This window comes from ANME-2 cluster archaeon (assembly GCA_019429385.1).
Lineage (GTDB): Archaea > Halobacteriota > Methanosarcinia > Methanosarcinales > Methanocomedenaceae > Methanocomedens_B.
In genome coordinates this window covers 1-53018 of the sequence record JAHYIS010000013.1, presented here as the reverse complement: position 1 = coordinate 53018, position 53018 = coordinate 1, and the positions used below count along the sequence as shown (strand labels likewise).

The window sequence follows — 53018 nt, the reverse complement described above, 5'->3', positions numbered from 1 at the left end:
ATAATGCTGAGGCAAACGGCGTTGTTGCCGGACTGGTCAGGGATATCAAAAATCTCAGGCCCCTGATGGCCGGTCCTCTCGAAGTATCATCTATGGTGGAAAGTATCACTCCCCTGCTGGTCAATCTTGCTATGTACAATAAGTTGAAACACCTGGGTATAAAGTGTGTATAGTTAGACAGTATTTCATTTTACATCAGGGCATAAAATGCGTTTGATAGACATCTACGAACAATTACTTGGGATACTGGGCCACCAGAATTGGTGGCCTGCAGAAACACCTTTTGAAGTAGTTGTTGGCGCATTGCTGACCCAGCAGACACGGTGGAACAATGTTGAACAGGCCATTTCCAACCTGAAAGAGCGAGGACTGCTTGAACCAGAGACCCTGGCTGCTGCAGATACAGGTTCTCTTGAAGAGCTCATCAGGTGTACCGGATTCTACCGCCAAAAAGCCCGTCGGTTAAAGAACCTTGCTGAGTATTATTCCAGGTACAAAGATATCCTGGCAGACAAGCCTGTTGATGAACTGCGGCGGGAATTGCTTGGACTTGAAGGTGTGGGAAATGAGACCGCTGATAGTATTATCCTGTACGCCATCAACAAACCAACGTTCGTCATTGATGCCTATACCTGCCGGATGCTGGACTGCCTTGGGCTTAATGGTAATTACCGCATGCTTCAGCAGAGATTTGAATCTGAACTGGAGCATGACGTTGACCTTTTCAAAGAATACCATGCCCTGATAGTAGAATATGGTAAACAGTACTGCACCAGGCATAGGTGTGAAGAATGTGTTTTAATAAAAAACGGGAAAACTATTATATAGGACGATACCAATTAAGAACTGGAGTTAACTGATTTTCTCATTTTTTCTATGAGGTATCCACATGGTTAATGAATATGAACGTAAAGGTACAACAACTATTGGACTCGTCTGTAGCGAAGGCATTGTCCTGGCTTCCGAGAGCAGGGCTACAATGGGTTTTTTTATTGCAAGTAAAGATGCCAAAAAGATTTACCAGATAGATGATCTGGTAGGAATGACCACTGCAGGTTCAGTGGGTGATGCACAGCGCCTTGTAAAGGTCATGCAGGTGGAATCTAAACTTTATAAAATGCGCAGACAGGAAAGCATGACCATCAAAGGAATTGGAAGCCTGCTTTCAAATGTGCTTGGAGGGAATCGTTATTTCCCGTACATGGTTCAGCTTATTGTAGGTGGCGTGGACAAGACCGGGCCAAACCTGTATTCCCTGGACGCTATGGGAGGGCAGCTGGAAGAGACAACTGCCGTTGCAACAGGTTCAGGTTCTCCTATCGCCTACGGCGTACTTGAAGATAGATACAAGAAAGACATGTCTATGGATGAAGGAGTTGACCTGGCTATCAGGGCATTGCATAACGTTGTTAAGCGGGATGCAGCATCTGGAAACGGTGTAAAGGTAGTAAAGATCACGTCTGATAGTTATGTCGAAGTGGACGATGCTGTAATTGAAAAGAAACGCAAATCATTCAATGATGCTCTATGATGATCTAATGTATTAAATAAGAAAACGAATGAATTTCAAAAAAATTTTTTCAATCACTTATTTTTTCATTTTTTTAACAGGACGTAAATATAATGTCGGTAGATGACGTATTAGCTGATCTGAAAATAAAGATCATAAAGAGGCTGCCACCCGGTGTGACTATTTCACAGGTGGAATTTGAAGGGCCAGAACTGGTGATATATACTCCGGAACCTAAGAAGTTTGCAGATAACGGAGATATAGTCAGGAACCTGGCGAAGGACCTGCGTAAACGGTTGGTAGTACGGCCGGACCCGGGTGTACTGGCAGCACCAGAGAAAGTCGTGGAAACAATCGCAAAGATCGTCCCTGAGGATGCAGGTGTTTCCAACCATTATTTTGATACTGATACTGGAGAAGTTATTATCGAGGCTGAAAAGCCAGGACTTGTGATTGGGAGGCATGGCAATACGCTGCGGGAGATAACCAAGGAAATTGGCTGGACTCCAAAAGTGGTGCGAACTCCCCCAATTAAATCATCTACTGTAAAGAACGTACGCCAGTATATCAGGGACCATAAGGATGAACGAAAAGAACTGCTCAAGACCATAGGCAGGAAGATACACCAGGAAGTGACTTCAAAGGATAAATGGGTCCGGGTCACCGCACTGGGAGGTTGCAGGGAAGTTGGACGGAGCTGCTTTTTGCTTTCAACCCCTGAGACAAAAGTGCTCATTGACTGTGGTGTCAATGTGGGTTCGGATGATAACGGAACACCCTACCTGTATATACCTGAAGTAACACCCATCAGCCAGCTGGATGCAGTGGTACTGACTCATGCACATCTGGACCATTGCGGCCTGATACCTTTGCTGTATAAGTATGGATATGAAGGACCGGTGTACTGTACACCGCCAACCCGCGACCTGATGGCATTGCTGCAACTGGACTTTATCGATGTGGCTGCAAAGGAAGGCAAAACCATACCATACCCTTCAACTATGATACGGGAAACTTTGAAGCATACTATTACCCTGGATTATGGTGGGGTAACTGATATCGCTCCTGACATGAAGTTAACCCTGCATAATGCCGGTCACATCCTGGGGTCATCAGTGGTACATTTCCATGTTGGTGATGGGTTGTATAATATAGCCTTTACCGGAGACCACAAGTATGAAAAGACCCGTCTTTTCGATCCAGCAGTTAATACGTTCCCGAGGATTGAAACTATAATCACCGAGGCCACGTACGGAGGGGCCCGGGATATACAGCCCAACCGAAAGGAAGCTGAAGCTCAATTAAAGAGAATCGTCCAGGAGACTGTCGCCCGGGGAGGTACCGTGCTTATCCCTGCTTTTGCCGTGGGCAGGAGCCAGGAGGTCATGCTGGTACTTGAAGAGGCTATCCGTCTGGGTGAAATTGATAAAGTGCCTGTGTACCTTGACGGTATGATATGGGAGGCTACGGCCATACACACTACCTATCCTGAATACCTGAACAGTGACCTGAGGACAATGATCTTCCATAAAGGTATGAATCCCTTCCTTTCAGATTGTTTTATACAGGTGGATTCCCAAAAGAAACGGCAGGAGCTACTGGATAACCGGGTACCTGGTGTGGTGCTGGCAACGTCAGGTATGCTCAATGGCGGCCCTATCATGGAATATTTAAGGGCATACGGGCCTGATGAGAGGAATTCACTTGTGTTCGTAGGATACCAGGCAGAAGGTACCATGGGTCGCAGGTTGCAGAAAGGCTGGAATGAGATACCGGTACACCAGAACGGTAAATCAGAGGTCATTACGGTGAACCTGCAGGTGCAAACAGCAGAAGGGTTCTCAGGTCATTCTGACCGCAAGCAGTTAATGGATTATATCAAGAAGATGAAACCAAGGCCTGAACATGTCCTTACCGAACACGGTGATGAAAAGAGCTGCCTGGACCTGGCAAGTTCCATATACCGCAAGTTCAGGGTAGAAACCAGGGCACCCACAAACCTGGAAACCATCAGGATGATATAAGTTCGTCCATACTCATTTTTTTCCGGGTATAACGGTATCGTATACCTGGACGAAATAATAGTAGGATACTACCCTATCCCGGAATAAAGATAGTTTTATCAATTCCCTTGATAACTATACGCCACATATGACTGACCTTAAGATCCTGGTAATAAACAACTTCGGCCAGTTCTGCCACCTCATCCACAGAGCGTTGCGTGACCTGGATGTGGAGACCCGCATCATTGCAAATACCCTTTCAAACGAGGAGATACTGGCTATGGAGCCCGATGGCCTGATATTGAGCGGCGGCCCCACCATAGACCGTATAGGCCGGGCAGAGGAGATGGTCAGGGAACTGGAGCTGCCCATACTGGGCATCTGCCTGGGACACCAGTTGATGGCCAGGGCCTACGGTGGTGAAATAGCTACCGGTCAAAAAGGGGGATATGCCGCCATACAGGTAGAGATACTGGACGAGGACGAGATATTGAAAGGGATTGGGCCTGTCACCAGTGTATGGGCATCCCATGCCGATGAGGTCACCAGACTGCCTTTTGATTTTATCCAGCTGGCCCGGAGCAATGTATGTGAGGTCGAAGCCATGCGGCATAAGACAAAACCGCTGTTCGGGGTACAGTGGCATCCTGAGGTCAGCCATACAGAGAAAGGGGATGAACTGTTGCAGAATTTCTTCAGGATATGTGAGAAGGAAATAATTCAATGAATATTTCCCTTTTTACTGAACGTTACTTGCAAGATACAGGTAAATTCTTACTTCATAATCTCCAATACAGTACCCATGCACCTGACAGAACAAATCTTAGCCGGAAGGGGAAATATCAAAGCAGATACTGTTCTGCAAAAATGCCGGATATTGAATGTCAATACGAAAGAGGTCTGCGAGGCAGATATCGCAATTAGATCCGGCATTATTGTCGGTATTGGTGATGTATCTGACCTGAGAAGTGGCAGCACTGAAATTATCGACATGGACAATCGCTTTATCTCCCCCGGCCTGCTGGACGGCCACGTCCATTTCGAATCCAGCATGGTCACCCTATCCCAGTTCGCCCGAAAGGCAATGGAACACGGCACCACCGGCATCGTTATCGATCCCCATGAGATTGCTAATGTGCTGGGAAGGCGGGGCATCGAATTGATCCTTGAGGAGGCAAAGCATCTACCCTTGAACATCTTTGCCACCGTTTCCTCATGCGTACCTGCCACGTCTTTCGAGACCGGAGGCGCAACTATTGACGTGGGTGATGCCAGGTCGCTTTTGGATAATGACCTGGTTGTAGGGCTGGGCGAAGTGATGGACTTTCCTGCCGTATTGAACGGTGATGTCAGGAAACTGTCTATGATACAGGCGGCCCATGACCGTGGTTTGGTCGTTGACGGGCATGCGCCGGGACTAACGGGCCCGGACCTGTGGAGTTATATGACGGCCGGCATTTCCAGTGACCACGAATCTCTCACCTATGAGGAAGCGCTTGAGAAACTGCGATTGGGTATGGGACTGATGCTCAGGGAGGGTTCGGCTGCAAAGTCCCTCGATACCTTCCTGCCCCGTTTGCTTGAGGAAGGAGTGTCCCTTGAGAATGTGTTCTTTGTTACCGATGACAAGCATCCTGAAGATTTGCTGGCTGGCTATATGGATATGATTGTGAGAAAAGCTATCGCTCTGGGCCTGAATCCTTTAGATGCGGTGTCACTGTGCACGATAAACACGGCCAGGCACTATCGTATCGACCACCTGGTGGGTTCTATCAGCATTGGCCGCAGGGCAGACCTGGTCATCCTTGATGACCTGGAGAGTTTCAGGATACATTCGGTAATGGTTGGCGGCCATCCAGTGGAGACTCAGGCACCTGCCTTTGATTATCCTGAGTTTGTATTCGATACTGTCAGGTACAGGGAGATAGTACCCGGAGACCTGCAGATAATGAGTGCCTCAGGCAGCACCATCTCTGTGAACGTGATAAAGGTATTTCCTGACAAGATATTCACCGAGAAGGATACGGCAGAGCTTATCACTCCCGGGACCGGTATACTGCTGCCTGATATGGAATCGGATATCCTTAGTACCGCAGTTATCGAGCGCCATGGAAAAAATAGCAATATCGGCCTGGGATTTGTGAAGGGTTTTGGCCTGATATCAGGTGCTTTTGCCCAGAGTATCGGGCATGACAGCCATAATGTGATAGTGACCGGAACGAACCATACCGATATGGCGATGGCTGTGAATACCATTCGTGAGATGAAGGGTGGTATTGTACTGGTCCAGGACGGTCGGGTGCTTGATAGCCTTGCGCTGCCCTTTGCCGGATTGCTGAGCGTGCAGCCTGTGGAAGAGGTGGCAAGGAAACTGGAGAGGCTCCATAGTCTCATTTTTGGTATGGGGTGCACATTACCTGCACCGTTCATCACCCATTCTTTCATTGCTCTGCCCGTTATCCCTGAGTTGAGACTGACAGATATCGGTCTGTTCGATGTGAAGAGGTTCGAGGTTATTGAAGTTATAAACGGTTGATAAGCAAGAGCACAATCAAGGAACATCATGAAAGGACAGCACACACAAAAGCCATTCAATCCGGGACAGGAAACATCCGTGTACTGGTGCCCGGATTGCAATATACCGCTTATTACAAAACAGTGTTCACTCTGCAATTCAACAGGTGAGCGCATTGAACTGGGACCGCCCGGAGATGTGCGGTTCTGCTCACCCTACGAGCGCAGTGTCCTGCATGACATCCTGACTAAAAACTATGGCACCGACCCGCTGGGTGAGCGCATCATCCTGCTGAATAAGATAGGGGGCGAGGACAAGACCGACCAGGTGATAGTGGACGGGATGATGCTGGGTATCCTGCGGTTCGACCTGAAATACCTGGACTGGCGCCTGGACCTTTCAAAGGATGGGGGCACTCTTATGGCACAGCATACCGGTAACCGAACTGTTGAACTCTCTGACGTGAAGGGACATCTCAGTGGCAAGACCGTTGGTTCTGATATGATACTGTGGTGTTCAGATGATATCAGCGAGGGTGATGATGTGATTATCAGGAGCGGCAACATGACCGGTGTGGGTACGTCCCTGCTGGATGCAACAGGTATGGGACAGGCAGGTGTTCCTGCGGTCAGGGTAAGGAAAATAGGGAGGGGTCTGGTCCGGTTGAAGACGGCAGTCCCCACCATGGACGATATCGTTAAAGCCAACGCTCCAGCCATCAAACAACTGGGACGCGACGCTATGAACACTATAAAGGGCCTGGCACACCAGCAGGAATACCGGGGCAGTACCGTGTATGTTTCATTTAGCGGAGGCAAGGACAGCCTGGTTGTGCTTGACCTGACCCGCAGTGCCCTGAAACGTAGCCCTAAGGCATGTTTTATCAATACGGGCCTGGAATTTCCCGAGACTGTGGAATACGCACGAACGTTTTGCCGCAACAATGATATTGAGCTTGATGAATTGGATGCAGGGGACGTATTCTGGGAGCATCTGCCCAACTTCGGTCCCCCTGCCAAGGATTACCGGTGGTGCTGCAAGGTCTGTAAACTTTCCCCTGCCAGCAGGATTGCACAGGAGGGGAAGTATTTGACCATGGACGGCAAGCGCAGGTATGAATCCTTCAGCCGTGCCCGTATCCCTCCAAAGGAGGAAAATACCCTGGTACCCGGCCAGGTGAATGTGTATCCCATCCGCGACTGGCGTGCTCTTGAGGTGTGGCTGTATATCCACTGGCGGGGACTGGAGTATAATCCCCTGTACGATGAGGGGTTCGAGCGGGTGGGCTGCTGGCTGTGCCCCGCGGCCCTGGGCGCAGAGTACCGGCGCATGTTTGAGCTGCATCCCGACCTGTACGATAGGTGGGATACCTACCTGCATGACTGGGCCAGGCACAGTGGGCTTGCGCCCGGGTATATTGACCGTGGGTTCTGGCGCTGGCGCGAGCACCCGCCGAAGATGCAATTGCTTGCCAGAAAGCTTGGTATTGATGTTGTCCCGCGGGATGCAGTGAGCGAGGCTTTCCAGATATCGATGGTCTCAGGTGTCTCTCCCTGCAAGGCGGGCGGGTATAGTATCGAGGGGAGTGCCAGGGGGGTCAGGCCTCCGGATGCGATGGACATGATGAAGATGGTGGGTGAGGTCCGGTATTCTGAGGACCTGGGTGTGCTGGTGGTCCGGACCCGGGAGGGAACTGTAAAGGTGTACGCAGATGGTACCTTCCAGGTCAACGGGGGGGACCGGGTGACGACCGAGCGGCTCTTTGAGGTGGCGGCGCGGCAGTTGATGAAGGCGGTGAAATGTACCGGGTGCAGGATATGCGAGAAAGCCTGCCCAAGACATGCTATTTCTTTTGAAGATGGGCATATCAGGGTGGATGATAGATGTGACAGGTGCGGGAAGTGCGACGGAGTGTGTGTTGTCACACGGTATAAGGGCGGGATCGGGACCGGGTAATCACATTACGCGCCCTCTTTAATCGTAATTTTCGCTCCCGTATTCCTTGCCACGGTAACAAAAACCTGCCCTCCGATAGTTGAATCCAGGAATTCGGTCACTGCTTTCTTCACTTCCCCTGGCTCCTCGGCCACAGCATAGACCGCCGGTCCGAACGAGCTCATGCCTGCACCACAGGCACCCTGCTCTCTCATAATATCCATGCAGCGCCTGACCTCATCGGTCTGCAGGCCTACTTCCCGCTCCTTGAACCCCACCTCCTGGATTCGGTTTATCGCATCCCCGAAAGCCTGCATGTCAGCTTCGATAATGGAAGGAAGCATGTTCATCAATATGATATGGGACACTGCCTGCACTTCACCAAGGGGGATCGGGCAGTAGTGTTTAAAAATATCAACCTCTCGCTGGGATGAGGCGCCTTTCAGGTCAGGTATGGCCACGACCAGGGGCCAGTCAGGGAAATCATGCCTGAACAGCACAGGTCCCGGTGGTACCTTACTGGCAGACGAGGGAGAGAATGCCCCCTTATCAGCAAACCGGTGCCCTCCATCCACAATGAACCCACCGTGCTCGAAAGCCTCTACACCGATACCGGATGTCCCGCCCCTGGCAACCTTAACCGCCACCTCACGCACGGTCAGCCCCAGGTCGAACACAAGGTTAACGCACCAGCCGGCGGCCAGCGCGCTCTGTGTCCCGCTCCCCAATCCAACGTGGGCGGGAAAGGGTTGTTCCACTTTGATATGGATTCCCTTCCCTTCAGGAATAAGAACCTCGGCCGCGGTCTTAATTCGCTTCAGGTCACCAGTGCCGGTTACGAACACGCCCTCGTTTGTTTCGGTGGCCGACAACCTCATAGACGGGTCGTCCAGCGTCAATCCCGCACCGCCGTCCACTCGTCCCAATTCCGCATTCAGGTCGATAAGCGTGAAATGCAGCCGGGATGGGGTGTTTATCTGTATCATCACCAGGAAAGACTGCGCTTTATCGATATAAAACTTAGGAAATGAGTATTACCAGGTATTATTATATAGTTGTATTATGAGCGGGCATGACCACCATAACCACCACGCTACCAGGACAGAGAAAAACCTGAGGTATGCCATCTATGCCACCTTCTCCATCTTCATCCTGGAAGTTGCAGGCGGTCTCTATGCAAACAGCCTTGCCCTGCTCAGTGACGCAGCCCATATGTTCATGGACGTGTTCGCACTGGTCCTGACCTATGCAACTATCCAGATCGCGAAGAAGCCGTCCAACCACCGGGTGACCTTCGGTTACCACAGGCTCGAGATATTTTCGGCGCTCATCAACGGATTAACATTACTTATCATCTCGGTGTTCATTGCCAGGGAGGCATATGTCCGGTTACTCGTACCGCCTGAGGTCAGGGGGATGGAGATGCTGGTCGTAGCTGCTGTAGGTCTGCTGGTCAATTTGTGGGTGACCACACGGCTTCACGGGCACCATGACCTGAATGTCAGGGGAGCCTATATGCATGCTCTTGGTGACACCTTGAGCAGCGTCGCCGTTATTGCAGGTGCCCTTATCATCCTGTTCACCGGCAGTTCAATTGCTGACCCGGTGCTGAGTTTTATAATCATAGCAATTATACTGTTCGGGTCTGTCAGGCTCATAACCGATTCGTTGCATATCCTGATGGAATCCACACCGAGGCACATTGACATCAAAGAACTGGTCGGGGCAGTGAATTCAATTGATGGTGTGCAGGACATTCACGATATACATCTGTGGAGCGTATGTTCCAATATTCATGCATTAAGCGCCCATATCCTTGTGGGTGACATGCATGTATGTGATACTGTTGATTTGATCGATGCCATCAACAACGTGCTGGCAGGGAAATTTAATATAACACAGACCACATTCCAGTTTGAGAGCATTGAATGCGGCAGACTCCTCATACATGGAGTAGAACATTAATAGAATCCAGGAAGTTGATTTATGCATCCCCGAAAAGACAGACATGTTATGGAAGCCCTGGGCAAGACCAGGGTTGTAGTGGAAGACGGCAAGGTCGTAGAAGTCGGAGAACCGAAGACTGATTATTGTCCTATCTTTGCCAAAGTCAGGAACATCACCCAGTTCACTCCCGAATCCGTGAAAGGTAACATCGAGTTCCGTATTGAGGATTTCGGTATGTTCACTGCCCGGCGGGAGATAGAGATGGAGATATTTGTGGGGTTCGGGGCAAGCGAGACATTCATGACCGCCCTGCACAGGGGATTGCTGGACGCCTGTGTAACTGCCTGCGAGGGCGCTGGTACCGTGGTCACCAGCAGTCCAACCCTGGCTCAGGGCATAGGCAGCAGGATATCAGGGTTGGTCGAGACCTCGCCTATTCCGGAACTGATAAGCCGGATAGAAAAGGCGGGCGGAACCGTGCTGGACCCTGAGACAGCTGCACTGGACCAGGTTGCAGGCGTGGAAAAAGCCATCGACATGGGGCATACGCGTATAGGCGTTTCGGTAATAAGTGCATCAGATGTCAGGAAAATGCGCCAGCTTGAGAAAGAACACGGTGTGGAGATCGTTACCTTTGGTGTTCATGTTACCGGCATGGGTCATGAGGAAGCGAAGGAGTTGATAGGACTGGTGGATATAACCACAGGTTGCAGTTCTGGTTCAATCAGAGAACATATCAAAGGGCATGTTCTGGCTCAGTTCGGCACTGCTATACCCATTTTCGCCATCACCCAGCGAGGCAAGGAAATGCTGCTGGAGCGGGCAAAAGAGGTCACTGACCCGGTGCTCATCAATACCATGAAACTACCGGTACTGCCAGAGGACAAACAACCAAGACCCCTTATTTAAATAAAAATAAGGCCAAAAAGAAAAGTTAATAAACTATAATGGAGAATAATGTCAATTAGGCAAAGGTCGAGTAGAGTTTATCCCCTCATATCCCGTTCATAACCCGACTTTTGCCTTCATTGTTTTATTCAGGATAATCAGGGAATGAGTAATAATTCCACTATTACAGACCGTAATGCTTGATGTTCCATTCAGCTATGGCCTGGATCTTTGCTATTGCTTCATCCCCGCCTTCCATGGTGAACAGGTGCCTGAACCTGCCCTGTGCTTTCAAGTATTCTTCCACAGGCCTGGGGTTTTTCACTTTCCTGACACTGGTTATCTCGCCATCTACCTGCTCGTACATTGGCCATAGAGCAGTTTCAACAGCAAGTTTGCCGATCTCCACGGTCTTGGAAGTATCGAACCTCCAGCCGGTAGTGCAGGGCGCATGGGCATGGATGTACGTGGGACCTTCAATATCCACAGCCTTTTTGACCTTTCGCATCATGTCTTTTGGATATGCAATGGATGTAGTTGCCACATAAGGTGAACCATGGGCTGCTATAATGGCAGGCATGTTCTTCTTGGGCCGAGAGTTTCCGAAACTCTGTCTGCCGGGAGGGCTCGTGGTGGTTGACGCATTAAAAGGAGTGGCTCCACTGCGCTGCACACCCGTGTTCATGTATGCCTCGTTATCGATACACACATAGGTGATATCGTCACCTCGCTCGAAAGCACCTGATATTGCCTGCAAACCGATATCCACGGTAGCGCCGTCACCACCCATTGCCACGACTTTAGTATTCCCTTTTCGCCCCAGGGCCCGCAGGGCAGCTTCAACACCCGAGGCCACAGCTGCCGCATTCTCGAACAATGAATGTATCCAGGGTACTTCCCAGGCTGATTCAGGGTACGGTGTGGTCATTACTTCCAGGCAGCCGGTGGGATTTATTACTATAGCATCATCGCCTATTGCTTCTAATACGAAATTTGCAGCCATGGCATCACAACATCCCGCGCAGCCCCTGTGTCCGGGAGCCAGTCTGCTCATACGAGTTCACCTCGCAGATCAGCAAATTCACTCTCAACCGTAACGCCCGAGCGTATCACCTGTTTGGCCTTGTCAATTATCATCCTGATGTTCCTTCTTGGAATGTCACGGCCACCGTGACCCAGCATGAAACCGATGACTGGCGTTCTAATATCTGTATTGTACAGGCACGATTTCACTTCAGTGCATAATGCGCCTTCATTAAGCCCCAGTGAGATGTTCTTGTCCAGTGTTACGATAACAGCGGCATCACCCAGCACCTTGCGGATGGCATCCACAGGGAAAGGTCTGAATGACCGTACCTTGACCAGTCCGACCTTGACACCTTCGCTACGGGCACGGTCTATCACGTCCTTGATGGTACCGACAACCGAACCCATAGCCATTATCAGGATTTCGGCATCTTCAGCTTCATAGGTATCAATAAGCCCGCCATAGTAACGACCGAACATTCTGTTGAAATCGTCAGCAGCTTTCCCTATCTTCTCCAGGGCAGCATCCATCCCTTTTTGCTGCAAATACCTGAATTCAGTATACGTAGAAGGGTCAGCGAACGCACCAAAGGTCCTGGGATTTGCCGGGTCAAGGATATGTTCTGGCTCAAACCCGGGCAGGTATTCATCGGTCAGATCCTGTTCCAGCAATATCACGGGCTCGTATACATGGGACAGGATGAAACCATCCATGCATACCATGGCCGGCAGCATGACATCGTTATCCTCTGCCACCTTATAGGCCTGTGCTGTCATGTCTGCCGCTTCCTGGGTATCTTCGGCGAATAATTGCATCCAGCCGGTATCGCGCTGGGAGATACTGTCCTGGTGGTCATTCCAGATATTGATGGGCGCGCTCACAGCCCGGTTTGCCACGGTCATGACAATGGGCAGCCGCATACCTGCAGCGTTGAACAGCACTTCATGCATAAGTTCAAGTCCCTGGGACGTGGTGGATGAATAGGTCCTGGCGCCCGCAGCACTGGCACCCACCAGGGTTGAAATGGCAGAGAACTCGCTCTCCACGTTGATATATTCACAATTCGGTATCTCACCGTCAGCCATGAACTGGGACAGGTCTTCCACGATATGGGTCTGGGGTGTAATGGGATATGCTGATATTACATTCGGTTTGCAGACCTTGACGGCATGTGCCACAGCATAGGAACCTTCTACGACGGTCATCTTTCCGGTCATTTTATTTCTCCTCCAGTACCATTTCTATGGCATCTTTCGGGCATTCGTTGGCACAAATGCCACAACCTTTACAAAAATCAAAATCAAAGACAACATACTTGTCTTCCTGCTCAATGACACTACTGTCCGGACATAACAGGGAACACAGCCCGCATTTTATACATTTGTCCTTATGGTACAGTGGCCTGAAGTTCCTCCAGCCACCGGTCTTATTGGCCCTGGTGGTACCAGGTTCTACTACTCCGCCAATAGTGATCTTCATTATTTAGCCTCCATGAGTTTATAGGCTTCAAGTACGGCCAGGGAATTCTTTTCGCCCACCTTACCCGGGAAGCGTTGCGCCACAGCGTTCTGGATGCTTTCAACCCTGATCTCGCCAGTGGCACCTGCAAAAGCACCCAGCAGGATAGTGTTTACGATGGGGCGTCCAATAATATCAAGAGCTATCCTGGTTGCATCTATTGTCATGACCTGTGCTTTTGTGTCAAGTTTGAAGGTATCAGGCGAGAATTCTGTATTGATAAGTATCTTACCGTCAGGTTTTGCTCCTGCAGCTACGTCTACAACCTCGATCAATGTAGGGTCCTGTACTATTATATAGTCAGGTTCATATATCTGGCTACGAAGCCTTATCGGTTTGTCGTTGATCCTGGTAAAGGCTGTAACCGGGGCACCTCTGCGCTCTACCCCGAATGCAGGGAACGCCTGGCTGTATTTCCCGTCTTCAAATGCAGCCACCGCGAGTAGTTCGGCTGCAGTGACAGAACCCTGTCCTCCGCGGCCATGGATGCGTATTTCCTTCAAGTAAAGCTTCCTCCAAATAGCATAAAGTGTATTATGTTGCCCGTAGATGAGATTTGATTCGTAATTGTTTAATTATTATTTATGACTTCTGATGGGTTAGGGAACATGAGGGGTTGAATGACCAAAAAGGTAATGTTCGAAATCTTTTTTAACACTTCCAGCATAACAGAGTTCCAATGCGGATCGATCTCCATGTCCATTCCTGTCATTCCAGGGACAGCGCCTCACCTGTTGCCTCTATCTTGAGGCAGGCGAGCAGTATCGGCCTGGGCGGTATTGCACTATGCGACCATGATACTATAGGGGGCTCCATGGAAGCACAGCGTCTCGTTGAGGAACATGGCATGGACCTGGTCGTGGTTCCCGGAGTAGAAGTGACGACCACCCGGGGTCACTTGCTGGTTCTGGGCAACTGTGGAAAGTTCCAGAAAAATATGGACCCGCTGGATATAATCAGGCTTGCCCATGCCCAGGACTGCCTGGTCGTAGCCCCTCATCCTTTCAAAGGGTACCCGAAAAGCCTGGGTGATGTTTCTGGCCTGGATGTGGATGCCATTGAGACCCTGAACTCCCGGTTCATACTGGGCAGGTTCAATAAACTGGCTGTACGGATGGCAGAAGAACTTGAGCTGCCCATGCTGGGCAACAGTGATGCGCATTTTGTTGAAATGGTTGGCAGGGCATATACTGAAATAGACTCAGAACCGTCAGTCGATGCAATTTTCAAAGCGGTACAATCAGGAAAGACCACTGTTCAAGGGACCAGGACACCACTTCTTGTCCAATTCAGGCAGACATGTAATGGAGCCAGAAGAAGGGTACAGGACCTGATATAAATAATACAAAAAAAAGAATGGAAGATAGCAGGACTATCTTCCTTTTATGGGATATTTAATCCCTGTTTCTATTTACGATATATAATACGCTGAGCGCTGTCAATGCCGTTACGATCCCAAAACCCGGAACTCCGGAACTTCCACCATCAGTTGCTTCTGTGGGTTTGGATGGGGTAGGTGTGGATGTACCTGCCGGCTTACCAGCTCCATCATCAGTACTCATCATCGGATGACAGACTGCACATCTCAATTTTGAATTAGTTGGTGTTTTAAGACCTATGGATTTAAATTCGTGCAGTTTATCCACTTTGTGGCATTGGGTGCATACCGGTATGTATATTTTACCTGTATCCTGGTTCAGGTGACATTTGTTACAGTCTACCTGGGGTATATGGAGAAAATGTGGAATCTCACTGGAAGATTCTACTTCGGTGGAACCCGGCCTGTGGCATCGGTAGCATGAACTCGGATTCGAGGAATCACCATGAAGGGCTGCAACATCTGTCGAAACATGGCAGTTCTGACATATGACGGTCATACCTTCTCCTTTAACAGGTGCAACAATATCTGGTGCTGTCCCATGACACTTCTTACAGGATTCAGCAGGTCCGCCATGAACAACGAGCAGGTCCTTATGACAATGGGAACACAGGGTATCTGATATCATTTCCAGATGCAGGTTCTCAAGCCCTGAATGGCAGAATGAACAATCCTCAGTCTGTACTTTTTTTATGTGGACATTATGGATGGTTCCTGAATGGCATTTGGTACACGCGGGCCGACGGTCGGTCAATGTTGCACCGTGACATTGCTGGCATGTGGCTGGCGTGTTTGCATGTATCACGTGTGGGTCGGGATTGTGGCAGGTTGCCCTGCAATCAACGTCCTCAGCCATTTTACTTACTGTTTCATACTGTGGTTCTTCTGCCTGGACCACGGCGATTAGTGAAAAAGCTACTATCAATAGTAGCAAAACATTACTCAGTTTCAAGTGAAATCCTCCTCATTATTAATATGTTCGGTACGTTTTCAATTTTTTTAATTCTCTGTTACCTTTTGTTATTATTAGTTTTCTATTTAATCACATCATAATTGTGCGCAGGTGCTTGTTTTAACGGATCATACGTTCATTTGAACACAACCAGCGGCTTTTTCTTATGTTCAGCGTGGGTACCCTCGACAATTTCTGTGTACTCGTCCATCGTTTCATTTCCGGTTATGAACAGGGCTTTTAAATATTTATTCATCCTTGGATCGACTCCTAAAAATCCAAGGTGGATTATAAGTTCAATTACGAACCAGTATGTGGCCCACAAGTGTATTGACCTTATCAACTCGATACCGTTCATACCGATCAATATTGCCACACTACCCATAATATCCCCAACGAACCAGGCCATGAAATTATTCCATGCTGAAATGTTATAATCCACAACTCCGAATTTCAGGTCAACCATTATGATACCTGATATTCCAATAAATACAATGGCGATCCCTTCAAATATCACCATGAGCTTATAGGCTGGATGGAGTTTGTTTTCGTAATGTCCGGTTGTTTTGTTGTATATGGTATATTTTGGATATTCTCCCCGTTTTATTAAGCTCACAATGGCCTGCTTGAGCCTGACTGCATCTTTCGGGCTGAAAATGTATTGCAGCACGTGGCCGCTTGTAATCAGGTTGAAGGGTATCAGTGTCCAGTTGACCAGCAAGAACAGAATGCCGGCAATGACATGGATCAAACGCAGGCTTTGATACGACATCAAAGTCCATGCCTGCAGGGTGCAGACATTGAACTGCAAAGCCAGGTAAAGCCCGGTAATGATCAATAACACACATGTTATCATGTGGGTCTGGTGTGCCACCCTGTCCCTGATGGTGTATCGTTTTCCTACAATATCATTTTCAGTGTTTGGATATCCCTGCATACGTATCACTCCATTTTCCAGGATATAGTTCCACGTCACTATTCCAAATATTAATTACACTCCATTTAAATGAAGATTATATTATAAGATAAAGTTTTCGATTAAGTCCCGGTCGTAGTCCCATTTGTATACAATTCCAGTAGTATGCAGTCCAAGTTTTGAATAATCTCATACTACCGGCAAACCACATTGCCCTGGTGCCTGTCAAATATGCTTTACAATATGGGCAGCTTCGGGAATTATCAATTCATTTAATGCAAGTTCAACCGCTGCCGGTGAGCCGGGCAGGCAAAAGACTGCACATCTGTCCACTATCCCTGCGGATGCCCTGGAAAGTATGGCAGCAGTGCCTACATCCTCCAGGCTTTTCATCCTGAACAGTTCACCAAAACCGGGAATTGTCTTGCAAAAAAGCGGTTCCACTGCTTCCAGTGTTACATCTTCAGGTGCAAGGCCGGTGCCGCCACTGATGACTATTATATGAATGCCTGAGCGCACAAGTTCCCGTACCTTCCCCGCGATCAAGGCTTCATTGTCAGGCAACAGCGAATATGTCACAACTTCAAAACCCGCACCTGAAATAAGGTCCATCATGACCGTTCCCGATATGTCATCGGCTTGCCGGGGTGCGGCTACACTGCCGTAGGTTTTGTACCTGGATGTGCTCACCGTGATGATCGCGAAATTCACTATTGTCGGAGCGTTCTGTTTGTGCAGCGCAGGCGTATCATTCCCTGACATGAAGAGGTTTATGTGCTATGGATTATATGAATTAATCTATTCTATGCAGATAATGGCTATTGATGTGGGAATGGGTACGCAGGACATACTGCTCTATGACGATACACAGCACATGGAGAACAATATCAAGATGGTGCTGCCATCACAGACACAGATAATTGCCCGGCGAATAGGCCGCGCGACCGGTGGAGGACGCGATGTTTTCCTTACAGGTACTACGATGGGTGGCGGTCCTTCAGGGAAGGCTGTGCGCGAACATATCAGGGCAGGATTGAAGGTCTATGCCGAGGAGCGTACGGCGTTGACCCTGCATGATAACCTCGGGAAAGTGGCCCACATGGGTGTGATACTGGTGGGTACGGGGGACACAGTTCCGGAAGGAATAGAGCGTATTGATATGCGTGATGTGGATGCAGGCGCCATTGGCACAGCGCTGGAACTGTTCGAGAGTCACCTGCCCCGGGACTTTGCAGTGGCAGTACAGGACCACGGCAAGGCTCCTGATATGAGCAACCGGTTGTTCCGTTTCAGGCATTTCAGGGAGGTGCTGGAGCAGGGCGGTGAACTGGAGCGGTTCGCATATTTGAACCGGGTACCACCACACCTTTCCAGGATGCAGGCTGTGATGGATACCCTGAAACAGCAAGGGAACAATGTACTGCTCATGGATACAGGCCCTGCTGCCATTTGCGGGGTACTGTATGGAAATCAGGACGGTCCGGTGGCAGTGGTGAATATCGGCAACGGTCATACCCTGGCTGCTGTAGTGGACAGGAAGAGAATGCTGGCACTGTTCGAACATCATACCAGGTCAGTGGATGCACCAAAACTGGATGACCTTATCAGGCGGTTATGTGATGGTGAACTGGGTCTTGAAGAGGTATTCAATGACGGTGGGCATGGCTGCTTTATCAGGGAAGCGGTGGGTTTTGGCAACATCAGGTCTGTGATAGTTACCGGGCCGAACCGGAATATCATGGCAGGTTCAGGACTGGATGTGGAGTTTGCGGCTCCGCACGGGGATATGATGCTTACGGGCTGTTTCGGGCTGGTCGAGATGTTCAGGATGAAGATGGGCCTGGGTCAGTAACGGAAATCAGGGGAAATGGGACGAGGAATAAGAAGGGCATGAATAGTAAAGGTAACAGTTCCTACATCTTCATTCTGCCAAGTTCCAGAAATACGATATTGTCGCCAGATTGCCAGGCAAAGACCATCTGCTTTCTTACGCTGTTTGCCAGTCTCACTGCCCTGGACAATTGGGGAAGGTTGAACACATGGTCGCCATCCAGGGCATGGACCAGGAATTCCGAATGTTTCATTCCCACGCTCGCGTCCACCTTTTTGTAAACCCGGAAGTGGTTGCCGAACTTGTACCCGGTCTTGACCACCATTCCCGCATCCCGCATGGTCCGGTACACTGCCAGTTTTATCGGGAAACCCGCTTCCACGATTGTGGAGGTATCTGAAAATTCAGCCAGGGTCAGGACGTGCTCACCCAGGCTATCCTTGATTTCGATAATGTTCTTTTCCTGGAGGTATGCTGCTTCTACCAGTGAAAGCTGGAGCCTTGTTTCGTCAAGGGGTTTACCAAAGAGATGGTGTTTGTGCAGCAGGTCCGAGGAATGACTGTCCCACACAATCACCCTGTCTTCCAGCAGGGTGGCCCTGATGGCAGCATCGGAGCGGGCTGTCCCCATATCTCCTTTCATGCTGCGAAGACTTGCTCCGTAGTAGGTGATATCGCTCTCTTCGTCCACCACTGCCATTACCAGTTCCTTGCGCACGTTGGCTGCGGTTTGTACCTGGTGCACCAGGTCCATTAACGACACGGGCTGGCGCTCTGATAGTACATGGATGAAATATTTTGAAGGGGTCTTTCCTGGTTTACCCCCTCTGGGATATACCCTGAAATCGGTGACGCCGGGTTTTATGAAATAGCCCCTCTCCCGCAGGTCTTTATAAACGATGTATTTCACTTCAAAGTTGCCTTCCCTGCGGCTTGATTCGCACATCAGGCCCTCGAAGTCAAGGTCTTTGTCTTCATGGATGACAGTAACCCGGTTCTTATAGGTAAGGTATGCAGCCTCGATAAGCGTTAGTTCCAGGTAATTGTCCATTGGCCGCCCGTAGAAGCTGGTGTCATAAAGGATTTCCCTGGTACTGGCATCAAGTGTTACGCCCTGCCCGTCGAGTGTGCCCTTTAGTGTGGGGTTCTGGTTCATTCACTTCACGTATGTGCAGTACAGTTAAATAGCCTTTCTGAGCGGGGCGTGGTCATCAATCGTAAGGTATTTATTTTACTTCTTCATTTGGTAATTTCAGACCGGGTCATAGAGACCGGAAATGAAAGGAGAGAAATCATATGGCAGCAAAAGTAGATGCAAATGAATGCACTGGATGTGGAACCTGCGTGGATGAATGCCCGACCGAAGCCATTTCATTAAATAGTGACAACATCGCAGAAGTCAATGCTGATGAGTGTACTGAATGCGGAATGTGCGTGGATGCGTGTCCTGTAGAAGCAATTTCACTGGATTAAGCACGATAATTTGAATATATTTTTAATTATTACAAGGAGAAAAAAACATGGTTGCAAAAGTAGATGCTGACGAGTGTGTAGGTTGTGGAACCTGTGTTGATGAATGTCCCCAGGAAGCGATCTCGATGAATGATGATGATATAGCCGTTATAAGTGATGAATGCACGGAATGCGGATTGTGCGTTAATGCCTGTCCTATCGGTGCAATCTCCCTGTAATAGGTAATATTTTTTTTTTATTTTGGTTTGGTCATGGCAAAAATTATCAAAGTAGGCGTTCTTGGCGCAACCGGTGCAGTAGGACAGCGGTTTGTTGAAGCATTAACAGACCACCCCTGGTTTGAGATAACTGCCCTTGCAGCGTCCGGGCGTTCGGCCGGGAAGAAATATCGTGATGCTGCAAACTGGAGGCTTGAATCACCTATGCCTGAAGCGGCAGCTGATATTGAAGTTGTGCCTGTTGATGTGGGTGCGGTTGATGCGGACCTTGTGTTTTCTGCCCTGCCTTCGGACTATGCAAGGACAGTGGAAGAGGATTTTGCCAGGGCAGGTTGTGTGGTTGCCAGCAATGCGGGTGCTTTTCGCAAGGAACCTGACATACCATTGATGATACCTGAGGTCAACCCGGAACACCTGGGGCTGATCGATGTACAGCGCGACAACCGCGGCTGGGATGGCTGTATCGTGACCAATCCGAACTGTACGACCATTATGTTCACTGTTACCCTGAAACCCCTCATGCAGTTCGGGCTAGAGAATCTGACGGTCGCGTCAATGCAGGCCATATCAGGCGCCGGATATGAAGGCATTCATGGCATGAGCATTCTGGAGAACGTGGTGCCATATATCGGCGGCGAGGAAGAGAAGGTGGAGAGCGAACCCCTGAAACTCCTGGGCGAGTTCGATGGCAGCAGGGTGGTCCCTGCCGAGTTCAATATCAGTGCATCGTGCAACCGTGTGCCTGTTATGGACGGGCACCTGGAGGCACTCTGGGTCGGGATGCGGGACGACCCCACACCCGGACAGGTGCGACAGGCATTCCTGGACTTTGACCCCGGTCTTTCTGAGCTGCCCACCGAGCCCGAGCATCCTATTATTGTGAGGGATGAGCCTGACCGCCCTCAGCCCAGGCTGGACAGGAATGCGGGCAAGGGTATGAGCGTGTCTGTGGGCCGGATACGCGAAGGTATTCGCTACATGGTGATGGGGCACAATACTATCAGGGGCGCAGCAGGGGCCAGTGTGCTGAATGCTGAACTGATGTATAAGAAAGGGTATCTCTGAGTTCTTGTTTTTGGGTTTGGGGAGTGCCTGGGATTATTTCACTCAAATAAGATAGAGAAGAGTAAAAAGTAATTTTCAATATTAGATTTTCCAGAGTTTCTGATTTATCATACGATTTTCTATAAAATTATGGCGGTTCAAAAATGAGAAAAAAATTGATCGCGTGTGCATTTTTCATTCTCATAATTCTTTTTGGAATAGGATGTGTTGATCCAGAGTATGTTGATTCAGAAAATGCTAATTCAGAAAATGTTAATTCAGACTATATTCAACCAACATATTACTCTTTGGAAATGCAAAAGTTGAAGGATTTTCTAAAAGAAGATATCACGGACGAACTTAGTTATTCTCCTGATATCCATCGAGGTGCAGATTATCTTGTTTGTACAGGTTTTTCAAGAGGTCTCGCTAAAAATGCAAGGGAGTATGGCATACTTATGGGGGCAATATCACTTCGTGATACCATGAAAGTTGGAGAGGGTACACGATACTATCATGCAATGAATTATTGTATAATTGATGGAAAATTTATTCTCATTGAACCTCAAACAGATGAGGTCTTTACGTTAGAATCTTTAAAAGATTCTGATTATTCTGTATATAAATACATTTCAATTTATCAGGATGCTCAAATGATGACCAATTTTGGCAGGGGAAGAGAGACAATTGATATAGATATCTATGGAGGTTATGATGAAAATGAAATTATCAAGAAATTCCCGCCAAAATAAACAAAAATCCCATAAATCAAAAACAAAGCAGATAATATAATCCAACCGTACTTAGAAAGTCGCACTCCGTTTTAAGCAAACCATCCTTAACTTAACCATCAACCATCCAATCGAAGGAAAGCCAGGTTATCTATCCCACAAAAATCCCCATCTCAATCAACCTATCTTTACTTAGAAAGATATATCTCATTTTAAGTTAACTTTCATTAACTTATAACTCGTATAGTACAGATAAGGAAAGGAAAGGTATCGTATGGACAACAGAGCCGGAATATATGAAATGCTTCCCGCAGGCTATCGAGCCTTCATCCCAAAAAGCCTGCCGCCTGACCCTCCCTTAGAATATGATGACGAGCTTCATTCGCTGCTGTCAAAGGCGGACCGGAACCTTGCACGTCTGGACGGTATAACCACGGTATTGCCAAATCCTGACCTCTTCATTGCCATGTATGTGAAAAAAGAGGCCCTTTTGAGCTCACAGATAGAAGGAACCCAGGCATCCCTGGAAGGAGTCCTGGAATTTGAAGCCGACCTTTTGCCAAAAGACGATATACAGGATATCAAGGAAGTAGTGAATTACGTTAAAGCGCTGAATTACGGTATAAAGAAACTTGACGATCATCCCGTATCCCTGGACCTTATAAAAGATATCCATAAAATACTGCTTGAGGGTGCCAGAGGTGCTAACCTCGACCCCGGTGAGTTTCGGGCCTTCCAGAACTATATCGGCACACCAGGGGCTTCGGTACATGACGCACGATTTGTCCCGCCGCCTCCGGATATGGTCCAGCATGCAATGGAAGAACTTGAACGGTTCTTCCACATGAAAGATAACATCCCGCCCCTCGTCAAGATCGCATTGATACATGCCCAGTTCGAGACGATCCACCCGTTCCTGGATGGTAACGGAAGGATAGGAAGACTCCTTATCTCGTTCTACCTTGTCTGGAGAGAGATACTGTCAAAACCCCTGCTGTACCTGAGCTTCTACCTGAAGAACAACAGGAATGAATATTACGACCTGCTGATGAACGTGCGCACAGAAGGGGCATGGGAAGACTGGATAAAGTTCTTTTTGAAAGGTGTCAGCGAAACATCACAGGAGGCTGCAAATACTGCAAGGGAGATCATCAAATTAAAGGAAGACCTGATATTGAAACTGTATGAAAATTCCATATCAAGTATTTATGCTGTGAAAATGCTGGACTTCCTGTTCGACAGGCCACTCGTCAGCAGTAGTGATATCGTTGAGACCTTGAACATCTCCACAGTATCGGTAAATGAACTGGTGAAGAAATTTGAAAAACTCGGCATTTTACGGGAAATAACAGGAAAGAAGAGATATAAAAAGTATTTTTTTGCCAACTATGTAGATATTATCAGCCGGGGCACACAGAATATTTGAGATAGATGATCGATAATGTCGTTTAATTATAATGTATTACAATGAATGCCCTCGTTTACTCATCTCTCATGGAGACCGTAGTTTAATTATATAATAAATACATCAAAGGACAAGAAAATATTCCCTTCGGCCGGATTAACTTGAGTACAAAAAGTTATACTTTATGTACTACAACAAAACCAATAATCAAGATCTTGATCAATTTTCAAAAGGTATCCACATGGAATTCAGACGAACACACTACACATCACAGGTAACCCGGGAAATGGACGGCCAGACCGTAAAACTTGCAGGCTGGGTCCACGAGATACGCGACCTGGGCGGCATCATGTTCCTTATACTAAGGGACCGCGAAGGTATGGCACAGCTGACCATGTTCAAAAAGACCATCAATCCCCAGGTACTTGAAATGGCCAAGTCCCTGAGCCGCGAATCAGTCATTCTCGTGGAAGGTTCGGTCAAACTGGAAGCCAAAGCCCCCGGAGGCTATGAACTGGTCCCCTCACGCATCAACCTGCTAAATCCTGCCCAATCCCCCCTGCCCATGGACACCACAGGCAAAGTGAACGCCGAACTCGATACCAGGCTGGACAACCGTTTCATGGACGTGCGCCGCCCTCACGTCAATGCAGTCTTCCGGATACGCCACCAGACACTCTCTGCAGTCAGGAATTTCCTGGAGCAGCAAGGCTTCCTTGAGATCAACACGCCAAAAGTGGTAGCTACTGCCACAGAAGGCGGCACAGCACTCTTCCCGATAACCTATTTCGATTCCGAAGCATTCCTGAACCAGAGTCCCCAGCTGTTCAAGCAGATAATGATGAGCGGCGGCATGGACCGGGTATTCGAGATAGGACCCATATTCAGGGCAGAGGAACACGACACCACGCGTCACCTGAACGAGGCCACCAGTATCGATATCGAGGCAAGTTTCCTTGACCACGAGGATGTAATGCAGTTACTTGAGAACCTCATTGTCCATGTCTATGAAAGCGTGGCCGTCAAGTGTGCAACCAGTCTGAATATACTTGGCAAGGAACTGGTGATCCCGAAGGCACCATTCAGGCGTCTGACCTATGATGAGGCAATTGATATCAACAACGAGCACTCAAAGGAACTGCTGGAATGGGGCGACGACCTGAGCACCAGTGCCGAGAAGGTCATCGGCTCGGTCATGGGCGAGCATTACTTTATCAAGGACTGGCCCACCGCGATAAAACCCTACTACACCCTGCCTTATGAGGATAATCCCAAACTCACCAAGGCTTTTGATATGATGCATCCCCGCATGGAACTCTCATCAGGTGCCCAGCGTATACACGACCACGACATGCTGCGCCAGCGCATACAGGACCAGGGCCTGAATCCTGACGGGTTTGATTTCTACCTGAAAGCTTTCAAATACGGCATCCCGCCACATTCTGGTTGGGGACTTGGAGCGGATCGGCTGGTCATGACCATGCTGGATGTGGATAATATCAGGGATGTTGTACTGTTCCCGAGAGACCGCAAGCGTGTATCACCTTAATGCCGTTTTAGAAGAACGACCGGATCCTGTGAAGCTATTACCACAAATTATTTTAGTAACATGACTCACATAGTAAATTTAATATGAAGTTAAAAGAGGGGATTTTGTGATAAATGAGAACAGGGATATTCTGATTGAACGTCTTGAGCAGAAGTTAGTGGCCAGGGAACGGGAGATCAGTGAACTGAACGATTCACTCAAGGAATCCATTATAAGTGAACTGAGGGAAGGTATGAAAGATGACCTTGACTTTGATAAGAGGATCTCTGCAATTGAAACAAAGGTCCGGGACATAGGACTGTCCTTTGATGGCGTAATGAAAGAACTGCTTGACCAGAAAACCATTATCCAGGACCTGAAGAAAAAGTACCTGAAGAATGATGTTGAAAACCAGGCCCAGACAGGTGACCTGGCAGAAAAAACAAATACCTTGTCAAACTGGTATGAAAAAACGCGGAAAAGTGACAAGAAAGCTGTACAGGAAGAAGTTGCGGTGCCGAAATCCCAGTACATCATAGCAGAGAGCGAGGACACCCGTGTTCCGAAAAAAGAAACACAAGACGAAAAAAAGAAAAAGGACATTATCATAGCGGGAAATACTCCCTCAAGGTCATCCCGCAAGGACGATCTCGTTGTCGAGGCAAGAGACGATGAAGATGTCGTAATCGAATACAGGAAATAGTAGAGTTGTAACAAAGAATAGCTTACTGACGCTTATGGTTACGTGAGTACATAAAGTCATACTAATATACTGCGAAAAACATCCTAAAATGCATACGTGCATCACGAGGTATCAGGTGCATATAAAAGAAATAGAATTCCAGAATTTCAAGTCTTTTGGAAGGAAAGTAAAGATTCCTTTCTATGATGGTTTTACTACCATCTCTGGACCTAATGGTAGCGGCAAATCCAATATTGTGGATGGCATACTCTTCTGTCTCGGTCTTTCCAGTTCAAGGATAATGCGTGCTGAAAAACTTACTGACCTCATCTATAACGGGGAAGGAAAGAAAAAACCTGATTTTGCCCAGGTCACGATACGTTTCGATAACTCAGACCGCGTAATGCCTGTGGATACTGATGAAGTTGTTATCGCACGGAAAATCCGGCAGACCAATTCAGGATATTACAGTTATTACTATTTTAATGAAAAAGCGGCAACTCTCACCGAAATCCATAACATCCTTGCCAAGGCCAGGATAACTCCCGAAGGGTATAATGTGGTGATGCAGGGTGATGTTGCCAATATCACCCAGATGACAGCCAACGAGCGGCGCAAGATCATTGATGAGATAGCAGGTGTCTCAGAGTTCGATAACAAGAAAGAACGCGCCATGAGTGAACTGGATATTGTCAAGGAGCGTATCGAACGCGTGGATATCATACTGGCAGAGGTTGATGCCCAGCTGGATAAACTGCAGCGTGAGCGGGACCAGGCATTGAAGTACCAGAGTCTGCAGGAAGAGAAACTACGGTTCGAAGGCTACATGCTGCTCTCCAAATTCAAGGATGCGCAAAATGAATTTGATAAAATAGTCCAGGAGATAAGTTCACGACTTGGGAGTGAGATCGAACTGGAAGCGCTGTTCAAGGAAAAACAGGCTAAGATGGCCGATTTGGAATCTGCGCTAAAGGACCTCAATAAGCAGATAACCAGCATGGGCGAGGACGAGCAATTAGCAATAAAGCGGCAGATAGAGGAGATAAAAGGTAAAATCGCCCTCAGCCAGAATACCATTACCCTTACCGAATCAGAGATATCTGATATGGACACCCAGCGCAGGAAGGGGCTCATCGATATTGACGGTATCAAGGGGAAAATGTCCGAACTCTCATCGAAGATCGAGGAAGAGAACAATCGCAAGCTTGGTATTGCCAGCGAGATAGAGGACCAGCGTACCCAGTTGCTGATATTGCGCAGTAAGATAGCAGAAGTGGATTCCCGTTTTGTCCAGACCAGGGATGAACTGTCACAGGTGAAAAATGACCTTGAAGAGGCCCGCAACCGCAAGAATGAAATGATGCGCCAGGAGGACCGCCTGCTGGATGCCATGCGGCGGCGCAGTGCTGAGCTCAAGGATATCGAGGAAGATATCGAAGATTCCAAACGCAAGATCAAGTCTGCCGACGATGACCGGGAGGATGTCGAGCAGGAGATAGAAGCCCTGAACAAGCAGATGGCCGAACTCTCGGGTGATATGGATGACCTTGAATCCAACCGCGCGCAGCTCAGGAGCGTACAAAAGGACCTGGATGATACCCTGAGGGGACTGCAGCAGGAGTACATGACCGCTGAAGCCAGGATACGGGCCGCAAAGGAAGTCTCAGGATACAGCAATGCAGTGGAGAAGATACTCAAGGCCAAGGATATGAGGGAGCTGCCCGGTATCTACGGTACCATCGCCCAGCTGGGTAAGGTTGACCAGGAATATGCAATTGCACTGGAAGTAGCTGCGGGCGGTCGTATGCAGAGCATTGTGGTGGATACAGATGAGGATGCATCCCGCGCCATATCGTTCCTCAAGCGCCAGCAGGGCGGCAGGGCTACATTCCTGCCGTTGAACAAGATGTCAGGTGCTTCAGGTTTTCGTGATGTATCTAAAATGTCGGGCGTAATAGGTTATGCCATTGACCTGGTAGATTATGATGCAAAGTTCGAATCCGCGTTCAACTATGTGTTCAGGGACACCATTGTGGTGGAAGACCTGGAGACTGCAAGGCGGTTGATGGGCGGGCTTCGCATGGTGACCCTGGAAGGAGAGGTCGTCGAGAAAAGCGGTGCGATGACCGGAGGTAGTCGTGGCCGTAGCGGCGTGTCCTTTGCAGCAACTGAGGAGGATAAGATCACTAAACTGGCCGAGCAGATAACTGAATACGAATCACGGCGCAGTGCTGCCATTAACAAACTGGACAGTGTAGAGGGGCATATCGCTTCGGTCCAGACAGAGATGAGGGAACTGGAAACCGGGATCGCCAAAAAGCAGATGGCCATAGAAGAGATAAACAGCCGCGGTGAGAGACTCACTGCCCTTATCACCGAGAAGGAAGCAGAGCGGGCTGAGATCGAGGCCGGCCGTGCACAACTGCGTGGTGAGATGGAAGGTATCGAGGATAGCAAGCAGACAGTTGAGCAGGAGATCGCAAAACTTGCAGATAAGGCCGGAGAGCTGGAAGAGCAGTTAAAGGGTTCAAAAGTACCTGAACTCAACGAACAGGCACAGCGGATAGAGGACGAGATACGCAGGCTGGAGAACCGTACCAGGGATATTGAGGGTAACATCAACAACCTGGAAACCGAATCCAAATTCGCGACCGATAAAACTGAAGAGATCAAAGTGCGGCTTGCTGAACTGGATGGCAGGAAAGAGGAACTGCGTAAAAAGATCACCGAGTTGCGCATTACGATAGATGAACTTGATACATCCCTCGATGACAAGATACAACGCGAGCAGGAACTGGACGGTGAACTTGCAGAGATGCGAAAACGCCGTGAAGACCTGCAAATGGAATTCAGTGCATGGCAGAAGCAGTTGGAGGAGGTCAAGGTCAGGCTGGAGAATTCCCGGCGCCAGATGATGGCGTTACATGCCACGCGTGACACTCTTGCTGAACAGATTAAGGAGTTCAGGTCTGAACTGGATGAACGAGGCGTGGAACTGACCGATGAGGTGCCCACACTGGAGGAAGTGCAGACCCGCATAGGGTCCATTGTCCGGGCCATGACCAAACTGGAGCCTGTGAATATGCGTGCCATTGACGAATATGATGAGGTTGAACGGCGCAGCAAGGATCTGAAAGAGCGCAGGGATACCCTGAACCATGAACTTGAGGAAATACTGGAACGAATCCACAAGTACGAGCAGATGAAAAAACAGGCGTTCATGGAATGTTTTAACGGTATTAACGAGCATTTCAAGGTTATATTCCCTGAACTTTCGGACGGACCAGGGGAACTGATACTGGAGAATGAAGAAGACCCCTTCGCAGGCGGTCTGACTATGAAGGTCCAGCCAAAGGACAAGACCCTGCAGCGCATGGAGTCCCGCTCGGGCGGGGAGAAGAGTCTGATATCAATGACCCTGCTGTTTTCAATCCAGCAGTACCGTCCTGCACCGTTCTACGCGTTCGATGAGGTGGATATGAACCTTGATGGCGCCAATGCGGAAAAGATGGCAAAACGGATCAAGGAGTCATCCAAAACAGCACAGTTCATTGTTGTGAGCCTGCGAAAGCCAATGGTCCAGGCTGCTGAGCGGACCATCGGGGTCACCATGCAGGACAATGATATTACCAGTATTACCGGTGTCAAACTGAATTAAAAAAAAGCGCTGATAACAGAAACATGAAAAATAACTGGCAGGCAACAGCTTGTTGTTGCTACCTGCCATCGGTAAAAACGATGCTAATTACTCTGCATCTCCCTTTTCTATAGACACTATCTTGATATCGAATACCAGTGTCTTTCCTGCCATCATGGAATTTTGGTCCAGAGTGATACCTGTTTCATCGAAATGTACCTGGATTGGCCCGTATGCGGTCTGGACGGTGGTGTCCGGGATGGGATTATGCCGTATAGTCATGTTCTTGCCAGTGATATCTATCACCGTGGTATTCCACGGGGTTCCCTGGAAGGTATGGACGTCGCCTACTTTCACCTGGTGCCTGATAGTTACATGAGTGGAATTGACAGCCACGACGGTTTCGTTCCATGGCAGGTCTTCGGATGAGAAACTTTCCCCTACACCCAGGGCAAAGGACAGGTTAACAGTATCGCCCATTTTCACAATGGTCAGATTAATCGTTGAACCAGGTAACTGGATAGTATCTCCAACCTTATGTTCTGTTCCAAAACTCATGTTGAACTGGAATGCAGGCATTTCAGTGATCCGGGGGAAGGTCTGTTCTATCGGAGTTTCATCACTGAGCGGGATTACCTGTATCCTGGCCGGGTCGGTCTGGCCGTATGCCATCTCTGGCGGAATTGTCAGGGTTCTGCGCTCACCTTCTTTCATACCCAATACACCGCTATCCACACCTTTTATCATCCTGCCGCTGCCGACCGTGAATACCAGGGGCTCGTAGGGGCGTCCAGGTTCATAGAGGCCGGCACCGATGGCAATTTCAGGGTCAGAGGTGTCAAAAATCGTGCCGTCCAAAAACGTGCCGGTATAATCCATTGTCACCGTATCACCCACTTCCACGACCGGCCCACCCGCATTGTTTGACAGGAACATCATAACAACAAGGACTGCTGCCAGCAGTATCAATGCAATGTAATAGTTATTGAATCCTTTATCTTCTTTCATAGTATTCCCTCACTTTTAATGATTGAAATGGCGCATCCCTGTGAACACCAGCGATACTCCAAGCCTGTTTGCAGTAGCAATGACCTCTTCATCCCGTATGCTTCCGCCTGGTGAAACAATATACCGGATGTGATTCTCTGCCGAATGGATGATGCTGTCATCAAAGGGGAAGAACGCATCTGATGAGAGTACGCATTCAGACATAACCTCATTTACGTAATCGTCATATGGAATACCAGGTTTTTCGTTCTCATATATCACTCCAAGATTTTCCCAGACCTTGGTGATCGCCAGTTTGCGTATGGAATCCACGCGGTTGGGCTGTCCGGCACCCATACCCAGCACCATGTACCTGCCCTTTGAGTATTCCCGGGCAATAATGACCGAATTGGATTTTGTCCGCTTGCAGGCTATCATTGAGAACGTTGCCAGGCCGCGTTTTGATTCCGGGAAATCATGTTCGCTGACAACATCCCATTTCTCGAACACGCCAATGTCCCTGGACTGCTGCAGCATTCCGCCCATGATATGGGTGAACCTGCTCTCCACCCTGATGCCTTCGTCCATTTCAGGTAACTCCAGGAGGCGGATATCCTTGCTCTTCTCTTTCAAGAATTCAAGCGCGTCCGGTTCAAACCCGGGCGCCAGTATGAGTTCGACGAATTTTCCTTTCATGAAGGTGGCAGTGTCCAGGTCCACGGTCCTGTTGAAACAGATGATACTGCCAAACGCTGATATGGGGTCACCGTCCCATGCCGCCGAGAGCGCAATCCGAAGCGTATCTCCGGTAGCCAGTCCGCAGGGATTATTGTGTTTGACCACACAGGCCGCAGGCACATCCCGCAGTTCCATTATGGTCTGCATGGCATTATCGGCATCGACATAATTGTTATAGGACATCTCCTTGCCGTGATGCTGCACGGCCTTTGAGAGCGATGCTCCCTCTACATCCGGCTGTGAAAAGAATTTGGCCCACTGGTGCCAGTTCTCGCCATACCGCAGCGTTTTGCCCGAGACGAACTTCAGCCTCAGGATATCCTCGCCTGCCAGTTGTTTGCTGAGGTAGGTGTCTATCGCGGAATCATAATCGGCAGTGTGCCTGAAGGCTTTGACTGCCAGTTTTTCCCTGGTGGAAGGTGAGACTTCACTACCAGTCCGGAGTTCCGCAATAATGGTCCGGTAGTCGGCCGGGTCAGTGACAATTGCGACATGCTTGTAGTTCTTTGCCGATGCGCGTACAAGGGTAGGTCCGCCGATATCTATGTTCTCGATGGCATCTTCAAGGTTGACATCTTTTATCGCGACAGTTTCCCTGAAAGGATACAGGTTGACAGCGACCAGGTCAATACATTGTATATCATGTTGTTGCGCCTGTGCCACATGCTCGTTGTTATCCCGCAGGCACAGCAGTCCACCGTGTATCAAGGGGTGCAGTGTCTTGACCCTGCCATCCATCATTTCGGGAAAACCGGTTATCTCAGATACATCTTTCACCGTTATGCCTGCATCCCTGAGAGTGCGGGCAGTACCGCCCGTGGAGATAATCTCAACACCTGTATCGGCAAGTGCTTGTGCAAAATCAACGATTCCCGTCTTATCTGATACACTAAGAAGAGCACGCTTAACGCCTACCAATAAATCACCGCAGTTGATAAGAGGAGAAGTTAAATAAATGTTTCTAATTGCTTATTCATGGTTCAGGGCTGCTCAGAAAAAGGATAATCCAGTTTCAATTCCTTATACGCCCATTTGAACTTTTCTTCAATTACTTCCGGGGTATAGTTGTTCGAGCGGCATTTCTCAAGTAACTTATATGCCCGCCTGCGGCGATTGCCCAGGTTCTTATTGATCTCTTCTTCATCCATTTTCTGGGACTTCCAGCGCATAACAATATCGGGTACGATCTGTTCAATTATCACTTTTATGCGTTTGCAGGGAAAATCTACATCATAGATATCTTGTATCATGGTCAATCACAATATCGATGTATTCCAATATATTAAAAATGTATTGAAAAGGGATACGAGTTAACCGGTCAGTTCCCTCAGCCGCTCATCAGTCAGTGGCTTTGGTTCACAGGCAACATCCCGCTCCATAATGGCCCGTCCAAGTTTGCGGTACACTCCGGCAATGTCACTATCAGGCTCCTTCTCGATTACAGAATATCCTGCCCTTTCACAGGTCTGGACCAGGTCCACCTTTGGGATGAAGGCCAGCAGTTCACTGCCCAGTTCTTCAGCAAAGGCCCTGACAATATTCTCTTCATTCTCTGCATTGCGGCTGTTACATATGACACCGTTGAGCGGATTGCCCAGCCTGGCAAATCCTTTGCAGATGTTATTGGCTGCATACAGGGGCATGTATTCGCCTGATGTGAGCACATAGGTCTCGCTGACCAGCCCCTTGCGAATAGGGGCAGCAAACCCCCCGCATACGATATCGCCGGGCACGTCGTAGATGATAAGGTCGCTGTCCTGCATCACCGAGGATATATTTTGCAGCATCTTGATGGCTACAATAATACCCCTGCCCGCACAGCCTATACCTGGTTCAGGCCCGCCCACTTCCACGCACCTGACACCTTTGTACCCTTCAAAGACCACTTCATTCTCTGTGATCTCCATACCCTGCTGCATCAATTCCATGACCGTGGGTATGCGGTGACCGCCCAGCAGGGTGATCGACGAATCGCTCTTGGGGTCACAGCCGATAATGGTGACCCTGTATCCTTCATCAGCACAGGCGGCAGCCACATTTGACGCGGTACTGCTCTTGCCGATACCGCCCTTTCCATAAATGGCAATCTGTTTCACTCTTTTTCCTCCCGTACCAGCTGGCGCAGCGTGGCACCGAACTCGGATTCTATAATAGTGCTGACACCCAGGGTCTTGGGATGCAGGTCTATCTCCACCACGACATGTTCATGTCCCATTTCCTTGAGCGGCACCACCTGCCTGGGTCCATTGGTCACTGAGATGACCTCCATACCCTGCATGTTGTCCATGGGAATGGCATGGGGCACGCCGGTTATCACGGCAAAATCAAAACCCTGATATTTCCCGGCAAGCAGCCGGTTCACGGTCTCACCTGCGATGGGATATTCATCCAGCCCGCCTATGACCTCATGTATCTCAATACCCATTTCCTTAAGGTCGCGGTTGATATTGCGGGCATGGTCCCTGACCCTGTCCAGGCCCAGGTTCTCGTCCAGGTTCGCCATATTGATTATTTCTGATGTCGAACCCAGTTCCCTGGCGGCCTGGTTCACTGCCACATTGATATCAGCGAACATGTACCCGGTTTCCTTTTTGGCGTTCAGGATGGTGATACCTTTCTTGCCTTCCTTGAGCAACTGGATAATGCGCTTTGCTACCGTATACTTGGTATCGCCACGGCTGGGTTCCAGGTATGCCTTGCTGGCAGCACCGTGCCGTTTCTCGACCTCGGTTGCCTCCTTTAACAGTATCTTCTGGCGCTGGAACTCCTCCTCGCTGAGTATACCGGCGGCAAGTGCCGATTCCAGGGTAATGATAACACCTTTGGTATTGTTGGGATAACCTGCATGTACTTCCACTTCGATAACAGGCACGTCGGGATTTACCTCAAGCACTGCATCGTGCAGTTCTTCTCCGATTATCATGCTGGCACAGGTTCCCACGATGCCTATCCGTTTCGGGTTGAACATCTCAATGACCCGCCTCAGCAGGTCGACCAGCTGTTCATGGCCACCGAACACGAAACCTGATTCGTCAAGGGCAGTGGTCACCACTCGCAGCCCATCCTCTTCCAGGAGCCTGGCATGTTTGAAACTGCAACCGGGCGGGCCGTGGAGTATGACCACGTCCACGTCAAGGTCACGCAACGTGTACAGAGCTGCCACGATGGAACTGGGTCTGGGGTGCAAAATGGTGGGTTCTTTGGTTAAGGGTACAGGGCTCATGGTAATTTCCTCTTTTATCTAAAGCATTTGATGCATGAAATAATAATATCATTTTCGCTGGTCAGTGATTCAGCCATCTCGATGGCACTTTCAAGGCTGGCGGCAGTCCGGACGTTCCCGCCCTGAATGTTTCGCATCCGCTCGCCAACCAGTATAATCGTATCAAGTTCGTTCCCTCTATTGTCAATAAAATGAGCGGCATCTGTGGGGTCAAGTCCTTCGCAGACCTGTTTTGCTTCCTCCCCGAGGATAAGGACCTTGCGGTCATGACTGGAAACCAGGCCATTTGAATAATCCAGGGCTTGCCGAACCGACCTGATGGTCATACCTGAATTGGAGTTATCCACCATCCTGCGGCCTGCCCATTCCACGACCCGCATCCTGCCGTGCACTCCTGCAAAATCCATCAGCGCGGATTCTATCTTTGCATCCTCCACGTGCAGGAGCCTGGCGGCGGCAACTGCACATACAATAGCAGTAGAATAGGCACCCGCATCATAACCGGAATTCGGGGTAAACCTGATGGTTCCGCCGCGATTTGAATGTACGGTCCAGATGCCCCCGGGGGAACGCTCCAGGTACACATCTGCATCCGTAGTATCACTGAAGGTAATGATATCCACGTTCTCAGGGGGGGTTAAGTGACCTGCTGAGGCATTCACAAGCAGGGTGCTGCCCGGCTTTGCCTTATTGACCATCTGCAGTTTTGCTGCAGTGGACGTACTGCGGCCCTTTGCTATGGTGTACTCGTTATCAAGGCTGGTGATGATGCCTATATCCGCCATTCCTGTACCTCCGAGTGATACTTCAAAGATGTACAGGTCGGCTTGAATACCGGTGCTATGTTCCAGTGCCTCAAGGATACTGCCCGGGGTTATGCTCAGGCCGTGATGCACCTTTGTCGGCACGCCCTTCATCCAGTGTTCCATTCCCCGGCTGGTATGGGAGACCACGGACAGGTTGCGCGATGCCATGTCTGCCAGAAGTGTTGCAGTACTGGTCTTGGCACCGGTCCCTGTTATTTCCACAATACGGGTATTAGAGGTAAGACCGGATAGCAGTTCCCCCACTGCCTGGTGGTGCGTGATAATAGTATGTCCACCGGCACCGGGTAGGAATGCAGGGTCAAGGTGCACCGGAGCCACTATCAGGTCAGTATTATGCTTTGTAGTAATGTTAGTATTATTAGCTGTTTCCCTGATAACATGTATGCCAGAGCGTTCGAGCCCGGCCAGGACACCCTCATCAGTGGTGCCATATACATCAACGGCTGTAACACTGTGTGCATATTTTGCGATGTGCTGCGCCAGGGGAATGCCGCCGTGGGTCAGATCCAGCACGGTGACATCTTTGTCATCGAACAGCATGGCTGTTAATCCAGTGCTTCCAGTGCCCTCTTGTATGCCAGTTCTGCTATCAGCGGGTCGGCACCCAGGGGCTCGGCATATACCAGGGTAATATCATTGCCGTTGAGCTGGATGGTGGTCTTGCGGTCTTCACGGCTGATACCCAGTATCTGGGGAATGTCTTCTGTGGTATGTACACCGTGTGCCAGGAATATTGGCACTGCCACGATGGTGGATACTCCGGTACCCTCAAAGGCTTTCAGTCCCTCGTCCATGGTTGGGCCGTTCATGTTCATGAATCCGACCCTGACAACCGCATTTTCATATTTCTCAGCGATAAGGTTGGCAACTCCGGTTACTACTTCTTTATTGTGTGGGAGCTTGCTTCCATGTCCCAGTGCCAGTATTCCGATTTTCTCAGTCATGTAATTCCTCGTGAAATGGTTGATTTCCATTCAAGTAATACGATTTATCTAAAACGTATTACTGGGTTACCTATTGTAATTTTAATCAAATATAATGGTTTTGCATGAAAAAAGACAATCTTAAAATATTATTAGCCAATCATTGAAATTCACATTGAGTAGTTTGAAAGGTCAATGAATATTGAATATTATGTCAGTAAATATCGATGATCATGTCAGGGTTTCGGATATCAGCAATTATTTGAATTGTCCTCGCAAGGTCTATTATACGTACCAGGGACATGACCCCAAAAAGACAATCACTCCATCCTATGTAGCAGCTCTTATCCTGAAAGAAATGGCACAGGATTATGCAGAGGTGATAACCTCTGAAGAAATGTTCCCATCTTTGCAGTCACTGCTGGATATGTCCGCACGGCAGGTAACTACCATATACCGGGACGAACTTGCCGGCATTGACCCGGAAACAATATCCCTTGCAACCTCAGAAGTGTGCTCGCATCTTGACGGGATCATGAATGGGATCCAGGCATCAATACAGGCTTTTGGGATTGAGAAGCTTCTTGATTTTCTCACTTCAATGGATAGTGAACCTGTACTGTATAGTGAAAAACTTGTTATGTCAGGTAGTCCTGACAGGCTGGTAATGGTTGACGGCTGTTTAACTCCATCCATAATTCGTACCGGGAAAGCTCCTATAAGCGGTGCGTGGAAAAATGACCGCATCCGGCTTACCGCACTGTCCATTCTGCTTGAAGATAAGTATGACAGTGCCGTTATGAAAGGCATGGTGGAATATGCCAGGTACGGTATTGTGCGTGAAGTACCAATAAGACATGCAGACCGTCGGAAGGTGCTGGCACTTGCGGGCAGGGTCAGGAAAATAAGGGATGGAAGGCTGCCGGAGAGGCCAGATGATGCATCATGCGACTATTGCGGGCATGTTGAACACTGCCAGGTCACACAGACCCTTGCATCCCGGTTCTTTTAAGATAAAAGGGTAATATTAAAGTACGTTCAAGTCAAGTGAGTGACCGTAAGCTTTTTAAGCAAACAGGAATAAATACTGTTCGTATAGTATCGAACAAACTCAACTCAAATATGTGATACAATGATCGAAGTAACAGAATTAGCAGCAGGGGAATTGAAAACTCTCCTGGAACAGGAAAATAAACAGGATCATGCACTGCGTATTTTTATAGCAGGTATGGGCTGCAGCGGTCTCAGTTACGGGATGACCCTGGATGACACAAAGAAAGATGATGACCTGGAAACAACCAGCAATGGTGTCAGGTTGCTTATGAACTCAGACATCCAGGAATCTCTGGATGGCGCAGAGATCGATTATATTGACAACGAACACGGCAAAGGTTTTGTGATCAACAATCCCAATGCACCCAAGTGCGGTTCAGGCTGTTCCTGTTAAGGATAATTAATGCGCAGCCGATTTCCGGCTGCATGTATCTTTTTTCAATCATCATCAGTGTCAGCTTGACTTTTATGGCACTTTGGACATACTACAGGATATCAAACAGGTCCAGGGTGATTTCCGAAAAGCGCGCAAATCATAGCAACAATTATATATATATAATTTCAAATTTATACTAGAATTTATAAAAGTATAGATTCAGGAAATCTGGACGTGTAATGTTGGACAACATGTATGGTAAATGTGGCAATGCTTGTGAGATATGTAATAAGTATATTTCAAGTTGCAGGGGGTGTCTGACTGAGAATGCGGACAATTCTGTTACTATCAATTGTTTGTTTTATAATTGTGCTATAAATAAAAACGTAACATCGTGTTTGAGCTGTGCCGAATATCCATGCAAGCTAACAAAAGGAGTTTCCAGAGCGTATTGTCCCATACACAGTATTTAAAATGACTATTCACCCTTGAGCACAGGTTTTCCATCGGGCTGATAATCATTAATGATGTGGAGTCCTCGTTTAAGGGGTATATAGATAGTCCCGTCTTTTCCATCCATTTTTCGAAAACTCCCGCATGAAACGCAGTAAGCCGTATATGCAGATAATATGGCATCCAGTTCATCATCCGAGAGCAATGTATCTCCAGCCATTTCATCGATACCCCGTATAATGTCACCCAACCCTTTCTGGATCATCTGGCGCCCTTTCTTTGATTTCTTCCTGACGCGGGCACCTATGTTTAGCGCTCTTCTTGCAGCATAAGGATATACTTCTATCACCCTGGCACCAAATGTTCTTTCACACCAGTATTTCAGTTCTATCCCTTTATCCACCCAATCACTTACCCAGTCGGCACCTGAAGGGTAACACGAAATGCCATATTTACGCAACCGTCTTTCACAGTCCCTCATACTCCCATGTTCAGGTCTGGACAAAGGCGCGTCAATGGCCACGATACATGGTGCATGTCCGGCCTTCATACCGGTAATGATAGCATGGATGAGAGTATCATCTGATTTTATATGTTCAGGTCTGGCCAGTATCCAGGGTTCGCCATGTATTTCCACAATACTGGCAATGCCGGTACTTTTCCGCTTTATGCTGCTACCCAGGTCCACACCAATGAACAACCCGGTATTCATAGTATTTCATTCCAGGATTCCATTGATCTTTTTACAGGCTCCTTCCATTTCAACAATGACAAGACCTATATTTCCTTCATCAGCAAACAGGGTACCCAGAATGGCATTCTCTCCTGCGTCCATGAATATGATAATACCATCAATCGACCTGATCATCAGCATGTTGGGACTCTTCTGGCGCAGTTCTTCCATAACAGTTTTAGCAGAACCCATAATAGTAGCAGTGAACGCTGCTAATTTTGCCTCAGGCACATAGTAGGGTACGTCAGAAACGATTGTAAGACCCTGATGACTCACAATAACCAATGCCTCGATGTTGGCTAAGCTTTTCAGGTCTTGAAGCACAGTATGGAGCATTTCCTGGATGTTATCCATAATATCTACTCTTTCCAGAACTTATGTTTTATCACAAACTGGCAGAAAGGATCCCCTTTTGCCTGGCAGGTCGTTTCTTCACACACCATGTTCTCTTTATTAAATACAATTTCCATATAGCCGCACAGGAAACCTTCAAGGAAATTGCAAATGGAAGTGTCGTTCTTGCCGTTGTACCCGCGGCTTTCGAAACTTTTCTCAACCTTACAGGTTATTTCATTGCCATCTTCGGATAAGGTTACTTCCTTCAACAGCAGCCACCCATAACGTGCGAATTGCTGGATTGTGGCAGATAATGTTTCGTCGAGGGTCTTACAATCCCAGTGCTCCATGACCACAGGCGCAGATTTATAGCCGGCATTATAACCAGAAGTATATAATAGTGGTCTGGCACCTATTCCAAGCGCGCCTATCATTCCCTTCAGAAGCGAGCTCATGGTCCTTTTGCTCATAAACATGACCGGGACATCACTTATTGTTGTGTTGGCATTCTCATCATCGAATTCGATGAAAAGCGTCTCATCAATGCTTTTAATAACTCTCACCCGCGGATAATATAATAATAATATATGATAATTACAGTCTTCATTAATATAATTATCATTAAAAAATGAACCTGACAGTTCCCGGTCAGGTTTATTCAACCTGATATGCTTATCCGTCTACCCTGTAGTTCAAACCGCACTCATCGCATCGATAGGTTATTACCTTCATACCCCTGGGACTGGTTTCTACCATCGATTTCATCCAGCTTCCGCACGTCGGGCATTTCTGGTCTATGAGGGTGTGGTTTCGTTTTTCCTCGTTCATTATTTTCGCCCCAGTTGTTTATGTGCCCTTGCCAGGTGTCCGGCCGATTGGGCACCTATGAGTGAGATCTCACCTGCCAGTACAGCCACCCCGATTATTTCGGCAAGTTTTTTAGCATTCGTACCGGGCGGCTCACCGGCCCCGGCGACACCCAGGATCTGGAGGCACTCGCGCTGGGTAGCGATACCGGTGCCGCCGCCAACGGTCCCAACCTGTACAGCAGGCATGGTGACGCAACAATGCAGGTCACCGTCAGGTGTCAGTTCCATGGTAGTGATAGTGCTACTCCCTTCAACTACATGGGCCGCGTCCTGCCCGCATGCCAGATAAAGGGCAGCCACTATATTGGCAGCATGGGCATTGTACCCCATACTTCCGGCGCGGGCAGAACCCAGCAAATTCTTTTTGTAATTGACCTCTGCCATGGACCGGCCCGTGGTCTTGAGTTTAGCATCCACCACGTCTTCAGGAATGACCACTTCGGCAACAACGGTCTTACCCCTGCCCAGTATAGTATTGATGGCCGATGGTTTCTTGTCAGTGCACATGTTCCCGGAGAGGGATACCAGTCCAATACCGAACTGTTCTGTTATGTAATTCGAAACTGCTTCTGATGCAATGGTTGCCATGTTCATACCCATGGCATCCTTGGTATCGAACCTGAGCCTGAGGTGAACATCGGTTCCCACCACAAACGGCGTTGCATCCATTAATTCCCCGAACCGGGTGGTTTGGGCGGCCTTTGCCTTCATGGTCTCAAAGTGGCCAGCTAACCAGTCCACGAATTCCCTGGCATGTACAACGTTCCTGGCAGAAAAAACAGGCGCACGGGTCATACCGTCCTTGAATATTCTTACTGTGGCACCACCGCACGCCGAGATCACCGTGCAGCCCCGGTTGGTGCTTGCCACCAGCGCACCTTCGGAGGTAGCCAGGGGGAGATAGAAATTACCTGTCGCGTATTCACCCCGGATGGTAACAGGACCGGCAATACCCAGGGGTAGCTGGATCGCCCCTATCATATTTTCGATATTCCGCCCCACAACCTCAGCAGCGTCAATGGAAAAGCTGCCCAGACTTTTGGCATCGGTACCCGTCATCCTGGTAATGGCCTCCCTCCGTACTGCTACTCCTTCCACAGGACCGACCAGCTTGTCAATGGCATGAAGTTTGAGCTGGCCTGATACTACTTTTCCTATAATTTCTTCTTTTTGGATGTCACTGTCCAGTCTCATGGGTCAATGTTGTGTTGTAACATATTTAACTTTGGCGTAAAACGGCCTTGGGACAAAACTCACTTATCCTGCCTTATGTGACCAATGAGGTAGAATGCCATCCATAATCTCAAGATATCCAATTCTCCCAACATTATGTGCAACATTCTTCAGTCGTGTAGTTGAGCTAAAAGAGGACGATTGTAAAGCAATGGAGTTGCTGATTTGATAATTTTGTCCCAAGGCCAAATAAATAGGCCCTGGGACAAAATTATTAGGGGAATTATTATGCTGCCGCTTTTTTTGACAGATTTATCGCAAAAACTTACCGCTATGCGTTGGCATTTTTGTCCCAAAGCCAAATAAATAGAAAACTCTATATGCTAAAATATCGATCATATTTATCAATAAAAGATTCATATGGTGGCATAACAGTTGTAGCATGGATATGAAGAATCAAATGGATTATTCAGATAGGGGCAATAAGGAGCGATTAAAATGGGTGGAGAAGAGTTAATAGGTGTAGTTATAGGTGCTGTTATAGTTATTGCGATTGTTATTGCAATTATATATATAACAGTATTGATTATATCAGCAGTAGCAGCAATTGTTGCAGCGGGTGGTGCCCTTTGGGGAGGTGGAACTGCCATTGCCAACTATGGCAAATCATTCAAAGTAAATATGATCGATAGTAATTAAGGAGTAATAAAATTGGCTACTGATCCACAACCCGCCAAAAAGAGTTATTATTTTGATAAAGGTTACAAAGATCTTGAAAATACGGTAAAAGGAGCTTGGCAGAGAAACTTTGTATCTATAAAAGAATATATGAATAATATCAAAATTTCAAAAAGTGTAGATGACACTAAAACATTTATCTTTAAATTGATTCTCAATTTATTAGCAATAATTGGGGTTTTAATCGTCGGCTCTGCTATCACACTGGTTTTATCCACTATTAACATAGCCGTATTATTGGCTTTTATGGCGATTGTCTACATAGGATTTACTATTGCTTGGACAACTGACCGAGCCTATCTTTTACGAAAGAAAATCTTTACAGCTTGTCATGAGTGTAAAGAAAAATCATTGATACCAACTTATATTTGCCCAACTTGTAAAGAAAAACATACAAACTTAACGCCTAGTGTATATGGAATTCTAAAAAGGACATGCAATTGTGGAGAAATGCTTCCCACCACATTCTTCAAAGACGTCGGCATAACTGATAAAGGAGATCCGAGATTTAGACGTGACCTCAAAGCAATTTGCCATAATTGCTGGAATGAAGGTAGAGAAACAAAATTGACCGATAGAGAGACTGTACCTATTTGTATACCAGTAGTGGGAGGGCGTTCAGTTGGTAAAACAGCTTTCATAAATGCATTTTCAAAAGATTTTATAGAAAAAGTAATACCTGCAAAAAAATGGGAATACGAGCGTTACAATGATGATAAATCTAATATATACAAACAAATAGAAGTGGATTATCAAACTGGTGATGTAAGAGCAACCAGTAGGGTGACAGATACTAATAAGGCAAGTTCTATATCCTTTAGTTTTTTCGTAAAGGGTGATGAATTTAAACCTGAAAGATTGATTCATGTTTATGATATTGCCGGTGAAGTGTTCACTGACAACAACGAAAATGAAATTCAAAAACAATACGAATATTGTCATGGTATTGCTCTGATAATCGACCCATTTTCTATTCCAAGTGTTAGAAATAAATATGAAAGTGATTTATCGCCAGAGGATATTGCAGGCATTGGTATTGCTGATATTAACGGAATAGTTAATTCTTTCTTGATCAAGTTAAGAGAAGTAACAGGTCTTAGTGACAAAAAGATGTATTCCGTACCTTTGGCTATTGTAATTAACAAAGCGGATTCTGCAGGACTATTTAATGAATTAGGTGAAGGTTCAGTAAACGCTCTTATGAAAACTGATCCTGATAAATATAATAATGAGATGGATGTTCAAGACTACCTTTGCCGTAAGTTCCTTGAAGAATATGGAATGGGAAGTTTTTTAAACAATATCACTATAAAATTTAAAAACAGCCGATTTTTTGTATGCAGTGCGATAGGTCATTCAAGAGGTAAAGGTGTTTACAAACCAGAAGGTGTTATGGAGCCAATGGAGTGGCTTTTTAGAAAAGCAGATTCGATAATGGATCGTAATTGGCAAGATACAAATTTTACAAAACATCCTTTTGCATCAAAAGGTATTGAAGAACAAGGAGTTTGAAGTATGGATAATAAAAACAATCATATTGATACAAATGATGATGTGCAAGAGCCGTCTTCTGATGAAAAAATGGAAGAGACAATATTTCCTGAAGAAACAACAAGAGTAATTCAGGATACGGTTACAGGCAATGAAGAAATCAAAGAAGAAGTATCAATATCAGATGAGTCTATTCATCCCGAAAATGGTGGGCAAGATACCGAAAAATGCACTGAGGAGGAATCGGAAAAAGCTGGAAATATAAGCATCAGTAATGATGATCTTTTGCAAAATGTTACTATCCTTTCAGATAAAATGGACTCCCTTAGTCGGCTTTTTTCTGAAAAAATACGGCATACGGAACATGAAGACCAAATTGTTACCCAAATGCATACGGAATTGCAGAAGTATAAGCAAGATATGTATGCACAAATTATCAGACCAGTTCTTCTTGATATCATCGAAGTGAGAGACAGCATTTTGAGAATGGCCGATACTTACCTCAAGGAACCTGAAGGTGAGCAGGACATTCCTAACAAGACGTTTGCAGACTATGCTATTGATATTCAGGATATATTAGAGAGATATGGTACTGAGATATACAAGAGCAGCCCTGAAGATGATTTTGTACCGGTAAAGCAACGAGTAATTGAGAAAGTAGTTACAAGAAACAACGAATTACACGGAAAAGTAGCTGAGTCTTTAAGCTGTGGTTATAACTACAACGGAAGAACGATTTCTGCAGAAAAAATTAATATTTATTATTACGAAGAACCAGTAGAAATAATTGCAAAAAATAGTGAGGAGGAAGTTTAAAATGGATAAATATGTATACGGTATTGACCTTGGTACAACGTATTCGTGTATCGCATATGTAGATAAAACTGGAAGGGCAACTGTTATTAACAATTCAGAGGGAACAAATACTACCCCTTCTGTGGTTAATTTTGCAAGTCCGAAGCAAGTTGTTGTAGGACAAGTGGCAAAGGATACTTCTGTTATTGATCCTAATAATACTGTCTCAATGGTAAAAACTTTAATGGGGAAAAGTGACTTTGCCATAAATTACAATGGCGAAAATAAATCCCCTGAAGAAGTTTCAAACTACCTATTGAAGAAACTCACAGCAGATGCAGCAAAGCAAATTGATGAAGAAGTAAAGGATGTAGTTATTACGTGTCCTGCTTATTTTGGTTCTCCTGAAAGAACTGCAACAAAGAATGCAGGAATAATTGCTGGTCTTAATGTATTAGGAATTCTCAGTGAACCAACTGCTGCAGCAATTTATTATGGATTTACTAAAGAACAAGAAGAGAAAAACATTCTTGTGTATGATCTAGGTGGAGGAACTTTTGATGTTACTATTATGAGAATAAGTTCAGACAAAATTGAGGTCATATGTTCCGTTGGTGACCACGATTTAGGTGGTAAAGATTGGGATGCTGCCATTATACGATACCTTGCAGATGAATTTAAATCTGAAACAGGATATGACGGTGATTTTGATGAGTATGCACAGCAGGAGCTGGCTATGAAAGCTGAAAAAGCAAAACAGCAGCTTACTGCGAAAGAAACAGTTACTGTTATAGTTGAGGCAGCCGGAGAAAAGTCAAGAATCAACTTTTCAAGGGAAACATTTGATGAGATTACTTCTCCACTATTAAATTCCACTATTGATAAAACCGATGCTGCAATTGCTGAGTCAGAAGGACGTGGTTATAAAGTAGATGAAATTCTTTTGGTTGGAGGTTCTACGAGAATGCCACAAGTAACTAAGGTTCTTGTAGAAAAATATGGCATAGAGCCTAAAATTCTTGAGCCGGACGAAGCTGTTGCTAAAGGCGCTGCTATTCATGCGGTTAATTTTTATTCAAAGCCTATTTCAGCAACAACAAAGAGTTTTGGAATTGAAGCGATCGTTAATAGTGAAAGGAAATGTCGCAATATAATTTTTAAAAATAATCCTATCACTGATGGTGCCATAACCGTGTCCCAGACATTTAGAACAATGGGAGAAAACATGGAAACAATGGAAATCAATGTCTATGAAAATGATTTCATGGAGGAATATTTTGATATTGATGAAAATTATAAAATTGGCACAGCAATCTTAGAATTGCCGGGCAATCTTCCTGACGGCGCACCAATTGAGGTAACATTCAGCCTTAACAACGAAGGTATTTTGGAGGTTACTGGTAAAGACATAACAAGCAACAAAACGATTAAAGGAACTATACAGTCAAAATATATCATGACTGGTGAATCAGTTTGAAAAATTGAAAGAAAAATCAAAGCAAATGGTTATTATTTAATTACACTTCGTCTGCCATAATAATTATTGATTGTGGCAGGATGATTTTGATTTGGAGGAATAAAGTGGGCATAAGAGTCGGAATTGACCTGGGTACAACTTTTAGTGCAGTTGCATGTATAGATAAGCAAACTGGAAAGGCAAACATCAGTTTTGTATTTCGAACCTAAAGGGAATATTTTATATGGTGAAGATGCTAAAAATATGCAAGCTATGGGAACTCCCTAAGAATTAAAATAATGAAAATATAAAGGTTTGTAGATATGGTTGTTTCGATGACATTTCAATTGTTGGATTGCAGAGTGAGGGTGATCTATTCGTGAATGAGAATTGGTATTTGATATTAGATTTAGATTTTGATCCTCCAGTCGAGGATCAAGCTGTTATAGACCAAATAATTGAAGAAAAGCGCAAATTTTGGGCAACTAATTTCAATGATTCCTTTAGAGGCTCACTATACAAGGAATATCATGGAAAGCTCAACGAAATCAAAAGGATAATGAGTGATCCTGTCGAGCGTAAAAAGCAAGCTGAGGCTGCTCGCAATGATGTATATGATTTGTTAAATAAAGATCTTACTAATCTTGGTAGGGGAAGCGGAGAAATCGCCGAAGACATTGTCGAAAAATATGCAATTAAAAAAAAGGTATCTGTTGATATAGTCAAAAAAAGAATGGCTGCCCTTGGCATAAAAATTGGACAAAAGAATGTCGATTTTGAGAAATTTTATGAAGAATATTATAAAACCAAACCCCATGGTGCAAAAATATATGAGGGTATGAAGACATATCTTCAGCCATTTAATAAGGATAATTTCTACGATTTCTTGAATCCCGGTACTACGATTATGAATACTCTACCGTGCGATAAGCTCACGCAATTTGCGCAAGAAATGAAGAAAAAAGACTTTTACAAAAATAACAATACAAGTAGTGCTGGTAAAAAAATATGCGAGACATGCGTGCAGGCTTTTAAGGATGAAAACAGTAAAAGAATTTATGACGAATATTTAGCATGGGGCAAAAGAAGAAGTGTTTTAGATTACGTAAAAGAAATTGCAAAAGTCGCAGGTTCAGAATTGTCTGATAAACAAGGAGATGTTTTCATTGACCAATTAACTGAGTTGACTATAGATAGAACATTAGCGAAAAATGTTTTTATTTCCTTTTGTAAAGTTGAGAATATTGCATACAATCATAATCCTGCAAACGAAAATAATGTAAATATAAAGGTTTGTAGCTGCGGTAGAATTAATGATGTATCCGATGGGCGAACACAATGTTTTAACTGTAAGAAAGATTTGGTCATAAAATGCCCGAAATGCAGTACAGAAAATGATGCTAATATCAAATGGTGCAAATGTGGCTTTGAATTAGAAAATATAGATCGGGCGTTGGCGTTGTGCAACTTGGCTCAACAATACATCAAATCAATGGAATTTAAAACTGCCGAAACACATTTGAAAGATGCTGAAAAATACTGGCCTGGTAGTAGTGAAGTTAAAGCAAAGAGGGAAGAACTGGAAGAGTTTAAGCAGCGAATTGGTGATACAGCTGAAAATATGAGGAAGGCTGTTCAAGAAAAGCGCTATTATGAAGCGAAGAAACAATATGCAGATATTCTAAAGAGATTCCCTGAATTCAAGGAGGCTGACTTAGAAGCAGAAATAACAACAGCTATTGAAACAGCAAAATCTTATTATGATAAAGCTAAAGCTCAGTCAGCAACCAATGAAAAAGAGATCATTGAAAACTGTACGAAGGCACATGAAAGTTGTTGTGATTATCCTGGAATTCGTGAGTTGATCTTAAGGTACCCACCTCAGATGGTAACCAATTTGAGAATTTCAACTGACGGAAACACAAAAACCAACGTCCTTAGCTGGAATGAAAGTACCTCGGAAGGTACTGTATATTATTCGATTGTACGAAAAAGAGATGCTATTCCGATAAACAATACAGATGGAGATTTGGTCGCAAGAGTTAATGTGTGCAGTATTAACGACAGCAAGATCCTGCCTGGCGTTGGATATTACTATGCAATATTTGCAGAACGAGCTGGTGTATATTCAAAACCATTATCCACCCGAAAACCTGACGTGAATCTTTTTGAAATAACAAATGTTACAATTACCCCTGGAGATGCAATGCTCCAGTTGGAATGGGATTCTATTCCTTCCGGTTCAACTGTCGAATTGTTTAGAATTACTGACGGTGGTAAAGAAGAACGAATTAATAGCAATAATTCAGAAGGTTTCCTGGACAGTGGCTTGAAGAATGATGAGAATTACAATTATCGATTGCGCCTGGTTTACAATATAAACGGTCAAAAACAGATGACCAATGGCATTAACATTTCTGGAATGCCAACAAAACCGCCGAAAGCAATTGAAATTTTGAGCGTGAAGCCTGTTCAAGACAATACATTCCAGGCAACATGGGAAAATCCAGATAATTCAGAAGTGCGGTTATATTATTCAACAAATAAACCTGATTATAAGTGTGGAGAAATTGTATCCCAGGCAATCCTTGAATCTAAAATGAGAAGACTTGCTGTAACAAAAACAGAACGCAACACGGGTACATTCCAGTTTAAAGATGATGGGCGATTATATATTACAGCAGTGGTTGTAAAATCGAATTCGGCCGTTATCGGTGCTATTGCTCGTGCAAGCAAGGGGGAATCTGTACAAATTAATAATATTGTAGCGGCTAACAATAATATTAATATTTTTATAGATTCACCAAAAGAAGCAACAGGATTTGTTATTTTGTATCGGTTTGACAAATATCCCGTTGATATTGGTGATATACAATCGATAAGGGAAGACATAAATATTAAACAATATCGGGCTGATAGCGTCCTTGTTATTAAAGATCTAAAACAACAAAATTATTATTTTACTGTGTTTGCAGAGTTCAAAAGAGATGGGGAAAAAGACTATTCTACAGGTACAAATTATCTATTTGCAAATGAGTCAAAAAAAGTCATCACCTATTCAATTTCAGTGACAAAGAAAAAATTTGGATTTGGAGAAAACAATGTAATAATTTACTTTGAAGCTGGGGAAGAATCTTTTAATTTGCCTGATATTGATATTTATTCAGCAGTAGGAAATGTTCCTATGTTCAAGCCATCAGTCAAATTGTTTCATTCAATACCAGCACAAGCTTTTACTGGTTCACTGCAAGTTAAAATTCCATTTCCTGATGAAATCGAAAGTGATACTTATATTAAGGCATTCTTAAAAAATGACAAATTACATTCATCATACAAACTTCAACTTAAAATTAACTCGAGTTTAAAAATTAGGTAGGAGGGATTTATATAGTACTGAAAATGACATTTATTTGCCCTTATTGTTTTGACAAACATAAAATTACAGAGACCCAATTTCGTTGTACTAATAAGAAATGTAAAGAATTTGATGATAAAGAAATGACTAAATACGAAAATGGTAACGTAAATAACCCCTTGAAAGGAAGAAAGACATTTAAAGCAGGAATTTCGATTATTTTTAGAAATTACGGTAACTGTCCTGAATGTGGAAAACAAACGTTTAAAGTTGTTTGCCCTTCTTGTCATAATATATTACCGCCATCTACAATTAATGGTACAAATATGATTATATCTATAGTGGGCTCTCGTGATACTGGTAAAAGCCATTTCGTTGGTGTAATTATTAAAGAGTTAAGAGAACGAGTTTTGCGCTTCAACGGTGGGGCTATGTATCCTGAGGAGGATACTGAAGAAAGATATGAAGCTGCTTTTGGAAGAAATCTATATACTGATTTTCAAAGACTTGAAAAAACAATGAGTTCCTTGGAAAATCGTAATAACGGTGCATATAGACCATTGATTTATAGATATGATGTCCCACATAAAAAATTAGCCCTTGATATTCAGCACAGAAATCTAATACAAGAGAATGATACTTTCACGTTTGTTTTTTTTGACACGGCCGGTGAAGACTTGGACGATGAAGATATGATGAGTACTGTAAATAAATACATTTGCAAATCATCAGGCATCATTTTCTTGCTTGATCCAATGCAAATTCCTGAAGTAAGAAATAAATTGGATGCCAAAACAATTGCAAGAGCAACTTCTGCTACTAGTCTCCCAAAACGCGCGGATGACATCATGGCTCGTGTTTCTCGTTTGATTCGAAATGATAAAAATTTGCCTGATGGGAAAAAAATCGACATTCCTGTTGCTGCAGTATTTTCAAAATTTGATGCTATTTATTCCATTATACCCGAAGGATGTACCGTGCTTGAAACAAGCCCACATTACACAAAAAAGAGTTTTTATCTCCCTGATTGGCATAATGTCAACTCTGAAGTCAAAGGATTGTTAGAAGAATGGAATGCAGGCTCATTTACGTCGCAACTTGAGGCAAATTATACGGACTATTCTTATTTTGCAGTATCAGCACTTGGACTTGGTAATAGTCCTCGTGAAGATGGTGGGATTGAGAAACCAAGACCACATAGAATTGAGGATTCATTTCTCTGGTTGTTAATGAAAAATGGAGTAATAAAATCTTCTCAATGACTAATTACAGAGGTCTATTAAATGAATAAACATCAAATTATTTTTACTTCATGCATGAGAGGTATTAATGGTGTCAATGATGGACAGCAGATTTTTTCTTATGATGCAGATTTTAAAGATAGTAAATCAGAAGATGTAAGGAGTTTGTTTACTTACCAGACTCCCGCATTGGAAGTTGGCGTTGTTATGTCTGAAGAAATTGCCCTGATTATGCCCAAATCGTTCATTTTCAGGAAACTAAATAACGGAACTTGTGCTGTAACTCTTAATACATATCTTGGCAGAGATTATATGGGTAGTGCAGGACGTTTTGGCAATAGTTTAAGTCATTCAATAATATGTGATGAAGCAGAATACACAAGCTACCCATGCGAATTTTACGGAAGTGAAATGCTCAGGGATAGCATGGCATACGAGGAAGTTAACAATCCTAAAATCCCCAGCTTTCTCCCTACTCCTGAACTCTTAAGAGGGTATCGTGTTGACATAGACAATGTTATTGAGTTTTTAGGTGAAGATGACCGTATGGATATCTTCAAGAATATGCTGCATGCAATGCTTTCGTTTGAGAGTGAGCGCAAGCGTATTGTGATGTGCGATAAGGCGGACAATATAATTATGTGGATCGCAGCCCTCGAATATACGTTGCCGCTGAAGATTGCATTGAATATCAATTTCACAACATATGAATATGATCCATCATTGTCACGATCTCAAATATGTGGTGTTGTACCCAATGGAACAAAATACAATTTTGAGGCATATGAAAGTTTGCAATCACACTTTGTTTTTGATTTATATAGAAACGATACTGTCGATTTTAATATAAAAGGAGATTTTTATGATTTTATTGAAGTGGCAATGTCATTTTCCCATGATATCTTAAAGAGTTTTCATGAATTCTTAATAAACTCATATTCTTACTCTAAAGCCGATTTAGATTATTATAATGCATATTCTCTTTACAAATTACGTAAAGATGGGATATTGGAAATTAACAGGGAATCTTTTGCAAATGCCGTTTCATTTGCGGATAAGTTTGCAGATGATGGAGAAAAGATCGCTTTAATAGAGCAATTGCTGTTTGAAAAAGATAAAATATTAACATTTGACAATAACTATTCATTAGAGGTTTTTCGTTACATTATAGGTTCATACGGTTTTCTATCTGCATTAATGCAAGAACAAACAAAAAGCGCTGTTATTGAGAGAATACTCAATTCTTTTTTGGGAACAGAGATAAGCAAAGAAGAATTTACAAGTTTTTATACAGGCTTAGAAGAACTCTGCAATGCAGCAGGAATCAGTATTGCTGCAGAACTGATGAATGAAGATAATCAACAGAAGATATTTGGTGTAATAAAACATGATGTTTCAAATTGGAAGTTGGCTTTCATTATCAAAGTTCTCTGCGATTATGTGAAAGTTAAAACCACTCCCGCTGAAGAATTATATGTTGAGCACCCAATAGGAAACCTCTATGCTGGAATCGTGCAATCAGTGTATAGCATCAATGAGAACAATGGATTCTATGTTGTTACTAGAATACTTGAAGAATTTTCAAATGATCATGAATATTTAACTAATATTGCATTAAATCTGGATGGAGTGATGTCAGACCTAACTTCAGGCGAAGCTGCTGCTCGTTCATTGTGGCAATGTTTCTATCAGGTTGCTGCAAAATCACAGTATGAAAATCGAAATGCTGTGTTTACTATTCTGAATGGCTACAATAGAAGGGAGCAAATGTATGGTTTGTTTAAATCGTTGTTGAATCGTAATCCAGGTTCAACAGACGGAGATATATTATTTAGAGAGCATTTCGAATCCTTTGTTGCCTTTAACCAAAATTATTCACAAGAGTATTTGCCACAAATTCTTGGAGCCTATTATGACAATGTTAAAAGCACCAGAAACAGGGATATCACTCCAATTGAGAATGAATTGCTTGGCATCATCCATCAGAACAAATTGGATGTTCCATTTGTTGATGAACTAATTGGTAACATAACAAAGAAGATTCCTTTGGAGCGTCCGTCAAAAGAAAACACACAGATTGTAATGACCATTTTCGAATATAACTTCGACTATCCCCGCCAAGCTATAAGCGGAAAAGTATTTCTTATTTGTGTTGGTATGAATATTGAAAAAATCAAAAGCAATAAGGACTTACAGCCTGTAATGGCAAAACTTGAAAGACTTGTTGATGACAAAAAGGTTAATCTTTTAGGATTAACCGAAAAAGATGCAGATAACTATTTAGAATGGATTGTACCGTATATTACAAACTCTTGTCAGACATCAAATGATCTCATTAAGCTTTATAATTTATTCGATATGTCACCAAGAGTATCGGAAATGTATATTGTCATGTGTGCGAAAGATTATTTAAAACAGAGTAAGAGTGATAAAGACTATAACAGTTTTTGTGAGTTTTTGAAGTTCTTGTTTACTGTTGAAAACACAAATGGGCTTAAGGCGACAGGTAAAGTTTTGCACACACTCAGTAAAAAAAAGCTTGAACTTATGGATTCTGATGTAAAGATCTTCTTTGGCAAAGACCGAAATGCATTGCATTACTGGGATGAGATTAAGGAAATCTCCTCGTCTACAAATCCATTGTTGAAAAACATTAGAAATTTTGTTAGACGAAAAAGGGGGTAAATCAGTCCCACCGCTAATTCAAATTTTCGAAAGAAGAGCTATTATGTGGAGATTATGGGCACTTGCCGATGAGTAGAAAAAGGAATTTAATGAAATACATAAGAAAATTGTATTTGTTTAGCCCATACACAACTCTCGCCTGAGTAATTTCTCCAGTTTTTCAAATCCATTCTTACCCTGTAGCCTCCAGTCAGCCATTAAACTCATATTTCGCACCCCTTTTTTGTAATATTTATCTTTTTTCCACCAACAGCCCATTCTCCTTGATATATGTCAACATCAAAGCCGGATAGTTCTATGATGAAAATTCCCACCTAAAATTGACCCACTTTTCCCATTGAAAATTGACCCACCCTATATATCAAAATTCCCCTGTTTTATTGCAGGAGGATTTTGGGGTGATCTCAATGGAAGATTGGATAACAATA

Annotated in this window: 49 protein-coding genes; 28 read left to right on the top strand and 21 right to left on the bottom strand. The window is 45.6% G+C overall.

Annotated features, from left to right (window positions below):
• Positions 1-207: 207 nt before the first annotated feature.
• From K0A89_06300 to K0A89_06275, 6 genes are all read left to right on the top strand, one after another.
• Positions 208-828: an endonuclease gene (locus tag K0A89_06300; protein ID MBW6518095.1), complete on the top strand. Its 621-nt coding sequence runs from the start codon at positions 208-210 to the stop codon at positions 826-828.
• 61 nt (positions 829-889) lie between these two features.
• Positions 890-1531, top strand: coding sequence for an archaeal proteasome endopeptidase complex subunit beta (gene psmB, locus K0A89_06295; protein MBW6518094.1), 642 nt, complete (start codon positions 890-892; stop codon positions 1529-1531).
• 92 nt (positions 1532-1623) lie between these two features.
• Positions 1624-3534 (top strand): beta-CASP ribonuclease aCPSF1, encoded by a 1911-nt coding sequence (locus K0A89_06290; GenBank protein ID MBW6518093.1) that lies wholly within the window; start codon positions 1624-1626, stop codon positions 3532-3534.
• A gap of 127 nt (positions 3535-3661) precedes the next feature.
• Positions 3662-4240: a GMP synthase subunit A gene (locus K0A89_06285; GenBank protein ID MBW6518092.1), complete on the top strand. Its 579-nt coding sequence runs from the start codon at positions 3662-3664 to the stop codon at positions 4238-4240.
• 75 nt (positions 4241-4315) lie between these two features.
• Positions 4316-6049: an adenine deaminase gene (gene ade / locus K0A89_06280; protein MBW6518091.1), complete on the top strand. Its 1734-nt coding sequence runs from the start codon at positions 4316-4318 to the stop codon at positions 6047-6049.
• A 27-nt stretch (positions 6050-6076) separates the two neighbouring features.
• On the top strand, positions 6077-7984 hold the full coding sequence (locus K0A89_06275; GenBank protein MBW6518090.1) for a phosphoadenosine phosphosulfate reductase family protein: 1908 nt from the start codon (positions 6077-6079) through the stop codon (positions 7982-7984).
• A gap of 5 nt (positions 7985-7989) precedes the next feature.
• On the opposite strand, the gene K0A89_06270 is transcribed toward K0A89_06275, so the two are convergent.
• Entirely contained in the window at positions 7990-8949 is a 960-nt protein-coding gene (locus tag K0A89_06270; GenBank protein ID MBW6518089.1) for a beta-ribofuranosylaminobenzene 5'-phosphate synthase, read from the bottom strand.
• Positions 8950-9025: 76 nt separating this feature from the next.
• Here K0A89_06270 and K0A89_06265 point away from each other — a divergent pair, with 76 nt between their 5' ends.
• Positions 9026-9928, top strand: coding sequence for a cation diffusion facilitator family transporter (locus K0A89_06265; protein MBW6518088.1), 903 nt, complete (start codon positions 9026-9028; stop codon positions 9926-9928).
• A gap of 21 nt (positions 9929-9949) precedes the next feature.
• Entirely contained in the window at positions 9950-10819 is an 870-nt protein-coding gene (locus K0A89_06260; GenBank protein MBW6518087.1) for a DUF2099 family protein, read from the top strand.
• A 163-nt stretch (positions 10820-10982) separates the two neighbouring features.
• Here K0A89_06260 and K0A89_06255 read toward each other — a convergent pair whose 3' ends face one another.
• From K0A89_06255 to K0A89_06240, 4 genes are read right to left on the bottom strand one after another with little or no spacing between them, the layout of a single operon-like run.
• Positions 10983-11852 (bottom strand): pyruvate synthase subunit beta, encoded by an 870-nt coding sequence (locus K0A89_06255; protein MBW6518086.1) that lies wholly within the window; start codon positions 11850-11852, stop codon positions 10983-10985.
• Positions 11849-13042, bottom strand: a complete 1194-nt coding sequence (porA, locus tag K0A89_06250; GenBank protein ID MBW6518085.1) for a pyruvate ferredoxin oxidoreductase — start codon at positions 13040-13042, stop codon at positions 11849-11851. The genes K0A89_06255 and porA overlap by 4 nt, the downstream gene beginning before the upstream one ends.
• A gap of 1 nt (position 13043) precedes the next feature.
• A complete protein-coding gene (locus K0A89_06245) occupies positions 13044-13304 on the bottom strand; it encodes a 4Fe-4S binding protein (protein MBW6518084.1) in 261 nt (86 codons plus the stop codon).
• On the bottom strand, positions 13304-13846 hold the full coding sequence (locus K0A89_06240) for a pyruvate ferredoxin oxidoreductase subunit gamma (protein MBW6518083.1): 543 nt from the start codon (positions 13844-13846) through the stop codon (positions 13304-13306). The genes K0A89_06245 and K0A89_06240 overlap by 1 nt, the downstream gene beginning before the upstream one ends.
• 176 nt (positions 13847-14022) lie before the next feature.
• Between K0A89_06240 and K0A89_06235 the strand changes: the two genes are divergently transcribed.
• On the top strand, positions 14023-14682 hold the full coding sequence (locus K0A89_06235) for a PHP domain-containing protein (GenBank protein ID MBW6518082.1): 660 nt from the start codon (positions 14023-14025) through the stop codon (positions 14680-14682).
• 55 nt (positions 14683-14737) lie between these two features.
• Here the strand turns inward: K0A89_06235 and K0A89_06230 are convergent, their stop codons facing one another.
• The 3 genes from K0A89_06230 to K0A89_06220 form a co-directional block, all read right to left on the bottom strand.
• Positions 14738-15673, bottom strand: a complete 936-nt coding sequence (locus K0A89_06230) for a cytochrome c3 family protein (GenBank protein ID MBW6518081.1) — start codon at positions 15671-15673, stop codon at positions 14738-14740.
• A 136-nt stretch (positions 15674-15809) separates the two neighbouring features.
• Positions 15810-16610 (bottom strand): cytochrome b/b6 domain-containing protein, encoded by an 801-nt coding sequence (locus K0A89_06225; protein MBW6518080.1) that lies wholly within the window; start codon positions 16608-16610, stop codon positions 15810-15812.
• 204 nt (positions 16611-16814) lie between these two features.
• Positions 16815-17351 (bottom strand): MogA/MoaB family molybdenum cofactor biosynthesis protein, encoded by a 537-nt coding sequence (locus K0A89_06220; protein ID MBW6518079.1) that lies wholly within the window; start codon positions 17349-17351, stop codon positions 16815-16817.
• Between the two features lie 43 nt (positions 17352-17394).
• Between K0A89_06220 and K0A89_06215 the strand changes: the two genes are divergently transcribed.
• A complete protein-coding gene (locus tag K0A89_06215; GenBank protein MBW6518078.1) occupies positions 17395-18441 on the top strand; it encodes a DUF1786 domain-containing protein in 1047 nt (348 codons plus the stop codon).
• A 61-nt stretch (positions 18442-18502) separates the two neighbouring features.
• Here the strand turns inward: K0A89_06215 and endA are convergent, their stop codons facing one another.
• On the bottom strand, positions 18503-19576 hold the full coding sequence (gene endA, locus K0A89_06210; GenBank protein MBW6518077.1) for a tRNA-intron lyase: 1074 nt from the start codon (positions 19574-19576) through the stop codon (positions 18503-18505).
• Between the two features lie 140 nt (positions 19577-19716).
• Here endA and K0A89_06205 point away from each other — a divergent pair, with 140 nt between their 5' ends.
• The 8 genes from K0A89_06205 to smc all read left to right on the top strand — a co-directional run bounded on the left by K0A89_06205 (position 19717) and on the right by smc (position 29159).
• Entirely contained in the window at positions 19717-19893 is a 177-nt protein-coding gene (locus tag K0A89_06205) for a 4Fe-4S binding protein (GenBank protein ID MBW6518076.1), read from the top strand.
• Between the two features lie 47 nt (positions 19894-19940).
• Positions 19941-20111: a 4Fe-4S binding protein gene (locus K0A89_06200; GenBank protein ID MBW6518075.1), complete on the top strand. Its 171-nt coding sequence runs from the start codon at positions 19941-19943 to the stop codon at positions 20109-20111.
• 33 nt (positions 20112-20144) lie between these two features.
• The gene (asd, locus tag K0A89_06195) at positions 20145-21176 is read left to right on the top strand and encodes an aspartate-semialdehyde dehydrogenase (protein ID MBW6518074.1); all 1032 of its coding nucleotides are present in this window, start codon (positions 20145-20147) and stop codon (positions 21174-21176) included.
• 143 nt (positions 21177-21319) lie between these two features.
• A complete protein-coding gene (locus tag K0A89_06190) occupies positions 21320-21907 on the top strand; it encodes a hypothetical protein (protein ID MBW6518073.1) in 588 nt (195 codons plus the stop codon).
• A 253-nt stretch (positions 21908-22160) separates the two neighbouring features.
• Complete coding sequence (locus K0A89_06185) at positions 22161-23312, top strand: Fic family protein (GenBank protein ID MBW6518072.1); 1152 nt, start codon at positions 22161-22163, stop codon at positions 23310-23312.
• Positions 23313-23532: 220 nt separating this feature from the next.
• Positions 23533-24840: an aspartate--tRNA(Asn) ligase gene (aspS, locus tag K0A89_06180; protein MBW6518071.1), complete on the top strand. Its 1308-nt coding sequence runs from the start codon at positions 23533-23535 to the stop codon at positions 24838-24840.
• A 106-nt stretch (positions 24841-24946) separates the two neighbouring features.
• A complete protein-coding gene (locus K0A89_06175) occupies positions 24947-25522 on the top strand; it encodes a hypothetical protein (protein MBW6518070.1) in 576 nt (191 codons plus the stop codon).
• Positions 25523-25637: 115 nt separating this feature from the next.
• Positions 25638-29159 carry a chromosome segregation protein SMC gene (gene smc, locus K0A89_06170; protein ID MBW6518069.1) on the top strand — a complete coding sequence of 1174 codons (3522 nt, stop codon included), beginning with the start codon at positions 25638-25640 and terminating at the stop codon, positions 29157-29159.
• A gap of 87 nt (positions 29160-29246) precedes the next feature.
• Here smc and K0A89_06165 read toward each other — a convergent pair whose 3' ends face one another.
• The 7 genes from K0A89_06165 to cfbA are packed head-to-tail and all read right to left on the bottom strand — an operon-like array spanning position 29247 to position 35857.
• Positions 29247-30146: an FKBP-type peptidyl-prolyl cis-trans isomerase gene (locus tag K0A89_06165; GenBank protein ID MBW6518068.1), complete on the bottom strand. Its 900-nt coding sequence runs from the start codon at positions 30144-30146 to the stop codon at positions 29247-29249.
• A 15-nt stretch (positions 30147-30161) separates the two neighbouring features.
• Complete coding sequence (purH, locus tag K0A89_06160; protein ID MBW6518067.1) at positions 30162-31799, bottom strand: bifunctional phosphoribosylaminoimidazolecarboxamide formyltransferase/IMP cyclohydrolase; 1638 nt, start codon at positions 31797-31799, stop codon at positions 30162-30164.
• A 44-nt stretch (positions 31800-31843) separates the two neighbouring features.
• Positions 31844-32113 (bottom strand): hypothetical protein, encoded by a 270-nt coding sequence (locus tag K0A89_06155; GenBank protein ID MBW6518066.1) that lies wholly within the window; start codon positions 32111-32113, stop codon positions 31844-31846.
• 60 nt (positions 32114-32173) lie between these two features.
• On the bottom strand, positions 32174-33007 hold the full coding sequence (cfbC, locus tag K0A89_06150) for a Ni-sirohydrochlorin a,c-diamide reductive cyclase ATP-dependent reductase subunit (protein MBW6518065.1): 834 nt from the start codon (positions 33005-33007) through the stop codon (positions 32174-32176).
• On the bottom strand, positions 32956-34086 hold the full coding sequence (gene cfbD, locus K0A89_06145) for a Ni-sirohydrochlorin a,c-diamide reductive cyclase catalytic subunit (GenBank protein MBW6518064.1): 1131 nt from the start codon (positions 34084-34086) through the stop codon (positions 32956-32958). The genes cfbC and cfbD overlap by 52 nt, the downstream gene beginning before the upstream one ends.
• Before the next feature lie 14 nt (positions 34087-34100).
• Positions 34101-35453: a coenzyme F430 synthase gene (gene cfbE, locus K0A89_06140; protein MBW6518063.1), complete on the bottom strand. Its 1353-nt coding sequence runs from the start codon at positions 35451-35453 to the stop codon at positions 34101-34103.
• A gap of 5 nt (positions 35454-35458) precedes the next feature.
• Positions 35459-35857 (bottom strand): sirohydrochlorin nickelochelatase, encoded by a 399-nt coding sequence (cfbA, locus tag K0A89_06135; protein ID MBW6518062.1) that lies wholly within the window; start codon positions 35855-35857, stop codon positions 35459-35461.
• A gap of 190 nt (positions 35858-36047) precedes the next feature.
• Here cfbA and K0A89_06130 point away from each other — a divergent pair, with 190 nt between their 5' ends.
• The 3 genes from K0A89_06130 to K0A89_06120 all read left to right on the top strand — a co-directional run bounded on the left by K0A89_06130 (position 36048) and on the right by K0A89_06120 (position 37738).
• Positions 36048-36848 (top strand): hypothetical protein, encoded by an 801-nt coding sequence (locus tag K0A89_06130; GenBank protein ID MBW6518061.1) that lies wholly within the window; start codon positions 36048-36050, stop codon positions 36846-36848.
• A 120-nt stretch (positions 36849-36968) separates the two neighbouring features.
• A complete protein-coding gene (locus K0A89_06125; GenBank protein MBW6518060.1) occupies positions 36969-37283 on the top strand; it encodes an iron-sulfur cluster assembly accessory protein in 315 nt (104 codons plus the stop codon).
• Positions 37284-37504: 221 nt separating this feature from the next.
• On the top strand, positions 37505-37738 hold the full coding sequence (locus tag K0A89_06120; protein MBW6518059.1) for a DUF3795 domain-containing protein: 234 nt from the start codon (positions 37505-37507) through the stop codon (positions 37736-37738).
• A gap of 5 nt (positions 37739-37743) precedes the next feature.
• On the opposite strand, the gene K0A89_06115 is transcribed toward K0A89_06120, so the two are convergent.
• The 5 genes from K0A89_06115 to hmgA form a co-directional block, all read right to left on the bottom strand.
• The gene (locus K0A89_06115; protein ID MBW6518058.1) at positions 37744-38430 is read right to left on the bottom strand and encodes a DUF429 domain-containing protein; all 687 of its coding nucleotides are present in this window, start codon (positions 38428-38430) and stop codon (positions 37744-37746) included.
• A 6-nt stretch (positions 38431-38436) separates the two neighbouring features.
• Positions 38437-38805 (bottom strand): roadblock/LC7 domain-containing protein, encoded by a 369-nt coding sequence (locus K0A89_06110; protein ID MBW6518057.1) that lies wholly within the window; start codon positions 38803-38805, stop codon positions 38437-38439.
• Positions 38806-38810: 5 nt separating this feature from the next.
• Complete coding sequence (locus K0A89_06105) at positions 38811-39350, bottom strand: XylR N-terminal domain-containing protein (protein ID MBW6518056.1); 540 nt, start codon at positions 39348-39350, stop codon at positions 38811-38813.
• A gap of 109 nt (positions 39351-39459) precedes the next feature.
• A complete protein-coding gene (locus K0A89_06100) occupies positions 39460-39615 on the bottom strand; it encodes a hypothetical protein (protein MBW6518055.1) in 156 nt (51 codons plus the stop codon).
• Positions 39615-40850, bottom strand: coding sequence for a hydroxymethylglutaryl-CoA reductase (NADPH) (gene hmgA / locus K0A89_06095; protein ID MBW6518054.1), 1236 nt, complete (start codon positions 40848-40850; stop codon positions 39615-39617). Before hmgA ends, K0A89_06100 begins: the two co-directional genes overlap by 1 nt.
• A 477-nt stretch (positions 40851-41327) precedes the next feature.
• Between hmgA and K0A89_06090 the strand changes: the two genes are divergently transcribed.
• The 7 genes from K0A89_06090 to K0A89_06060 all read left to right on the top strand — a co-directional run bounded on the left by K0A89_06090 (position 41328) and on the right by K0A89_06060 (position 52590).
• Positions 41328-41528, top strand: coding sequence for a hypothetical protein (locus K0A89_06090; GenBank protein ID MBW6518053.1), 201 nt, complete (start codon positions 41328-41330; stop codon positions 41526-41528).
• Between the two features lie 12 nt (positions 41529-41540).
• On the top strand, positions 41541-43079 hold the full coding sequence (locus tag K0A89_06085) for a hypothetical protein (GenBank protein ID MBW6518052.1): 1539 nt from the start codon (positions 41541-41543) through the stop codon (positions 43077-43079).
• Between the two features lie 3 nt (positions 43080-43082).
• A complete protein-coding gene (locus tag K0A89_06080) occupies positions 43083-43874 on the top strand; it encodes a hypothetical protein (GenBank protein ID MBW6518051.1) in 792 nt (263 codons plus the stop codon).
• Position 43875: 1 nt separating this feature from the next.
• The gene (locus K0A89_06075) at positions 43876-45330 is read left to right on the top strand and encodes an Hsp70 family protein (protein MBW6518050.1); all 1455 of its coding nucleotides are present in this window, start codon (positions 43876-43878) and stop codon (positions 45328-45330) included.
• A gap of 358 nt (positions 45331-45688) precedes the next feature.
• Positions 45689-48685 (top strand): hypothetical protein, encoded by a 2997-nt coding sequence (locus K0A89_06070; protein MBW6518049.1) that lies wholly within the window; start codon positions 45689-45691, stop codon positions 48683-48685.
• 122 nt (positions 48686-48807) lie between these two features.
• Positions 48808-49926, top strand: a complete 1119-nt coding sequence (locus K0A89_06065; protein ID MBW6518048.1) for a hypothetical protein — start codon at positions 48808-48810, stop codon at positions 49924-49926.
• A gap of 21 nt (positions 49927-49947) precedes the next feature.
• On the top strand, positions 49948-52590 hold the full coding sequence (locus K0A89_06060; GenBank protein MBW6518047.1) for a hypothetical protein: 2643 nt from the start codon (positions 49948-49950) through the stop codon (positions 52588-52590).
• Positions 52591-53018 lie beyond the last annotated feature (428 nt).

Excerpts from the sequence above, each read along its gene's own strand:
- K0A89_06300 (MBW6518095.1), top strand. The coding sequence starts at position 208 with ATGCGTTTGATAGACATCTACGAACAATTACTTGGGATACTGGGCCAC.
- psmB (MBW6518094.1), top strand. The coding sequence starts at position 890 with ATGGTTAATGAATATGAACGTAAAGGTACAACAACTATTGGACTCGTC.
- K0A89_06290 (MBW6518093.1), top strand. The coding sequence starts at position 1,624 with ATGTCGGTAGATGACGTATTAGCTGATCTGAAAATAAAGATCATAAAG.
- K0A89_06285 (MBW6518092.1), top strand. The coding sequence starts at position 3,662 with ATGACTGACCTTAAGATCCTGGTAATAAACAACTTCGGCCAGTTCTGC.
- ade (MBW6518091.1), top strand. The coding sequence starts at position 4,316 with ATGCACCTGACAGAACAAATCTTAGCCGGAAGGGGAAATATCAAAGCA.
- K0A89_06275 (MBW6518090.1), top strand. The coding sequence starts at position 6,077 with ATGAAAGGACAGCACACACAAAAGCCATTCAATCCGGGACAGGAAACA.
- K0A89_06270 (MBW6518089.1), bottom strand. The coding sequence starts at position 8,949 with ATGATACAGATAAACACCCCATCCCGGCTGCATTTCACGCTTATCGAC.
- K0A89_06265 (MBW6518088.1), top strand. The coding sequence starts at position 9,026 with ATGAGCGGGCATGACCACCATAACCACCACGCTACCAGGACAGAGAAA.
- K0A89_06260 (MBW6518087.1), top strand. The coding sequence starts at position 9,950 with ATGCATCCCCGAAAAGACAGACATGTTATGGAAGCCCTGGGCAAGACC.
- K0A89_06255 (MBW6518086.1), bottom strand. The coding sequence starts at position 11,852 with ATGAGCAGACTGGCTCCCGGACACAGGGGCTGCGCGGGATGTTGTGAT.
- porA (MBW6518085.1), bottom strand. The coding sequence starts at position 13,042 with ATGACCGGAAAGATGACCGTCGTAGAAGGTTCCTATGCTGTGGCACAT.
- K0A89_06245 (MBW6518084.1), bottom strand. The coding sequence starts at position 13,304 with ATGAAGATCACTATTGGCGGAGTAGTAGAACCTGGTACCACCAGGGCC.
- K0A89_06235 (MBW6518082.1), top strand. The coding sequence starts at position 14,023 with ATGCGGATCGATCTCCATGTCCATTCCTGTCATTCCAGGGACAGCGCC.
- K0A89_06225 (MBW6518080.1), bottom strand. The coding sequence starts at position 16,610 with ATGCAGGGATATCCAAACACTGAAAATGATATTGTAGGAAAACGATAC.
- K0A89_06220 (MBW6518079.1), bottom strand. The coding sequence starts at position 17,351 with ATGTCAGGGAATGATACGCCTGCGCTGCACAAACAGAACGCTCCGACA.
- K0A89_06215 (MBW6518078.1), top strand. The coding sequence starts at position 17,395 with ATGCAGATAATGGCTATTGATGTGGGAATGGGTACGCAGGACATACTG.
- endA (MBW6518077.1), bottom strand. The coding sequence starts at position 19,576 with ATGAACCAGAACCCCACACTAAAGGGCACACTCGACGGGCAGGGCGTA.
- K0A89_06205 (MBW6518076.1), top strand. The coding sequence starts at position 19,717 with ATGGCAGCAAAAGTAGATGCAAATGAATGCACTGGATGTGGAACCTGC.
- K0A89_06200 (MBW6518075.1), top strand. The coding sequence starts at position 19,941 with ATGGTTGCAAAAGTAGATGCTGACGAGTGTGTAGGTTGTGGAACCTGT.
- asd (MBW6518074.1), top strand. The coding sequence starts at position 20,145 with ATGGCAAAAATTATCAAAGTAGGCGTTCTTGGCGCAACCGGTGCAGTA.
- K0A89_06190 (MBW6518073.1), top strand. The coding sequence starts at position 21,320 with ATGAGAAAAAAATTGATCGCGTGTGCATTTTTCATTCTCATAATTCTT.
- K0A89_06185 (MBW6518072.1), top strand. The coding sequence starts at position 22,161 with ATGGACAACAGAGCCGGAATATATGAAATGCTTCCCGCAGGCTATCGA.
- aspS (MBW6518071.1), top strand. The coding sequence starts at position 23,533 with ATGGAATTCAGACGAACACACTACACATCACAGGTAACCCGGGAAATG.
- K0A89_06165 (MBW6518068.1), bottom strand. The coding sequence starts at position 30,146 with ATGAAAGAAGATAAAGGATTCAATAACTATTACATTGCATTGATACTG.
- K0A89_06155 (MBW6518066.1), bottom strand. The coding sequence starts at position 32,113 with ATGATACAAGATATCTATGATGTAGATTTTCCCTGCAAACGCATAAAA.
- cfbD (MBW6518064.1), bottom strand. The coding sequence starts at position 34,086 with ATGAGCCCTGTACCCTTAACCAAAGAACCCACCATTTTGCACCCCAGA.
- cfbE (MBW6518063.1), bottom strand. The coding sequence starts at position 35,453 with ATGCTGTTCGATGACAAAGATGTCACCGTGCTGGATCTGACCCACGGC.
- cfbA (MBW6518062.1), bottom strand. The coding sequence starts at position 35,857 with ATGACTGAGAAAATCGGAATACTGGCACTGGGACATGGAAGCAAGCTC.
- K0A89_06130 (MBW6518061.1), top strand. The coding sequence starts at position 36,048 with ATGTCAGTAAATATCGATGATCATGTCAGGGTTTCGGATATCAGCAAT.
- K0A89_06125 (MBW6518060.1), top strand. The coding sequence starts at position 36,969 with ATGATCGAAGTAACAGAATTAGCAGCAGGGGAATTGAAAACTCTCCTG.
- K0A89_06120 (MBW6518059.1), top strand. The coding sequence starts at position 37,505 with ATGTTGGACAACATGTATGGTAAATGTGGCAATGCTTGTGAGATATGT.
- K0A89_06115 (MBW6518058.1), bottom strand. The coding sequence starts at position 38,430 with ATGAATACCGGGTTGTTCATTGGTGTGGACCTGGGTAGCAGCATAAAG.
- K0A89_06110 (MBW6518057.1), bottom strand. The coding sequence starts at position 38,805 with ATGGATAACATCCAGGAAATGCTCCATACTGTGCTTCAAGACCTGAAA.
- K0A89_06100 (MBW6518055.1), bottom strand. The coding sequence starts at position 39,615 with ATGAACGAGGAAAAACGAAACCACACCCTCATAGACCAGAAATGCCCG.
- hmgA (MBW6518054.1), bottom strand. The coding sequence starts at position 40,850 with ATGAGACTGGACAGTGACATCCAAAAAGAAGAAATTATAGGAAAAGTA.
- K0A89_06090 (MBW6518053.1), top strand. The coding sequence starts at position 41,328 with ATGGGTGGAGAAGAGTTAATAGGTGTAGTTATAGGTGCTGTTATAGTT.
- K0A89_06080 (MBW6518051.1), top strand. The coding sequence starts at position 43,083 with ATGGATAATAAAAACAATCATATTGATACAAATGATGATGTGCAAGAG.
- K0A89_06075 (MBW6518050.1), top strand. The coding sequence starts at position 43,876 with ATGGATAAATATGTATACGGTATTGACCTTGGTACAACGTATTCGTGT.
- K0A89_06065 (MBW6518048.1), top strand. The coding sequence starts at position 48,808 with ATGACTAAATACGAAAATGGTAACGTAAATAACCCCTTGAAAGGAAGA.
- K0A89_06060 (MBW6518047.1), top strand. The coding sequence starts at position 49,948 with ATGAATAAACATCAAATTATTTTTACTTCATGCATGAGAGGTATTAAT.